Source organism: Enterovibrio nigricans DSM 22720, from assembly GCF_900167155.1.
Lineage (GTDB): Bacteria > Pseudomonadota > Gammaproteobacteria > Enterobacterales > Vibrionaceae > Enterovibrio > Enterovibrio nigricans.
In genome coordinates, this window is record NZ_FUXU01000009.1 from 57672 (window position 1) to 99984 (window position 42313).

The following is a 42313-nucleotide window of genomic DNA, read 5'->3' on the forward strand; positions in this document are numbered from 1 at the left end:
GACTTTGTCACTTGCACTGAAGCCATTGAACATTTTTATATGCCTCACAAGGAATGGAGACTGTTGTTAAGTTTGGTAAAGTCCGGAGGATGGTTGGCTATTATGACCAAGCTTGTGATCGATGCTGACGCTTTTAAAAGCTGGCATTACAAAAACGACCCAACCCACGTGAGCTTCTTTAGTCGCGAAACGTTTAGCTACTTAGCGGACCGTGATGGTCTTGACGTGGACTTTGTTGGTAACGACGTAATTTTACTAAGGAAGAGAAACGAATGACCCGCAAGAGAAAAGCCCGCAAAGTTGGCTCTGAAGGGCCAGCGCAATATGCTGATAAGTCACTGAGCCGCGAAGATGTTGCATCACTTGCGCGTAAGCGTAAAAATCGCCGCAAAGGTTTGAAAGCTGGCTCTCGTCATTCTGGTGGTAAAGAAGAACAAGCGCGTTTAGCACAGCAACAACGTGACCCGCGCCTTGGCAGCAAGAAGCCCATTCAACTGGTTGTTGAAGCAAAGCCACATCCAAAATCAGCAGCAGCGAAGAAAGCACGTAAATTGAGTGCAGCGCAAGAGCTGGAGATGCTGGAAAACGATGCACAATTAAATGTACTGCTTGATCGTATTGAAAACGGTGAAAGTCTGGGGGCGGGCCTGCAGTCTTATGTGGATGAGAAACTGGATCGTATTGAAGTACTGATGAAGCAACTGGGTATCTTCGATGACGAAGAGCCAGAAGAAGATAAGCCGGTGAAGTCAAAACGCCGTGGCGATGATGATTTGCTGGCTGAGTTTGAAAACATCAAATTTGATCAGGAGTAAGTGTTGGAGACTCTTCCTTTAGGTGTTGTTGCGCTTGGTGGCGTAATCATTCTTAGCTTGGCGGTGTATGCAGGCTGGTTGTTAGCGAAATTACGCCAACAAACCAAAACGCAGCAAGCGGCCATGAATGAAGCCATCAAACAGCGTAACCTGAAAATCATTGAAAGTGTGGATGTGATTGCGATGGCGACGTTGCAAGAGCAATGCGACTTGTCGGAAGCTGCGATTCGTCTCTACATGATCATGGATCACCTGCAAGGAGAGAAGCGCGTCGAATTCCCTACGCGTTTTCCCGCACTGTATGAATTGTATGATGTGGTGAAAGACATGCCACGCGGCGATGCGCGCAAAGACATTCCCAAAAAGGAACGTATGCGCCACGACATGAGCCGCATGAAAGCAGAGTCTCGCCTTCAGCAAGCTATTCATACTGAACTGGAGGAAATTTTGGCATTCACGGGTGCCAAAATGACCCCAGTGAGAACACTTGTCAGCTGAACAGTACGATCAGCTCAACAGATTTACCGGGCGAAGCCCGAGAAAGATTCATCCGCGACCGGAGAGTGTGTAAAAATACAGCTGAGCATTTTAGCTTGGGTGGATTACCTCTCCGGTTGTTTATTTTTGGCGGGAACATAGATGTCTAAGCAGCAAATTATTTGGGACCAGACACTGATTGAGAAGTATAACTACTCAGGTCCTCGTTACACGTCTTACCCTACCGCACTGGAATTTCACGAAGTGTTCACTGCGGCTGAATTTGACATGGCGTGTACCCAGTATCCAGAGCGTAATTTATCGCTCTACGTACACATCCCATTCTGCCATACCCTTTGCTATTACTGCGGCTGCAATAAAGTCGTAACCCGCCATGCTCACAAAGCGGATGAATATCTGGATGCGTTGGAACTCGAAATTCGCCAACGTGCTTACTTGCTTCGCGAACGTAATGTCACCCAATTGCATTGGGGGGGAGGTACACCGACCTTCCTGACAAAAGCACAAATATCACGTCTCATGTCTTTACTTCGTCAGGAGTTTCGCCTGTCTGATGACGCAGAGATCAGCATTGAGGTCGATCCACGTGAAGTGGAGTTGGATGTGCTAGACCACCTGCGTGCGGAAGGCTTTAACCGTCTGAGCATTGGGGTACAGGACTTTGATAAAGCGGTTCAGAAAGCGGTTAACCGTGAACAAGATGAAGACTTTATTAAAGCCATGGTGGCGCGCGCTAAAGATCTAGGCTTTCGCTCAACCAATCTGGATTTGATTTATGGCTTGCCGCACCAGAATGTTGAGACATTTGCGAAAACCCTAGAACAAGTGCTGACGATGAAGCCTGGTCGCTTGTCCGTGTTTAATTACGCGCACCTGCCGCAGCTTTTTGCCGCGCAGCGTAAGATCAAAGAAGACAAGCTACCATCACCGCGCGAAAAATTGGCAATGCTAGAGCAAACCATCTCGACGCTGACAGGCGCGGGTTATCAGTTTATTGGTATGGATCACTTTGCGTTGCCGGATGATGAGCTTGCTGTCGCGCAGCGTGAGGGCATTCTTCACCGTAACTTCCAAGGTTATACCACGCAAGGTGATTGTGACTTACTCGGCATGGGTGTGTCGGCGATCTCTATGATTGGCGATTGCTACGCGCAAAATCAAAAAGAGCTGAAAAAGTACTATCAACAGGTTGATGAGCAGCGTCATGCTTTGTGGAAAGGTGTGATGTTGGATGCCGATGATTTGCTGCGTCGTGAAGTGATCAAGTCGTTGATTTGTAACTTCGCGCTAGACAAGCGTACGATTGAGCGTGAATTCAATGTGGATTTCGACAGTTACTTTGCCGAAGACCTGGGGCTCCTCAAGTGCTTTATTGATGATGAATTGGTGACTGTTGATACGGATACCATAGCTGTCACGTTGAAAGGCCGATTGTTGATTCGCAACATCTGCATGTGCTTTGACACCTATCTGCGAGATCGTGCCCGCCAGCAGCAGTTCTCTCGCGTGATCTGATTCTTTCGTACATCGAAAAACAAAAAAAGCCGCATGAAGCGGCTTTTTTTGTGCAGGTTAGCGAATGCTCGCTTACACACTGCCGATACTGATTACCGCCAGCACCACAGCAAGGGCTGCCGCGGCCAGTTGACCTGGACCCGCAGCAACAATTTCATTCGCAGTCAGCATTGCGTCGAACATAAAGCGTCTCATACGGCGTTAGTCAAAAAACGGCAGCATTGCCGGTGTTGTTGTATACATTTGGGATATGTTTAGCGACGTGCCTGCGCTTTCGCTCTCAACGTTGCTTTTTCACTGTCAGACAGAAAGGCTATCTCTAAACCATTTTCTTGAAGCTGGGTGATTTGCGCTTGTGTTAGGCCAGCATTCGGTGCCGCCACTTCGTACTCATTAGGAAGTTCAATACCGGAAACGGCAGGATCGTCAGTGTTTAGCGTTGCGAGAATGCCGTGATCTAAAAACTGCTTAACAGGGTGGCTCTCCAGTGATGCAACTGTGCTGGTTTGTACGTTTGAGGTAAGGCAAGATTCAATACCGATATGGTGTTTCGCCAGATAGTCCATCAGCGTAGGATCTTCGATGGCTTTCACGCCGTGGCCGATGCGGGTTGCGCCAAGTTCGTTGATGGCTTGCCACATACTTTCCGCGCCTGCCGCTTCGCCTGCGTGAACCGTAACATTCAGATTAGCTTTACGTACTTTGGCAAAGTGGTCATTAAATTGGTGACCTGGTTGACCCAGTTCATCACCGGCCAAATCGATCGCAACCAGGTGTTGTTTCAGAGCGACGAGTGCATTCAACTCTTGCATACAGGCATCCACACCGAAAGTGCGGCTCATGATACCAATCAGGTTGGTTTTGACACCGAAATCGCGACTGCCTGATGCCACACCATCAATAATTGCTTCTACCACGCCCTGTACTGGCAAGTTGTGTTTCATTGCCATGTAGTAAGGAGAGAAACGCAGTTCTGCGTAATCAATTCGCGCATTCAGTGCATCTTCTACGTTTTCGTACGCGACGCGACGTACCGCATCCAGATCGCCCAACACGGCTACACCCCAATCCAGCTTTGACAGAAAGCCAACCAGATCTGGCTCATTCGACATCACCTGAACATGAGGTCGAAGTGCTTCGATGCTATTAGCAGGTAAAGGCATACCAAATTTCTGACCTAGTTCCAGAATGGTGTTAATGCGAATGTTGCCATCGAGGTGACGGTGCAGATCCGTCAATGGAAGGTGGGTAGCGATCATGAAATTATCCTTATATTTACTTTTCGCAATTATAAAGGCTATGAACAAGATCGTCAGTACAGCTTAAGGGACAATCCGTCCAAAAGGGCGGAATTAGGAATATTGTTTACTGAATGTGTTGATATTTTGAGCTAAAGCACAATTGCATCAGGGCATTTGCAATTCTTTAAGTTTGCGCGTGAGCGTGTTTCGTCCCCAGCCCAGCAATTTTGCCGCCTCTTGTTTGTGGCCGCGTGTGTGGCTGAGTGCTTCTCGAAGTAGTATGCGCTCAAACTCAGGCAAGGCTTCACGCAGCAAATTGTCGTCGCCATTCACCAGTGAGCTTTTCGCCCATTTGGAGAGTGCCATTTGCCAGCTGTCTCCCTCTCCACTGATGCTGCCCGCGGCCTCTGGCTGCATCAGTTCGGGTGGCAAGTCTTCAGGTAAGATTTCCTTTCCGCTGGCCATCACGGTGAGCCACCGACAGATGTTCTCCAGTTGGCGAACATTGCCTGGCCACGGCAGCGATGAAATCAGCTCAAGTGTGGTGGGGTGCAGGGATTTGACTTCGATATCGAGTTCGTCGGACGCGCGTTTTAAGAAATGCTTCGCCAATTGACCAATGTCCTGTCGACGCTCTCGCAGCGGCGGTAAATGCACACGGATAACGTTTAAGCGGTGAAATAAATCTTCACGAAAACTGCCTTCTGCAGCCAGTTTTTCCAAATTCTGGTGTGTAGCGGCAATGATGCGCACATCCACCTTAATCGCTTGATGGCCTCCCACACGATAAAATTGTCCGTCGGACAGCACGCGCAGTAGGCGAGTTTGGATATCCAGCGGCATATCGCCAATTTCATCAAGAAAGAGAGTGCCGCCGTTTGCCTGTTCAAAGCGACCTTGGCGGACGCTGTTCGCTCCGGTAAATGCCCCTTTCTCATGACCAAACAACTCTGATTCAATCAAATCTTTCGGGATTGCCGCCATGTTAAGGGCGATGAACGCGTTGCTTGAGCGTGGACTATGTCGGTGGAGGGCATGCGCCACCAACTCTTTACCTGTGCCCGATTCGCCGTTTATGAGCACCGAGATCGACGAGCGAGATAAGCGACCGATGGCGCGAAACACTTCCTGCATTGATGGGGCTTCGCCGATGATTTCAGGGACGTCTTCTTTATGTTCTTTCGGCGCGCGTTTGCGTTTTTGCTCTTGGCTGTGCGAAACAGCACGTTCCACCAAAGCGACGGCTTCATCGATATCAAATGGCTTTGGCAGGTACTCAAAGGCCCCTTTTTGATACGCACTGACTGCGGCATCAAGATCTGAATGTGCAGTCATGATGATGACGGGCAGGGTAGGGTATTCTTTCTGTAAACGATTGAGCAGGGTGAAGCCGTCGGTTCCCGGCATACGGATGTCTGAGACGAGCACATCCGGGACTTCTCGGTTGAGCCCTTCTAACACGCTGTCTGCATCGGCAAAGGTCTCACAGGCCAAATCCGCGGCATTTAGAGTGCGTTCTAATACCCAGCGGATGGAGCTGTCGTCATCGACAACCCAGATAAGTCCTTTGCTCATGATGTCCCCTTAACGTTTGATCGGTAGCAAGATGGTAAAAGTGGTATGCCCAGGCCAACTGTTCACGTAAATCTTTCCCTTATGTTGATCAATAAGGTTCCGCGTGATGGATAAACCAAGCCCCGTACCTCCGGGCCGGCCAGATACCATGGGATAAAATAAGGTGTCTTGAATATCAGGGCTGATACCTGGACCATTGTCCGTAATATCAATGCGCGCAGCTAAGCGATGCCGCTTGCCGTGTATTACCACCTGATGTTCGGTGCGTGTGCGCAGTGAAATTTCGCCTTCTGGTGTGTTGTTTAAAATTTCCGCAGCATTACTCACAACATTCAGCAGTGCTTGTTCAAGTTGATCAGGATCCATTTCCAAATCAGGCAGACTAGGGTCGTAATCTCGCGTTATGCGCACATCACTGGCACTGAGTTCAACCAGTTGCCGTACTTTTTCCAGAACGACGTGAATATTTTCCTGTTGAGTACTGCCTGGACGCTGTGGCCCGAGGAGGCGATCGACCAAGTTTCTTAGTCGGTCAGCTTGTTCAATGATAATCCGGGTGTACTCCGTAAGACTTGGGTCTGGCAGCATTTTTTCGAGCAATTGCGCCGCGCCGCGAAGGCCGCCAAGTGGATTTTTTATCTCGTGCGCAAGGCCTCGCACGAGTTCTTTCGCTGCTTGCTGTTGTGCTTGCTGTTGAAGCTCTTTGCTTATCTGCTGTTGGTGACCAACGGCTTTGAGTTCAATCAGCATGGAGGTGCTGTGTTCCCATTGCAAAGGACTTGCACTCAACTCGACTTTTCGTTGATTGCCATCAATTACTAGAGTGACATCGCTGTCGGTTAATCCCTGACCGGATGCGAGCGTTTCCTGCACGTGCACCAAATCAATGGAGCAATGCTGAATGATGTTTGATAACGGTTGTTCGCGTAGACGACGAGCACTCAGGCAAAACATTTGTTCAGCTGCAGGGTTTGCATAAGTCACGACAAAATTCTCATCGAGAACCACGACAGCCGTGATCAAGTTGTCCATTACTGTTTCGATAAGCGAGGCCACATTACCTTCCTAATTGGCTGCACCATATTGGTGCAATCAAGTTTACCCGATAGTCCGTGTTTGTGCAGCGTGGAATGTCCTTTTTTGCAACAAAACCGACTATAGATGGAGTCGGAAGGATTACAATGGCTTAGGTGTTGCTTTTGGTGGAGCTTTCCGGTGAATCGTTCGGTGCACAAACACAGTCGCTGAATCAGATGAAGCAATTACCTTGCCACCTTGTAATAGCTGGACTTTGATACTGTGTTCGCCACGATCGACGTTGTTCAACTGTATAGATAAATCTTTTTGTGATTTCAGTGGTTTGCCGTCCACCACGGCACGAACAGATTGTTGTTCACCGAGGGGGAGATCAGTCGACAGCGAGAGCGTAATGTTTCCTTCACTGTTACGGATGGTATCTTCATTCAGCGGCGAAAGTAGCAGGATATCGCTCGCCAATGGTGCAGGAGGCTGAGGTGGAACTGGCGGCGCTTCTGGTGTCATTGGTGCCGCGATGTCGGGATGAGTGTTGAGTGGAATGGCTTTCAGTTCAATGTTTAATTCAATGCTGGCCTCCGGTGGTGAGTCACTAAAGTGTACGACGCCATGCTCATCAACCCAGCGATAATAAGAATCGGCGAGCACGGGGAAAGACACAGCACTGATAAGAAGCAAAGCACCAACGATACGCATGAGTAAGTCCTTTGAGAAAAAGGATATTTTGCGCCTAACGCTTTTCATCACAATAAAAAAAAGGCCCGCTTGTGAGCGAGCCCTTTGATTTCCGAGCAACCCGGGAGGAATTACACTGAGTAGTACAGTTCGAATTCCAGTGGGTGAGTGGTCATGTTCACTTTCTCTACGTCTTGAGATTTCAGGGCGATATAAGAATCGATGAAATCATCAGAGAATACGCCACCGGCTGTCAGGAACTCGCGATCGTCATCCAGTGCTTTCAATGCCACTTCCAGTGACTCTGCAACTTTTGGAATCTCTGCTGCTTCTTCAGCTGGCAGGTCGTACAAATCTTTGTCCATCGCATCGCCAGGGTGGATCTTGTTCTTAATACCGTCAAGACCAGCCATCAGCAGTGATGCAAACGCCAAGTATGGGTTTGCTGCTGGATCTGGGAAGCGTGCTTCAATACGACGCGCTTTCGGGCTTGGTACCACAGGGATACGGATAGAAGCAGAACGGTTACGCGCTGAGTAAGCCAGCATAACTGGTGCTTCAAAGCCAGGTACAAGGCGCTTGTACGAGTTGGTTGATGGGTTAGCAAATGCGTTGATTGCACGTGCGTGCTTGATGATACCGCCAATATAGAAAAGTGCAGTTTCAGACAGGCCGCCGTACTTGTCACCCGCGAACAGGTTTTGACCATCTTTCGCCAGTGATTGGTGAACGTGCATACCAGAACCGTTGTCGCCAACCAGTGGTTTAGGCATGAAAGTCGCTGTCTTACCGAATGCGTGAGCAACGTTATGAACAACGTACTTGTAGATTTGGATTTCGTCTGCTTTTGACGTCAAGGTATTGAAACGCGTTGCGATTTCGTTCTGACCTGCAGTCGCTACTTCGTGGTGGTGTGCTTCAACAACCAGACCCATTTCTTCCATGACCAGACACATTGCTGAGCGGATATCTTGTGATGAATCAACTGGCGCAACTGGGAAGTAACCGCCTTTAACGCCTGGACGGTGACCTTTGTTGCCACCTTCGAAAGAAGAACCGCTGTTCCAGCTCGCTTCTACATCATCGATTTTGTAGAAAGAACCTGACATGTCAGTGTTGAACTTCACGTCATCAAACAGGAAGAACTCTGGCTCTGGACCAACAAGAACGGTGTCTGCAATGCCCGTAGCACGCATGTAGTCTTCAGCACGCTTCGCGATTGAGCGAGGGTCGCGATCATAGCCTTGCATCGTTGCAGGCTCAAGGATGTCACAGCGGACGTTTAGTGTGCTGTCTTCAGTGAACGGGTCAAGTACCGCGGTAGATGCGTCAGGCATCATTACCATGTCTGATTCGTTAATGCCTTTCCAGCCCGCTACAGAAGAGCCATCGAACATTTTACCATCTTCAAAGAAGTCTGCGTCGATTTGGTGCGCAGGGATTGAGATGTGCTGCTCTTTACCTTTGGTATCGGTGAAGCGCAGGTCAACAAATTTTACTTCGTGCTCTTGGATTAAAGCGAGTACGTTTTCTACTGACATGTGAATAAACCTCCGGTGTCATTGTTCTCTAAAATGGCGGTGTGGCTTAGGTGCGCCCCACCAAAATTGGTCTGAACTCCCTAAAGCGAAAACCGTGCCAAGTTTATAGTTCCCGTAAATGCCTGTGTTTAGGCGACTTAGTGCCACAAGAGTGCATAATTGTGATCACTTTTGGTGCGCGTCCGCACCATCCTGGTGCAAGGAAGGATTGCGTCCTTATCGGAACCATTCAGCAGCGGTTATTAGTCGATGTCAATCAATGATGTCCGAGTTTTGAGATGTGTTGCTTGAGCTGTGATCTCGATCGGAGTCCTATGTTTTGCCTTCATGTGGCGCAAAAATCACCCGCGGACGAGAAAGAATGGGGGGTGTCATGCCCGTTTTTAAAAGTCTGTGAGTGTGTCATTGATAAGGCTAAGCGAATATAAATCGATCATAGGTCACATAGTTCGTGGGTTTTGAGTAAAAATCTGTTAAATTACGGCCGTTTTTTTAATCAAGTGGCGGTGAGTGCCCCATCTTGTTATTTGATGCGGCCTTTGACGGCACATCTTTTTTGAGTGAAAGAGAACCCATGTCTACCTTACAGATAGATAAACTAAGAAACATCGCGATCATCGCGCACGTTGACCACGGAAAAACTACCTTGGTTGATAAACTGCTTCAGCAGTCTGGCACCTTGGAAACCCGTGGCGAGCACGAAGAACGCGTCATGGACTCGAACGACATCGAGAAAGAGCGTGGCATTACCATTCTGGCGAAGAACACCGCTATCAACTGGAATGACTACCGTATCAACATCGTAGATACCCCAGGACACGCCGATTTCGGTGGTGAAGTTGAGCGTATCATGTCGATGGTTGACTCAGTTCTGCTGATCGTTGATGCGGTTGACGGCCCAATGCCACAAACGCGTTTTGTAACGCAGAAAGCGTTTGCTCATGGTCTGAAGCCAATCGTTGTTATCAACAAAATCGACCGCCCTGGCGCGCGTCCTGACTGGGTTATGGATCAGGTATTTGACCTGTTTGACAACCTGGGTGCGACCGACGAGCAGTTGGACTTCCGAGTGGTTTACGCATCAGCACTTAACGGTTGGGCTACCTTGGAAGAAGGCGAAACTGGCGAAAACATGGAACCACTGTTCCAAGCGGTTGTAGACAACGTGTCTGCACCACAAGTTGACGCTTCTGGTTCGCTGCAAATGCAAATTTCTCAGCTGGACTACAGCTCATACGTTGGCGTTATCGGTGTAGGCCGTGTAACGCGTGGTTCTGTGAAGCCAAACCAACAAGTGACTGTTGTCGGTGCTGACGGTAAAACCCGTAACGGTAAAGTAGGCTCAGTATTGGGTTACTTGGGTCTTGAGCGCCACGATGTTGAACAAGCTAACGCGGGTGACATCGTTGCAATCACAGGTCTTGGTGAGCTGAAAATCTCTGACACCATCTGTGACGTAAACGCCGTTGAAGCTCTGCCAGCGCTGTCTGTTGATGAGCCTACCGTTACCATGACTTTCCAGGTGAACACCTCTCCGTTCGCAGGTAAAGAAGGTAAATTCGTTACGTCACGTAACATCCTTGAGCGTCTGCAGAAAGAGTTGGTTCACAACGTTGCTCTGCGCGTTGAAGAGACGGGTGACCCGGATCGTTTCCGCGTATCAGGCCGTGGTGAACTTCACCTGTCAATCCTGATCGAAAACATGCGTCGCGAAGGTTTCGAACTGGCGGTATCTCGCCCAGAAGTAATCATCAAAGACGTTGACGGTGAAAAGCAAGAGCCGTTTGAAACTGTAACTATCGACGTATTGGAAGAAAACCAAGGCGGCGTAATGGAGAAAATCGGTTTGCGTAAAGGCGAACTGACTAACATGGCGACTGACGGCAAAGGCCGCGTACGCATGGACTTCATGATGCCTTCTCGTGGTTTGATTGGTTTCCAAACTGAGTTCCTGACGCTAACGTCTGGTTCTGGTTTGATTTACCACACGTTTGATCATTACGGCCCAATGAAACCTGGCGTTATCGGCCAGCGTAAGAACGGCGTACTGATTTCAAACGCGACAGGTAAAGCTCTGACTTACGCGCTGTTCAACCTACAAGAGCGTGGCCGTCTGTTTACTGAGCACGCTGATGAAGTGTACGAAGGTCAAGTAATCGGTATTCATAACCGTTCTAACGACCTGACAGTTAACTGTCTGAAAGGTAAGCAGCTGACCAACGTTCGTGCATCTGGTACGGATGAAGCGCAGGTTCTGAGCCCAGCAATCAAGTACACTCTTGAGCAAGCTCTGGAATTCATCGATGACGACGAACTGGTAGAAGTAACACCAGAAAGCATCCGTATTCGTAAGAAACTGCTGACTGAAAACGATCGTAAGCGCGCTGGCCGTAGTGCTAAGTAAGACTTAGGTTGTTTGAAATAAAAAAGCCTCCCGATTGGGAGGCTTTTTTTTGTGTAGAATTCGTTACTTGGCCAGCTTGTTATAGGCGAACAGTAAGATAAGAGCGCCCACTGTTGCCATCACAATACTGCCAATACTTAAACCGCCAGTGGTGCCAATACCAATAAGGGTACTGACCCAACCACCAACAACGGCCCCCGCGATGCCAAGCAACGTTGTCATGATGAATCCGCCACCATCTTTCCCAGGCATAATCCACTTAGCCAAAATGCCAGCGAGTAGCCCAAGAATGATCCAGGAAATAATGCTCATGTGTTCTCCTCCAGGTTGAGAAACGGAAATACTCCGTTGAATGCAGGCCTTTCTGCCTGCCAAAACCTTAAAGGAATTTGTCTCACATGATGTGTTTCAAGAACGAGAAACGGTAAAGACTCATTTAGTTTTTTAGTGTTGCAAGGAAGCGTTCTGACTCGGCAATTGCGGCCTGCATATCTTTGATCGCTCGGTTTATTTCTTGTTCTAATCCTGCAAATTCGCCTTTTAAAGCGCCGATGGCGGCGGCATTCAGATTATGTTTAAGATACAGAGCGTTATCTCGCAACGTGTCTAAAACAGGCTCCATTTTGCTTTCTGCTTTTTTCATGGCAGCAACCATTTGGTGGTAGCTTCGCTCTGTTTCTTTGAGTTTGCGTTCGCTTTCTCGACGGAGCTTAGTACTGGAATAAAGCGAAAGTTCCTCTTGCCACTCTTCAAACAGCGCATCGGAAACATCCTCAACCGCATCAATGCGTTCGCGGACGTTTTCGACTGCCGCGTCGCTTTCTTCATACTGATCGTTGATGGTGTTATACATGGTTTCTAGTTCACCCCCGTCAAAGTGGGTGAGGGCCGTTAGTGCTTCGAGCGCATTGGTAAATTGTTCACTGGCTTCTTGCTGAGCATCGGAGGCAGCTTCGACGCGGTCTGCCATGATGTCGCGTTTGTGAATGCCGACTTTTTCCATCGTGGCATAGTAAGCAGATTGGCACCCTGAGAGAGTGAAAATAAGAAACAACGCAGAGAGAAGACGCACGATAAACTCCTTGAAACATTGGTGTATGATTACTGTCTTAACAAAAAACTATGGTTGAAGCTGTGGAACGACTCAAGCATTCTTTGCTCAGGATGGGACATATCCTGTTTGCTTTTGCAAGACATCTCATATTACGAGTAAGTCACGATAGGTTGACTGTCAGTGCCGGGTATATGGCGTATGTGACATTATTGTCCTTGGTGCCGCTGATCACCGTTCTTTTGTCTGCATTATCCATTTTCCCGAGTTTTGCCGGCGCGGGTGAGCAGGTAAAGTCATTTGTTCTGCATAACTTTGTGCCTGCATCGAGTGAAGTGTTAGAGCAGTACCTCAATGAATTTGTTGCCAACGCAGGTAAGATGACTGCGGTCGGCGTCGGGTTCTTATTTGTGGTTGCCCTGATGTTGATATCGGCGATTGATAAAAGCTTGAACTACATTTGGCGAGTGAAACATAAACGTGCACCCGTGATTTCTTTTTCGATTTACTGGATGGTACTGACTCTTGGGCCAGTTATGGTAGGCACCAGTATCGGTGTCAGTTCTTATTTAGGGTCATTGAACTTGCTGAATTTACAAGGCAGCCAGATGTGGGCCCCGACGCTCTTGCGTGCGCTGCCATTCACCTTAACCGCGTTGGCTTTTTTTGGTTTGTATACCTTAGTGCCCAATCGACGGGTGGTGATCTGGCATGCGCTTACAGGCGCTGTGTTTGCCAGCTTATTATTTGAGTTCAGTAAGAAAGCTTTTTCCATCTATGTGGCAAAGTTCCCTTCCTATGAGCTGATTTATGGTGCGTTGGCCGTGGTCCCGCTTTTGTTCGTGTGGGTTTATTTGAGCTGGTGTATTGTGCTGCTCGGGGCAGAAGTGACCGCTTCCCTTGGTGAGAAAAACCTGTGGTATAAGTCTGAAAAAGACCCGTTAAATCAAGCTATTGATAATTAAGATGATAAAGAAGGAACTGGTATGATTGCGCTTATTCAGCGAGTCAGTGAAGCCAACGTAGTGGTTGATGGCCAAGTCGTGGGTGCGATTGGTAAAGGTTTGTTAGTTTTGCTGGGTGTCGAGAAAGGTGATGACGATAAAAAGGCGCATCGCTTACACGAGAAAGTGCTCGGCTATCGCATTTTTGGCGATGAAAATGACAAAATGAACCTCAATGTTCAGCAGGCTGGCGGGGATGTTCTCGTGGTGTCTCAATTCACTCTTGCCGCAGATACCAATAAAGGCATGCGTCCAAGCTTTAATGGCGCACCGCCTGATGAAGCTGCTCGTCTGTACGAGGTTTTCTCACAACACTGCCGCGACAGTGGAGTGCGTACTGAAAATGGTGTGTTTGCGGCGGATATGAAGGTCAGTCTGGTCAACGATGGGCCTGTGACATTCTGGCTTCAAGTATAACGGCGATACGATTAGGTTCACAGGAGAGGAACGGTATGTTTCGATTGGTTACTCCAACGAAAGACAACGAACTTCAAGCGTACTACCACTTTAGGTGGAAGATGCTGCGTGAACCTTGGCGACAGCCGGAAGGCTCAGAACGTGATGCGTATGATGTGGGCTCACACCATCGTATGATCATTGACGCGAAAGGCGAGCCAATCGCTATCGGGCGCTTGTATATCAGCCCAGACAATGACGGCCAGATCCGCTATATGGCGGTGGCTCCGCAATACCGAGGTAAAGGCTTAGGCGCCTTGGTTCTCATGGCCTTAGAGTCGCTTGCGCGCCAAGAAGGTGCGAAACGTCTGGTATGTAACTCGCGCGAAGATGCGATTGGTTTCTACGGTTCCAATGGCTTTGTAAACCAAGGCGAACTGAGTGAGAGCGTGGCCCTGTGTGTCACCAGCAAATGCTAAAACCTCTCGACCCCATGTCAGATGTGGTTCGTCGTCCTGAATGGTGTCAAGAACTGCAGCAACGTTGGCAACAGCAAATTCCGATCAGTGACCAGATGGGTGTGCGAATTTCTCAATTCACGGGTTATCGCTTTGAAGTAGCAGCATTGCTCAATGCGAACCTTAATCCGCATCAATCCATGTTTGCAGGTAGTGTGTTCAGCATGGCGACACTTGCAGGATGGGGGATGGTGTGGTTGATGATGAAAGAACGTCAATTGTCGGCGAGCATTGTGTTGGCTGACAGCCATATTCGTTATGGCCGACCAGTCACTGAACGTCCACGAGCTGCAGTATCGTTGGATAACTTGAGTGGCGATCTTGACCGCTTGGCCAGCGGCCGAAAAGCCCGAGTCAAATTAGAAGTGACCATTTATAGCGGTGAAGACGTAGCGGGTACCTTTGTTGGAACTTATGTGTTGTTGCCTGAAGCACAAGAGGATTCAGCCGTTTCGCAGACGCAGACGCTTCTTTTTGGCTGACCTATTTCTTCGATACTTCCAAATCCGCCTCACCGGACACCAAATCCCAACGCCCTGACAGGTTCACGCTCTGGTTGTGTTCTTTTATCACAACGGGTGCCAGTGATATGCGCCCCCGATCAGCCTTTAGCTGGATGTTACTTATGGTTAATGGACGCTGATTTTGATTTTTTGCATTGTCTTGGTGTTGGAGTGCACTCAGCACACTTTGAGACAGTGATTGCCCGCTATCGGCATGCAGCCACAATCGGTGTGGTGTCGCCGTCAGTTCACCGCTCAGGCTATAGGCAAAGCTGTCTTCATTGTCTGCCAATCCGGAGAGGGAAAGCGCAATGTCGTGCTCTCCGTTGATTTCTATCGGCAGCGATAGCCATCGTGCGTAAATATCATTTGGAACGCTCAGTCCTGTCACGGTCACTTTCCACGGCACACTCTGTCGGGATAAATCGATGTGTGCTTTTGCGGCAAACTGTCCTTGTATAAATGACAAGGACAGCGGATCGATTTGCCAATTTCCCTTGTGACTTTCCATTGAGAAATAGGGTGACGAAACAGGGATGCGATTGACGCTGGCACTGGCGGCGCTGGCCGACAGTTGGCCTTGCCATAGACCGGGTTTTCCTGCTTGCTTCAGCACCACATTTTGGCCGCGTAAGTTAAGCCCCACCACTTGGAGAGGGAAGCGTTTGTCCAAATACAGGACATTGGTGTGCTTCACGGTCATATTGTTCACGCGCACATCGTTCAGTTGTTGCAGGGCACTGAAGGTTGATTGCAAAATGGGGTCTTCAGCATTCAAGCTCATGCCACTAATCACGAGGTTGTTGAGTGACAGTGCGGTGGTATTGAGTTTACCGGCGAATGATATAAACCCATCGTCTGCAATTTTGGTAGAAAACGCGTTGATATCAATGTCGTTTCCGTCCAGTGAAACATCGGACAGGATGTCAGTCATCACCCAGTCTTGGTAGCGGATTAAGCTCGCATTGAAGGATAACAGAGCATCGATATCCGCCAGCATTGGCTTGCCATGTTCTAAAACCAGACCTTGTAACGACGCGTTTAAATGTTCAACAGTAAATGTCTCAAAAGAGGCACTTATATCGAGCAGATCTAAACGCCGAAAAGACACCACATTGTTCTTCGTGAAGTCTTGCCATTGATCTATGACGCGCTCCAGCGAACTTGAATACTCAAGCTGAGCATCACTGAGTGTCAACTGATGAAACAGCCATTGGCGAGAATCTGACAGTGTTGCGCTGCCGGTTATATTGCCCCATTGGCTATTAAACGAGATCCCCCATATTTCCCAACTCTCCTTGGCTCGTTCGCTATCAAGCAGCAAGTTGCTCATCGGCAGGCCGTCAATTTCCACTAACGGGGAAGAAAACAAAAATTGTCCCTGCCAATTTCCCCAAGGGGCGTCGCTATTTTCCCAATCGGTTAATTGAATTGCAGCGTCTTTAAAGGCCATGGAGGTACCTGAATAGCTGATATTATCCAGCGCTATATGCTCAATAGTTAATTGCGCGGGTAATGCATTGTGCCATTCATCAGTAACGTCAGCCCCTTTGATGACCACACTTCGTAACACGTTTTCACCCATCAGTGAAGACAGCGGGATGACTGTGATACTGACAGAGTTTGCCTGAAAATTGGCATGATCTGGCTCGCTTTCAGCATGCGTTAATTCAGGGTGTATAAACGTTAACGTAAAGGGATGAGCAATGTCGTAGCGAAGTTCTTCAGCGGCCAGTTGGTAAGGAGAAATGGTACTGATGACGTGCTTGACCATCGTCAGGCCGTATTGGGTATGAAGCAGTGCAATGATGGTGAGCAAAGCCACCACAACGATGATGAAGACAGAAGCAAACAACTTAGCGAGCAATCGCATGGCGAGTCAGTCTCTTTTATACCCTGCTTGTCGGCCACAATGGGGGCGAATCAAAATGGGTAATCGGTAAGAGTAAGTGGCGTAGAGCCCCGTGTTTACATGAGGTTGGCTTAAAAAACACCATTATTCAAGAAGTAAACGAAGAGTGCGTGAAGCAAGATAAAGAAAAGCCCCCAGATGGGGGCTTTGTCGTTTAATTCCACTCGCTGAAATTACAGCTGAGGACCGGCTTGAACCAGTGACTGGCCTTCTGCAGTATCTGTGTATTTCTCAAAGTTCTTCACGAAGCGTTGAGCCAGATCTTCTGCTTTGCTTTCCCACTGAAGTGGGTCAACGTAGGTGTCACGTGGGTCAAGGATTTCTGGATCAACACCAGGTAGCTTGGTAGGGACTTCTAGGTTGAACACAGGAATTTGTTTGGTCTCAGCTTTTTCAATTGAGCCATCCAAAATTGCATCGATGATCGCGCGCGTATCTTTGATAGAGATACGTTTGCCAGAACCATTCCAGCCAGTGTTTACAAGGTAAGCTTCCGCGTCGACAGCTTCCATACGCTTAACCAGTACTTCTGCATACTTGGTTGGGTGCAGCGTCAGGAACGCGTTACCGAAACAAGCGGAGAAGGTTGGTGTTGGCTCTGTGATGCCACGCTCAGTACCTGCCAATTTCGCGGTGAAGCCTGAGAGGAAATGGTACTTAGTTTGCTCTGGAGTCAGTTTAGACACTGGAGGCAGAACACCGAATGCGTCAGCAGACAGGAAGATAACCTTGTTCGCATGACCGCCTTTAGACACAGGCTTAACGATGTTTTCGATGTGGTAGATTGGGTAAGAAACACGGGTGTTTTCAGTCTTAGAGCCGTCATCGAAATCGATAGAGCCATCGTTACGAACCGTTACGTTTTCCAACAGCGCATCACGACGGATTGCGTTGTAGATATCTGGCTCAGCTTCTTTAGATAGCTTGATGGTTTTCGCGTAGCAACCGCCTTCGAAGTTGAAGACACCGTTGTCATCCCAGCCGTGCTCGTCGTCACCGATCAGTGCACGTTTAGGATCAGTAGACAGCGTGGTTTTACCGGTACCAGACAGACCGAAGAAGACAGCAACGTCACCTTCTTTGCCCATGTTTGCAGAACAGTGCATGGATGCAATGTCTTTCAGCGGAAGGAAGTAGTTCATCATTGCGAACATACCTTTCTTCATTTCGCCGCCGTACCAAGTGCCGCCAATCAGCTGCATGCGCTCAGTTAGGTTAAAGACAGTGAAGTTTTCAGAGTTCAGACCATGCTCTTCCCACTTCTCATTCACGCATTTTGCGCCGTTCATGACCACAAAATCAGGCTCGAAGTTTTCCAGCTCTTCTTCTGTTGGGCGGATGAACATGTTTTTCACAAAGTGCGCTTGCCACGCAACTTCTGTGACAACGCGAATGCTTAGGCGGGTATCAGGGTTCGCACCACAGAATCCGTCAATCACAAACAGACGTTTGCCAGACAGTTGTGCGGTAACAAGGGCTTTGAGATCATCCCATACGTGCTGGTCGATTGGCTTGTTATCATTCTTGCCTTGATCCGACCACCACATGGTGTCGCGTGTAGTGTCATCGCGCACTATGTATTTGTCTTTCGGTGAGCGACCAGTAAAGATACCAGTATCTACAGACACTGCACCAAGCTCGGTAACAGTCCCTCTTTCGTAGCCTTCTAGTTCTGGTTTGGTTTCTTCTGTGAAAAGTTGTTCGTATGTAGGGTTACGTACAATCTCTTTTACATTGAAAAGACCGTGCTTTGACAAATCCATATTATTTGCAACCTTTTTCTCGACGTTCATGACAGTCATAGGTGCTCCTTGGGTAAGATGTAATTAACTGTCGTCCATGCTAGCAACCTGAACTCGGCAATTCAGGGATTCAATTCAAAAAATAACCACAAACAATTTAAGGGAATGTAATTCTCTTTTCCGTTGTGTCTTTTTAATATTACCGCCTTGTTGCGCAGTTGTGCCACACTATATTGGTTATTATTTGTACAAAATTAAGCAGTTACAATTCAGCGTAGCTTTTGTGGGAAAATTGGGCAAATAAATAAAAAAACCGGCACAGAGGCCGGTTTTTGTGGGTTTTTTGAGCGTTATTTAATAAAGAAAATTATTAATGCACTGTGCCTGATGATGGCCCGTTTTGCTCGTAAATGGATGAAATATCTAAAGAATCAAACTCATAATCGGTGCCGCAGTAGTCACAGTGAAGTTTGATATTTCCGGTCTCTTCGACCATTTTTTCAATTTCTTGGCGTTCGATAGCAGCAATCGCAGATGCGCTGCGCTCGCGGGAGCATGAACACTTAAATGTGACTGTTTTAGGCTCGTACACTTTTACATTTTCTTGGTGATACAAACGGTATAACACTTCTTCAGCGTCCAAATTGAACAGTTCTTCGTTCTTCACTGTCTCTGTCAATTGTGCCAAATGATCGAAATCTGTGTCGCTACCCATACCATCTGGAAGGATCTGAAGCAGCATACCAGCGGCTCTGTCTTGACCGTCTACATCTCCTGTGCGAAGCCATAAACGTGTCTTCAATTGCTCAGAGCGCGCGAAGTAATCTTCCAAGCATGCTTCAAGCGTATCAGCTTCTAGGCCGACGATGCCTTGGTAACGTTCACCTTGTTCAGGCTCAATGGTGATCACAATGTGGCCTTTACCCATTAGCTCTGGCAATGTGCCTTCGCTCGGGAGGCTGTCATTCCAACGTGCTGTACCACGAAGCACTTGATTGTGATTACCGTTGATCACGACCAGTGATACTGGGCCATCACCTTGAAGTTGGACGGTAATGCTACCTTCAAACTTCAGAGTGGCTGTTAGCAGGCTTGTGACTGTCATCAGTTCGCCCAAAAGGCGTTTCACAGGTGCAGGGTAGTCTTTACTACCTGTCAGCTGTTGGTATGAATCAGAAAGTTGAACCAGTTCGCCGCGTACAGAGACGCCATCGAACAAGTAACGGTGCAGACTATCTTGTGCCATGGGATAACTTCTCCGGCGTTAATCGTTACTGTTTCTAAATTTTATAATATCGCGTCGCTGCTTTTTATCAGGACGACGATCTGGACTTGGGTTGTGTGCGTGAAGCTGACGTTCGACGCTGCGTTGTTCTCTTCGCGTCACACTTGCTTCTGTTTCTCTGTAGAGTGTTTGTGCTTCTGGGGCCCCACGGCGTTGCTCGCTGAGCTTCTCGATGATCACGACTTTTTCTTCAAAGCCCAATCTCAATTTGACTTCAGCGCCTAACTCAACAATTTTGCTTGGCTTTGAACGGTGGCCGTTGTAGTGCACTTTTCCGCCATCGATCATGTTTCTGGCAAGCGTACGCGTTTTATAAAAACGTGCAGCCCAAAGCCATTTATCTAGCCTTATCTGCAAATTTTGGTCAGTTTTCCCGAGTTTGGAACCCACAAAATACCTCTCTACCGTATGGTGGCTAAACTTATCACGTATTACTTAATACGATCAGCATCACAATTAGGGGTCTTATATGGTGTTTTCACGTCTAACTTTCAAGCTGAATTGGAATTATTAACCCAAAAATAAGCTCCTACTTATCGGCAAGTGCAGATAAAAAGGGTAAATTGGAGAGTCCAGCAACTGAATATTTTTTATAGATATAAACTTCAGTTATTCGCTGAGTGACTTTGGAAAGTCGACTTATAAGAACAGGAACAGCATGTTTTCGAATTTTGGGATTTCGCGTTTGGCAAATATAGCGCAACCACAACTAGGGAAAGATTTTCATGTCTACCTATCAAAATGGGTAGCTCGTCTGTTGATTCTGTTTTTAGCTTGGACGCTGGGGCGACTTCTTTGGGTATGGTTTGAACCGACCTCTGTGGAAGCAAACTCACAACCAACAGCCTTTGTCGCATCCACAAACACAACTCCCGCCTATCATATCGACCAATTGGCTCTTCATCAGTTCTTTGGAGAGTTCAATGCAAAATCGGCTCCGATTGAGCCTAAACCTCAACCAGTGGTTGAAGCACCCAAAACCAAGCTAAATTTAACATTGGTCGGTTTGGTGGCCAGTTCAGAGCCCGAGCGAGGACTTGCGGTTATCGCCAATCGTGGTTCGCAGAAAACCTATGGCATTGGTGAGCCTATCGAAGGAACGCGCGTTACTCTCAGACAAGTGCTGAATGATCGCGTCATATTACGAAACAATGGCAGAGATGAAGCACTGATGCTGGCGGGCGTTGATTACAACCAGCCCAACAAAGCACCGGTGAGGAAAGCGCCAGCGCAACAGCGAGCTTCTTCTGGTGATTCGGATTTAAGCGCGATCAAAGCAGAAATCATGAATAACCCCCAAGCCTTATTGAAGTACCTCACGCTGTCGCGCGAGCAAAACGAAACAGGGCTTATTGGCTATCGAATAGGGCCAGGGAGCGACAGTCGACTATTTACGGATGCTGGGCTTCAAACGGGTGACATCGCCGTAGGCATTAACGGTGCCGATTTGACCAATCCAGCAGAGATGAATCGCATCTGGCAAAGTTTGTCAGATGCATCGGAAATTAGCCTAACCGTTCAACGTGGCGGTCAGTTGCACGAAATCTATATCAGTCTGTAATGAAGACTGGGGACGGAGAATACAGTGAAAAACGGTAAGAAACGGAATGCTTGGCTCATAGCCGGTGTGCTTACCATGCAGAGCGTAGGAGCTTGGGCTGCGGAATTTAGCGCAAGTTTCAAAGGCACTGACATGCAAGAGTTCATTGAGATTGTCGGACGCAATCTAGAGAAAACCATCATTGTTGACCCTGCTGTTCGCGGGAAGGTCAATGTGCGTAGCTATGACGTGCTCAACGAAGAGCAGTATTACCAGTTTTTCCTCAATGTCCTCGAAGTCTATGGCTTCGCAGTGGTAGAGATGGAAAATGGCGTGTTGAAAGTGGTGAGAGATAAGGATGCTAAGCAATCTGCGATTCCCGTTGTAGGGAATAACTCGATTGAAGGCGATGCCATTATCACGCGTGTTGTCTCTGTGAAGAACGTGACGGTCCGTGAATTGTCTCCACTGCTTCGCCAACTGATTGATAACGCGGGGGCGGGTAATGTGGTGCATTACGACCCTGCTAACGTGATTATGATCACCGGTAATGCAGCAGTGGTTAATCGCTTGGCCAATATCATCGAACGTGTCGATCAGGCGGGTGACACGGAAGTTGAGATCGTGAATCTCAAACACGCGTCAGCATCTGAAATGGTGCGTATCGTGGAATCTTTGCATAAGCAATCTGACGGTAAAAATGTTCCGGCCTTGCTTCAACCAAGTTTTGTGGCGGATGAGCGCACCAACTCAGTGTTGATCTCCGGTGAGCCTCAGGTTCGCGAACGTATCCGTAAATTGATTTCTCAACTCGATCGTGAAATGGCGACCATTGGTAACAACCGTGTGGTTTATCTTCGCTATGCCAAAGCTGAAGAAGTTGTTGAAGTGCTGCAGGGTGTGTCGGAAAACCTGGTGGCGGAAAAACAAGGAGGCCAGCGTCAAGCCAGTGCAGCAACATCGGGTGGCGATGTGAAAATTTCCGCGCACAAAGGCACTAACGCACTGGTGATTACCGCTCCGCCAGACATCATGCGCGCGTTGGAAAGCGTGATTGCACAGCTCGATATTCGCCGGGCGCAGGTTCTGATTGAGGCCATGATTGTGGAAATGTCGGAAAGTGACGGTGCAAATTTGGGCATTCAATGGGGTTCTCTGGATGGTGGTGGCATTCAGTTTGGTAATACGGGTGTACCAATCACCAATTATCTGGCGGCGCAGGAAGAGGCCAAAGATACGACTACGACGGAGTCTCGTTTCGACAATAACAACAATCTAGTGCAAGTCCCGATTACTGAATCGGGTGATCCAACAGCGATTGCCGAAGTGCTTGGCGGTGTGAGCGGCCTAGCAGCAGGTATTGTCTTAGGCGACTGGACAGCATTGGTAACGGCAGTGTCGACCAACAGTGATTCCAACATTTTGTCTTCGCCAAGTTTGATGGTGCTGGACAATGAAGAAGCCTCTTTTATCGTGGGTGAAGAAGTGCCCGTCGTGACAGGTTCTGCAACTGGGTCGAACAATGACAACCCGTTCCAGACGGTGGAGCGTAAAGACGTGGGTATCAAGTTGAAAGTGACGCCACAAATCAATGAGGGCGACTCAGTTCAACTCAGCATCGAACAAGAGATTTCCAATGTATTGGGTGCCAGTGGTGCGGTCGATATTCGATTTGGTAAGCGCCAGCTAACGACCTCAGTTCTGGCTGCGGATCAGCAAATGATTGTGCTAAGTGGTTTGATTGATGAGCAAACCAATGAGAGCGAGCAGAAAGTCCCAATACTGGGTGATATTCCACTGCTGGGGCATCTGTTTAAATCCACGTCCTCGGGCAAAACCAAGCGAAACCTGATGTTGTTTATCAAGCCGACGATCATTCGTACGGGATTGACAGCAGACGGTATTACCCAGCGAAAATATAACTACATCCGTGCTGAGCAGATCTACCGTGCTCAAGAAGAAGTGAAGCTGATGCCAGGCGTGACGACACCCGTTCTTCCAGAATACGGTGCGGATTTATCTATGCCTGCTGAAATTCGCGCAATCATGGCGGAATTGAGGTAATCGCAGTATGGATACGCAACTGAACGAGTCAGACGTCGACATCGTGCAGGATATCGAGCAAGAGCTTCCGCTCAATACAACCCGCTTGCCGTTTGGTTTTGCAAAACGGCATGGGGTGGTCGTTGAGCGCACAGAACAAGGTTATTTGCTCTATTATCGCGATCAACCTAAGCCAGCGGTATTGGCAGAAGTAAGGCGTGTCTTGGGACGCGCTTTTACGCCAATTAAACTGATGGCTGATGAGTTTGATCCCAAGCTGACGCAACTCTACCAACGAGACTCGTCTGAAGCGCAGCAATTGATGGAAGACATTGGCGCGGATAGTGATGACTTCTTTGCTTTGGCAGAAGAGTTGCCACAAAGCGAAGATTTGCTGGAATCGGAAGATGATGCGCCAATCATCAAATTGATTAATGCCATGTTGGGTGAAGCAATCAAAGAAACGGCATCGGACATTCACATCGAAACGTTTGAGAAAAGTCTGTCTATCCGATTCCGTGTTGATGGTGTATTGCGGGAGGTGTTAAGCCCAAGCCGCAAGCTCGCGCCGCTTTTGGTTTCACGTATTAAGGTTATGGCACGTCTCGATATTGCAGAAAAACGAGTACCTCAGGACGGCCGTATTTCGTTGCGCATAGGTGGCCGAGCGGTCGATGTGCGTGTGTCCACCATGCCTTCGTCTCACGGTGAACGTGTGGTGCTTCGCCTTCTGGATAAAAACGCGACCCAACTGGATTTGGAAAGCCTGGGCATGACGCGTTCAGTCCATGACAACTTCCAGGTACTGATTAAACGCCCACACGGCATCTTGCTGGTAACGGGGCCGACGGGCTCAGGTAAATCCACCACGCTTTATGCGGGGCTGACTGAGCTTAACAGCTCAGAACGCAATATTCTGACGGTTGAAGACCCAATTGAATTTGATATTGACGGTATCGGTCAGACGCAGGTCAACACCAAAGTCGATATGACATTTGCCCGAGGCTTGCGCGCTATTTTGCGTCAGGATCCTGATGTGGTGATGGTGGGTGAGATCCGTGATTTGGAAACTGCACAAATCGCAGTTCAAGCCTCACTGACGGGCCACTTGGTGATGTCCACTTTACACACCAATACGGCGGTCGGTGCCGTGACCCGTTTGCGTGATATGGGCATTGAGCCTTTCCTCGTTTCGTCATCGCTTTTAGGCGTACTAGCACAGCGATTGATTCGCACCTTGTGCCCAACATGTAAAGAACCGTACGAGGCTGATACTCAGAGTAAAGCCTGGTTTGATATGACCGAAGATGAACCGTTAACACTTTATCGTGCGACAGGCTGCCAAGCCTGTAATCACAAAGGTTATCGTGGCCGAACGGGTATTCACGAGCTGCTTGTTGTGGACACCCAAGTTCAAGAATTGATCCATAACGAAGCTGGTGAGCAAGCCATTGAGCGCTATATTCGCCAAACGACACCGAGCATTCGGGCGGATGGCCTGTCCAAAGTCCGAGCGGGACAGACGACGCTTGAGGAAGTCTTGCGTGTGACGCGGGAGGGCTGATGGCGGCGTATGAATACAAAGCGTTAGATGCCAAAGGCCGGACGGTTAAAGGCGTCATCGAAGCAGATACGGCGCGTCAAGCTCGTCAAATGTTACGTGATAAGTCGCTGGTACCTGTAGAGATTGCGCAGTCCTACGAAAAGGAGCAGCAAACGCAATCTCAATCGGTGGGGTTTAAGCGTGGGATCAGCACTAGCGAGTTGGCGTTGCTGACACGCCAATTGGCGACACTGGTACAAGCGGCAATGCCCTTGGAAGAGTGTATAAAAGCGGTGGCCGAACAATCAGAAAAGCAGCGTTTAAAAAATATGCTGACGGGGGTTCGCGCGCGCGTAGTTGAAGGCTACACGCTGGCAGACAGTTTGGGTGACTATCCACATGTCTTCGATCAGTTGTTTCGTTCCATGGTCGCTGCAGGTGAAAAGTCGGGCCACTTAGGGCCGGTGCTTGACCGTCTCGCGGATTATGTCGAAAACCGCCAGACAGTGAAGAATAAGCTTATTCAGGCCATGGTGTATCCCATGGTATTGACTGTGGCAGCCATCGGTATCGTCGCATTTTTGCTTGCCACTGTCGTTCCAGACATTGTGGGACAGTTTGTGGATACGGGTACCGAGTTGCCGGGGATGACACAAGCGTTACTCAATATCAGTGACTTTGTGACCCGTTGGGGATTGCTGGTGCTGGCTGGCGTTATTGCACTGTTTTTTACGGTGAAAACCATGTTGAGAAACGAAAAGCGTCGACTGGCCTGGGACCGACGTATTCTGACGCTGCCTGTGATTGGTCGTGTGGCGCGAGGGCTTAATACCTCACGTTTTGCTCGAACACTGTCCATTTGCACCTCAAGCGCGATTCCACTGCTTGATGGGATGCGAGTTTCTGCGAATGTTATGACCAATACTTGGGTGAAAGCCAAAGTCCTTGAGGCATCAGACCGTGTTCGTGAAGGCTCAAGCCTGCGAGTTTCACTGGATAAGTCCAAATTGTTTCCGCCCATGATGCTGCACATGATTGCCAGTGGAGAGCGGAGTGGGGAATTGGAGCCGATGTTGACAAGGGCGGCAGACAACCAAGATCGAGACTTTGAATCACAGGTTAATATCGCGCTGGGCATTTTTGGTCCTGCGCTCATCATGATCATGGCGGGTATGGTGCTATTCATTGTGTTAGCAACGCTGATGCCGATCATTCAACTTCAAAACGTTATGGGTGCATAACGTTAGTTCGCTGCAGGGCAGCTTTTTTCAGGAGAGATAAACATGCAACGTCGTCAACAGGGTTTTACCCTGCTGGAAATCATGGTTGTTATTGTAATTTTGGGCGTTCTGGCAAGCTTCGTTGCACCTAACCTCTTGGGCAACGTCGATAAGGCCGATCAGCAAAAAGCCGTGACAGACATCAGTACCTTGGAAGGGGCGATGGATATGTACCGTTTGGACAACAGCGTGTATCCCACGACGGATCAGGGGTTGGATGCGTTGGTTAATAAACCAAATAGCTCACCAGAACCACGCAGTTATCGTCAGGACGGATATGTTAAGCGTTTGCCACAAGATCCGTGGGGTAATGATTACCAATACCTCAATCCAGGTGAGCACGGCACCATTGATATCTTTACGTTAGGTGCAGATGGTCAAGATGGTGGTGAAGGTATCAATCAGGATATCGGCAACTGGAACATGCTAGAGATTAACTGATCCATGAAAAGAGGGAGGCGCCCGGCCGGGTTTACATTGCTAGAGATCATGCTGGTGTTACTGGTGTTAGGTCTCAGTGCGGCATTTGTGGTGCCTAACTTGCCACAGAATAAAAGCGATGAGGCTAAAGAAGAGGCCAGTCGCTTTTATCAGTTAGTGCAGCTTTGGACAGAACAGGCATTAATCTCGGGGCAGACGTTCGGGCTCCGCGTTGATGATGACAAGTATCAACTTTTTAAACTCACCACTGAAGATTGGGTGCCAGTAGAAGAGCAGCGAACCAAAACCAATGTGTCGATGCCTGAAGGGGTGGGGTTGGATTTGGAGGTCACTGGTTTTGTTGATGAGGAGGATCGCCTTTTCGACCGAGAAAGCCTGTTTGATGAGGAGATGTTTGCTGAAGAGGAAGACAAGCCTCAGCCACCACAGGTGGTGTTAATGGGCAATGGTGAAATTATTCCGTTTAGTCTGACCTTTTTAGACGGAAAAACCCGACTTTGGCAAGTAAAAGGAAATGATGTGGCAACGTTTGAACTGCGTGCACTCAATGAGGATAGGGAGTGAGAACCTCTCGCGGCTTTACCCTGATTGAAGTGCTGGTAGCAATGGCGGTATTCGCCATTTCTGCGTTAGCTGTAATGAATGTAAGTAGCCAACAAGTGAACAACTTGAGCGCGCTCGAAGAAAAAACATTCGCTGCGATGGTGGCAGACAACCAACTCGCTTTGCTGATGTTGGAAAATAAAGTGCCCACATCGGCGAAGAGCGGCAAATCTGAGATGGCAGGACGCGAGTGGTATTGGACGATCAAGCCCATCGCGACGGCGCAGAGCACCCTACGCGCCGTAGATATCCTTGTTTGGCAGGACGAGCGTAAACAAAGTGCGCTGGCGACGGTGAGAACCTATGTACCCGCGAACTAACGTAAACAAAATACAAGGCTTCACCCTGATAGAAGTGCTTCTTGCTCTGGCGATTTTCGGCATGATCGCGATTGGCGTGCAGCAAGTGTTCAGTGGTGTTGTTAAGAGTAATGAACAGACACAACAAGTCAGTGATTCATTGAAAACATTGCAACGTGCATTGATCATCATGGACAGCGATTTTCGCCAGATGCTGGCAAGGCAATATCGAAACGGCGGAGAAGAAGCCGAAGAAAATTTGTTGGAATTTGGCGATGACTTACTGGACTCCGAATCACAGGGAATTCGATTCGTGCGTGGCGGGTGGATTAATCCGCAGCAACTATTCCCTCGCGGGGAAGTCGTTAAAGTGGGTTATCGCATTCAAGACAATACCTTGGAACGTGTCCGTTGGATGTATCCAGACGACAGCACCGCTAATGAGCCCGCCGTAATGCCGATTATGGACGGCGTTACGGACATCAGCATCGAAGTATTGGGCGAGGATTCTTGGCTGAAAGCGTGGGATACACCACTTGTAATGCCAAAAGCGATTCGCGTGATATTGGAGACGGAGCGCTACGGTGAGCTCTCTCGTATCTACCTCTTGCCAGCGCAGTCGTTAGTTGCTGCATCAGGAGCCACGCAATGATGAAGCGGTCTACTTTGCGGCGACAGCGCGGCGTAGCGTTACTGGTCGTGTTGTTGTTTATGGCTCTGGCAACAACCGTTGCAGTTAGTATGGCAAACAGAATGTTCGTCAACTTTAACCGCGCTGAAAGCCAACTCCGATACCAGCAAGCCTATTGGTATGCTCAATCTGTGGAGTCATTGGCGCGTTATGGCTTGGAAGAAAGCTTCGACAGCGATGATACAGTGACGCTGAGCCAGCCTTGGGCGGTGCGTGATCAGGTTTATCCTCTGGATGGTGGTCAGGCTACGGGGAGTGTGTTTGATAAGCAGGCATGCTTTAACGTCAACGGCTTGAGAGATATTGCTCCGACAGAAAATGGCACTAATCCTTTTCTGGTGGTTGCGCTACAGCAACTGATTGAATCCCAAAATATTGACAGTTTTGAAGCCGAGACAGCGGCTGCCGCAACATGGGAATACGTTGACAGCAACACCAGTGTGCAATCACCACTTGGCGTTGAAGACAGTGAGTATGAAGCAAGAGCGGTTCCCCATATTGCCCCCAACGGATACATGGCAGATATTTCTGAGTGGCGAGCAGTTAACGGTGTTTCGCGCGATATGTTTGATAAGGTCAGCCCGTTTCTCTGCGCGCTGCCAAACAGCAACGTGGTAGTGAACGTGAATACATTGGAAGAGAAAGATGCGCCGATATTGAGTGCGCTATTTCACCCCAACGTGTCCGTTGATGACGCGAAACAACTGATAAAAGATCGCGAACCAGTAGATGGGTGGAAAGATGTCGACAGTTTTTTGGCCGAACCCATGTTGTCTGATATCAGTCAGGACGACCGAGAAAAATTGCAAAGCTATTTTGATGTTCGCAGCCGGTATTTCGAATTAGACACAGAACTGACCCTCGACAGCACAACGCTGAGATTGCGATCGCTGTTGAAAAGGGATGATGAAGGCGCGGTAAATGTTATCCGTCGCCGATTTGGAGGAATGAGTGAGCGAGATCCTGACAGTAAGGCTTAATGGCGATCCCAATGAGGTGATCCCTTGGCTGGTATGGTCTGTTAGTCAACAAGAGGTGATCGCCTCTGGCGAGGCTGAGAGCCTGTTGCAACTTTCTGATTATGCGAAAGAGCGGGATGTCATTGCACTGGCCGATTCTGCCGCCATCACAATGACCACCGTCACCATCCCCTCTGGCAGTGAGCGTCAGCTTGATGCGGTGTTGCCGTATTTGCTGGAAGACGATCTGGCCCAGGATGTGGATGCACTTCATGTCACTTTGCTAAGCAAAAAGGGGAGCATCGCAAACGTTGCTGTGATTGGGCATAGCGTTATGCAGCGATGGCTGCAGGACTTAGCCGACGCGGGTATGTCGGTGAGAAAGATTATCCCCGATGTGTTGTGTCTGCCGTTGCAAGACGATGGTATTTCTGCGGTTCGCTTTAATGACCGTTGGTTATTGCGTACTTCTGATATGGAAGGATGTGCAGTTGATGAAGGTTGGCTTCCAATGTGGATGCGCAGTCTACATGACAGCAAAGACGGTGATGACATTCTGCCTGTCGTCAGTTATTCCGCATTGCCGGAAGACGCGGGTGACAACTGGAAAAGTGAGCCAGCAGAGATGGTCATGCTGTTGCTGACCCAAGGCGCATTGCTAAGTCGCTTTAACCTTCTGGCTGGAAAATACAAACCTCAGAATCAAATTCTCAAACACCTTCGCCCTTGGCGCGGAGCAGCCATCGCGGCCGGAATAGTTCTTGCTGTGCTCGGCGGTGAAAAAATAGCAGAAATCTACCAGATGGAAGCACAAACGGCGCAAATTCGTCAGCAAAGCGAAGCACGAGTGAGAGCACTGTTACCGCAAAACCAACGTATTCCGACAACCAGCTATATGCGCAGGCTGCTTGAAAATGAAGTCGGTCGATTGTCGGGGGCTGGTGTACAAACAGGTGTGATGATTTGGTTGGCAGAAATTGGACCTTTGATGGGACGCGTACCTAGTATCGAGCTGGATTCGATGCGCTTTGACCAAGATCGTGGCGAACTTCGCTTGAATGCCAGAGGTAAAGACTTCAGCGATTTTGAAAAACTTCGCGAAGCATTTGCAGAAGACTTCAATACCGAACTTGGACAATTGAGCCGAAACGAACAGAGCGTAACTGGCGCCTTTGTACTGAAAAAGGAACCGTAAATGAAAGCAGTTATCGCCTATTGGCAACACTTGTCGCGCCGTGAGCAACGGTTATTAACGGTGGCAATGGTGGCTCTGGTTTTGGCCAGCTTGTATTGGGGCGTTATCAGCCCGTTGCAAGCGCGTGCAGAGTTGGCCAAGCAACAGCTTGCCAATGAGAAAAGCTTACTGACGTGGGTGAATAGCAAAGGTGCTGAGATAGAAGCACTTCGTTCTGTGAGCGGAAGTGGCGGGCAAGTGAGCGCATTGCCACTAAACCAGTCAGTGACGTCCAGTGTGAAGCGGTTCAACTTGGAGATTCTACGTCTGCAACCGCAACGTGAAGAGTTGCAGGTGTGGTTAAAGCCGATGCCGTTTAATAGTCTATTGCGTTGGTTAGACTTTCTCTCTAAAACTCACGGCGTTGAAGTGAAATTTATCGACTTGGGCAAGACAGATACGCAAGGCATGGTTGAAGTGAAACGCCTTCAGTTAGGACGAGGATAGTATGAAACGCATAATTATCATGAGCATGTTGTTCGTCCTTACCTTGTTAGTGAGTCTGGTAGTACACATACCCGCAAACTTCATTTTCAGCTACATCCCGCCCGTTCAAGGTCTGCAACTGGGGGCTATCAGTGGCACGATTTGGAGTGGCACCGCTGCAAGCGTAAGCTGGCAAGGTCAGCCGATGGGGAAGCTGAACTGGCACCTCAATATTATGCCATTGCTTACGGGAAACGCAGATGTGGCTATTCGCCTGTCTGGTGTTAAAGGATTATCTGCGAAGGGGAATATCGGATATGGCATGTCTGGTGCTTATGCCAATAACCTGCTGTTTTCAACGTCCGCCAACGTTGTGCAGTCTTTTATTCCATATCCGTTGCCGGTCAGTCTTGCTGGGCAGTTCGATTTAACCGTACGTGATTATTTGTTTACTCAAAAACCATTTTGCGATGAGCTTGAAGGCAACATTGCTTGGTCGCAAGGTAGTGTCACCTCTCAGCTTGGCACTATTGACCCAGGGCTGGTGGTGGCCAATCTGACCTGCGACGAGGGGCGTTTGTCATTGGATGGTGGAAGTAAGTCCGATGCCCTAGAAACTGAATTTAGTCTGTTATTGTCACCGGATCAGCGATATAACATGAATGGCTGGTTCGTTCCCGGTAATGCGTTGCCTCCATCAATGAAAGGGGCATTAGGTTTTATGGGACAGCCAGACAATGAAGGTCGCTATCGATTGAGTTTTAGCGGTTAGTCGCGTGGCGGGAGAGAGTCATCATGAAAAAACTTATCGCACCTGAGATTTTATCTGCAGAAGTCATCGCCAAGTCACGCCTGTTCCAAATAGAGTCTTTGGAGCTGAGATTCAGTAACGGTGAAGAACGTACCTACGAGAGAATGAAGCCTAGTGGCCGTAGTGCCGTTATGATTGTGCCTGTTACAGAATCAGGAGATCTGTTGCTAGTGCGAGAATATGCTGCCGGGACAGAGCGATATGAGCTAGGCTTTCCAAAAGGGCTGGTTGATCTGGGTGAAACTGCATTGGAAGCGGCTAATCGAGAACTAAAAGAAGAAATTGGATTTGGTGCCAATCAATTGACCCCGTTAAAAGAAGTGGTGCTCGCACCTTCTTATTTTTCAAGCAAAATGACCCTGTTTTTGGCGGAGGACCTCTATCCAGAGAAGCTCGAGGGCGATGAACCCGAGCCGTTGGAGTTGGTCCGTTGGCCCGTCGCACAGGCAGAAGAACTAATAACTCATGTCGATTTTGGGGAAGCCCGCAGTATTACTGCCTTGATGTTGGCCTTGAAACATCTCGCCTCACGCTAGAATGTTTTTTGTGCCACGAGTGACGATAGTCGGGATTACCAAGTCGTAGAGTGAGAGCCCTATAGGAGTGCTACATGGAGCTGTCACAGCTATTGCTACCCGTGATAGAAATTGCCCGTGCGTCTGGACAAGTTATCTTGGACATATATCAACGTGGTGATTTTGAAAAAAAAATAAAAAGCGATGACACACCGGTGACCAGTGCCGATATGGCCGCACATAAGTTGGTAACTGAGCGATTGTCCGCATTAACACCAGATATTCCTGTGTTATCAGAGGAGGATTGTAGCGTTCCACTCAAAGATCGTGAGCGTTGGGAGCGATACTGGCTGGTGGACCCTCTGGATGGAACACAAGAATTTATCGCTGGCAGCGGTGACTTTGCCACCATTATTGCATTGGTTGAAAATAACCAACCCGTAATGGGGGTAGTATATGGTCCTGTGTCTGGCGTGTCGTATTATGCGGCAAAAGGACATGGCGCGTGGAAAGTCATGCCCGATGGTGAGAAGCATCGCCTTTCTATTCTCAAACATGAAGATGAACTGACATCGCTTTCTATTGCCATTAGCCGTCGACAAGATATCAAAGCCATCACCGATCGCCTCGAACCGAGTCGTAACTACGACTTAGTACCACTGGGATCAGCGGCACTGAAGTCTTGCCTCGTCGCTGAAGGTGCTGTGGATTGCTATTTACGGTTAGGCCCGACTGGCGAATGGGATACGGCTGCTACACAATGCATAGTTGAGGAGGCAGGAGGCCGTATTTTAGATATGACACTGTCGCCGCTTTCTTACAACGAGCGAGACTCGCTGGAGAACCCAAACTTTATCGTGTTGGGTGACACCGGATTACCATGGCGAGACATCGTCCGCTTTGAAGGCTAATGACGCTGAGCAATGAGAATAGAAAAACGGAGCAATTGCTCCGTTTTTTAGTTTGAAGGGTAACCTAGAACAGACGGTTTAAACCATTTAAGGCCGCGACACGATACGCTTCGGCCATGGTTGGGTAGTTAAATGTGGTGTTAATGAAGTAATCCAGCGTATTGCCTTCACCTTTTTGTTCAAAAATGGCTTGGCCGATGTGAATGATCTCCGCAGCACGTTCACCAAAACAGTGAATGCCCAAAATCTCTTTGGTTTCACGGTGGAATAGGATTTTAAGACTCCCTACATCCATCCCTGCAATCTGCGCGCGCGCAAGGTGTTTAAATTGGGCACGCCCCACTTCATACGGGACTTTATCAGCGGTCAGTTCTTGTTCGGTTTTACCGACAGAACTGATTTCAGGAATCGTAAAAATGCCCGTTGGGATGTGATCGATAAGTCGGCCTTTCGCCTGACCTTCACTAATAGCTTGTGCCACGATTCGACCTTGATCATACGCAGCACTCGCAAGACTTGGGTAGCCAATCACGTCACCAACCGCGTATATGTGTTCGACTTCTGTCCCGTAGTTATCGTTCACTTTGAGCTGACCGCGAGAATCGGCTTTTAAAGCTACTGCTTTGAGATTCAATGAGTCGGTGTTACCCGTTCGACCATTGGCAAACAGTAAACAGTCTGCTTTCATCTTTTTGCCTGACTGAAGGTGCAAGATCACGCCATCTTTGGTGCCTTCGATTTTCTCGTAAGTTTCGTCGTTGCGGATCAGCACACCACTGTTCCAGAAATGATAAGAGAGTGAGTCTGACATTTCGTTATCAAGAAACGAAAGCAGGCGATCACGGGTATTGATAAGGTCTACCTTGACGCCTAATCCACGGAAAATAGACGCATATTCACTGCCAATTACACCTGCCCCATAAATGATGACGTGGCGAGGATCATGTTGCAAAGAAAGGATAGAGTCACTGTCGTAAATGCGTGCGTGTGTGAAATCGACATCCTTCGGGCGATAAGGGCGGGATCCCGTCGCGATGACGAATTTATCTGCCGTGTATCGATCAATAGTACCGTCGTCCGCCAGCACTTCAATTTCATGCGTGCCGCTAAACCGCGCACTGCCATGCAAAATGGAGCAAAGGTTTCGGTCATAAAAGCCTTGGCGCATGCGGGTTTGTTTGCCGATTACCGATTGGGCATGTCCTAAAATGGCAGAAAAGGTACTGTGAACTTGGCGATTGTCACCGGTATAGATAGGGCTTCGGTTGAATTCAATGATGCGGCTGACAGTATGACGCAGTGCTTTGGAAGGAATAGTTCCCCAATGGGTACAGCCACCACCTACGGTAGTTTCTTTTTCAATCACTGCAACCCGCAACCCTGCTTTGGTTAGCCCCATTGCAGCACCTTCGCCGCCAGGGCCGCTGCCAATCACGATTACGTCAAAATGGTTGGGGGATGTCGCGGGCGATTTGCTCATATCCGTATGGCCTTTTGTTTTCATTATGTTAAGGGTGACGATTTAATTGTAACGTGATCACATGCTTTCGAGAATCAAGACACTACTATTCAGCGTAGATGATCACGTAACTTTGGCGAAAAAGCAGACGTTCGTGTCATGATCACAGGGAAAGGCGAGTGATCTAACACAGGATTACGGAAACAGATCCGATCGGGAACTGAACTCGCCGAAAAAAGCAGGTATAGTTTGCTGTTAGATTTCATAAGGTAAACACTGGCGATGGGAATAAGAGCACAACAGAAAGAAAAAACCCGGCGTACGCTAATCGATGCGGCTTTTAGCCAGCTTAGTGCCGACCGTAGCTTTTCCAATCTCAGCTTGCGCGAAGTGGCAAGAGAGGCTGGCATTGCGCCAACGTCTTTCTACCGCCACTTTAAGGACATGGATGAACTTGGTCTGACGATGGTAGACGAGGGAGGGTTGCTGTTGCGTCAATTGATGCGCCAAGCTCGCCAACGTATTGCCACTGAGGGCAGCGTAGTCAGAACGTCCGTGGAAACCTTTATGGAATTTATCGAAAGTAGCCCAAACGTACTGAGGCTACTTTTACGTGAACGTTCAGGTACATCGGCTGCATTTCGAGCCGCTGTCGCACGTGAAATACAACATTTTGTCGCTGAGTTGACAGAATATTTCGAAGCGACAGCAGGTCTGACTCGCGAGGAGGCCTATAATCAGGCAGAGGCATGTGTCACTTTGGTCTTTAGTTCTGGCGCAGAAGCACTGGATTTGGACAAACGTGCACGCGCTGAACTTGCAGAGCGTCTGGTGATCCAATTGCGCATGATTTCTAAAGGTGCGTATTGGTACCGAAAAGAGCGTGAACGTAATGCACTCAAGGATAAGTTGTCTTCAGGCAGGTAAAAAACATGGAACAAAATCTACAATCAGAACGTAAATTTCTTCTCCTCGCTGTTATTGCGGGCTTGTGTGGTAGTGCGACGCTGTCTACCTTGTTTGCTGAAAGCGTGGCATTCTCTATTTTCCCGATTATCGCGTTTGTGTTGGCGATTTACTGCTTTTACCAACAACATGTGAATCAACCTCTGACGGAAGGCACGCCGATGATTGCATTTGCCTGTTTCTTGGTTGGTGCATTTGGTTACTCTGCGTTTGTACGCATGCAACTGCCTGAGCTGGGTGGAAACTTCTTCTCTATCATCGTGACAATGGCACTGGGCCTTTGGGTTCTGCATAAGATGGGATGGCTACACGTAGCAAACAAGAAGAAAGAAGCGATTGAAGAGTAACGCGACGCTGAGATAACAAAAAGGAGCCTGAGGCTCCTTTTTTCATGTTTATTTACGTTCCAGCAGAACACCCGCTTCCATATGGTGGGTATATGGGAATTGGTCAAACAGCGCAAAACGCGTAATGTGATGAGTTTCTGACAATATAGTCAGATTGTCTCTTAGCGTATCTGGGTTACATGAGATATACAGGATGCGGTCATATGTCTGCACCATACGACATGTGCCTTCATCCATGCCCGATCGTGGAGGGTCAACAAAGATGGTGTTGCAGTTGTAACTCTTTAGATCAACGCCAGCTTGCTGTAGGCGTCGAAATTCGCGTTTGCCTTCCATCGCTTCGGTGAATTCTTCCGCAGACATACGGATGATTTGAACATTGTCTATCTTGTTTGCTGCAATGTTCCACTGAGCAGAATCAACGGACGGTTTGGCAAGTTCAGTTGCCAATACGCGTTCAAAGTTATCAGACAGTGCCAGTGAGAAGTTGCCGTTTCCGCAGTAAAGCTCCAGCAGATCGCCCGTGCTATCTTGCGTACAGTCGACAGCCCATTCCAGCATTTTGACGGCCACTTTACCGTTAGGCTGAGTGAAGCTGTTTTCGACTTGCTGGTAGGTTAGGGTGCGATCGTTCACGGTCAGTTTTTCAACCACGAAATCGCGGTCGATAACGATTTTCTGCTTACGCGCACGACCTATCAGATTCAGATTAAAGCCTTCGTCGTTTAAACGTTGTTTGAGTTGGTGCGCGTTAGCTTCCCACTCTTCATCCAGTTGGCGGTGATAAAGCATAGAAACCAGTACTTCACCGCTTAAGGTAGACAAAAAGTCGACTTGGAACAGTTTTCGACGCAGGCTTTCAATCGGCTTGATGGCATCAACCAGCAGTGGCATCAAATCATTGATGATGCGACTCGCTTGTGGAAATTGGTCCACGCGATACTTCTGCTTGGTCTCCTGATTAAACATGATGTAATAAAGATCATCACCCTCATGCCAGACACGAAACTCAGCACGCATACGGTAGTGCTTGTCTGGAGACGTAAACACTTCCAACTCAGGCGCGTTGAACTCGGCGAACGCGGATTGCATGCGTACGATCTTTTCGTCCAGTTGCTTCTGATATTGGGTGGTGTCAATCAGGGTATTGCTCATATTACCTAACCTGCATTACTAAAAATGAGCGCAAATTGTATGTAGCCAAACCATATTGTCCAGCCTTTTCGCTGACTTTTTCACCAGTCGTACGTTCTGGCGGCGGAAAGGTAAGGGTTAGTATAAGATTGGCACAAATTGTTCTGGCAGGATTTATCATGACCTTTCGAAAACCGAAAAACCGTAAGGAAATTTGCTACCCCTTTATCTATGAGTCAGCACTGACCTGTGATTATGAAGTGCATACCGATGAGCTGTGCAGTTTGTTGGGAATGGTACTGGCTCAGATGCCAGAGGGGTTTGATGATGTTGTCGCTGATTTGGAAACGCTGCATCCGAAAATCTATCACTTGAATGGCTCCGTGCGCGGTAAGAACGGTATTTTCGAGGAAGACCTGGAATGGCTGCATGAACGTTACGATCACTACAACAAATTGAGTGCGGGCCGAGTCACGCGTTTTGTATTGCCTAGAGGCCCTGTTGCAGTGATGGCTCTGCACCAATGTCGTACGGGCTCGAAAAAAACAGTCAGGCTGCTTCACCGTCTGGATGAGTCTGGTGTGACGTTCGAAGAGACGTTGCCGCGTTTTGCCAATCTGCTGGCGAACTTCTTCTTCGTGCTCACTGTGTATATCAAAATGAAACTCGACGTCGAAGAAGTGGATTACATCAGCATTAATTACTGACGTAATTTCTTTCATTACATTGGATTACCTGAGTAATTAGATCTGGTTCTCACTATCAAAGTATCAATGGTGCGCTGACTTCTCTATAATCAGCGCGCTTTTTAATTCCAGCTGGGAATCCGGTGTGAATCCGGAACTGGCGCGCAGCGGTAATGAGAAACGAAGGTGACTAGGCGAAAAGCCAGACACTGTGCCTAGGAATGGGCATGGGAAGTTGTCACCGTAGGGGGTCTCTAAGTCCGAATATCAGCTGGACAACAATGTGGTATCAGGATCTCCTGACATCATTAGATACACGCGATTTTTGGATCTGATATGTCTAATAAACTTCTGGCAGCAGGAATGTTGCCGTTGGCTGCGTTTGCGCACGCCGAATCTATCTCGACAACTGACGACACCATGGTTGTCACCGCCTCTCGATTTGAACAGCCCGTTTCTACTGTACTCGCACCTGTTTCTGTTCTTACACGTACCGACCTCGAAGAACTTCAGGCTAGCAGTTTGGTGGATGCACTGAAGACTCTGCCGGGTATTGAAATTGGCCAAAATGGTGGCCGAGGACAAACAGCGTCGATCTTCCTTAGAGGTACCAACTCTAACCACGTATTAGTGCTGGTCGATGGCGTTCGTCTTCCTCGTACAATGCTGGGCACTGTTGATTTCAACATGTTGCCACTGAATACCGTCGAGCGTATTGAAGTAATACGTGGTTCTGGCGCTACCGTCTATGGCTCTGATGCTATTGGTGGGGTTATCAATATCATCACCCGAAATGACGCTGAATCGACGCGCTTTAGCATTGGCGGAGGTAGCTTTGGTACTGCATCAGCAGATGTTGGCGTTACCCGTAAATTGACAGATAGCCTTTCTATGCAACTGATGGGCGGTCTGGAATCTGTTGATGGTTACAACGTTCGCCCAGACATTGCGCCAGCCGACGATGAACATGGATTTGAAAGCAAGAACGTGTCGCTGCGTTTGAGCTACGCACCAAGCCAGAACTGGAACTCAAACGTTATTGGCCGTTGGTACGAGAACAAAGTCGACTTCGCAGACTATGGTGGCTCCAAGAAACACCTTTGGGTTGAAAGCAAATCGATTGGTGCGGATTCCGGCTACACGTATGGCAAGTGGAATACCCAAGCGCGTATCGAAGTTGGTGAACAGAAGAACTACGACTATGCAGAGGGTTCAAGCCCGTCAGCGGACAACCTGACCAGTGAAATTCGTCAAATCTATTCAAGCCTGACTTCACGCTACCAAGTGAGAGATAACTTGGCGGTAACGACGGGCGTTGATTTGACGCTGGAGAAGTACCTCGACGGTAACTTTATTTCGATTGACTCGATTGAGGATAATCCTCGTCAAAACATTGGTGTGTTCGGTCTGGCTAACTGGAATATTACTGACAGCATTTTGCTGGAAGGTAGCGTGCGCCATGACGACAATGACCAGTTTGGTGGCAACACCACCAGTTTGATCTCAGCCGGGTGGACGATAAATGAAGACTATCGTTTATTTGCAAGCTACGGCACGGCGTTTAAAGCACCAACATTCGACAAACTTTATGGCTCAAGCGGTAATGTTAACTTGATACCTGAAGAGTCAGAGAATGTAGAGATTGGCTTTGAGGGAACGACGTACGATGTAAGCTGGAGCCTGAATGGTTACATCAATACCATCGACAACCTGATCGTTTACTCGGGTAGCTGGCCAAATGGTAAAAACGAAAACGTTGAAGAAGCGCGTATCAAAGGTATCGAGCTGATTGCAGATTTCGACTTGGGCCCTGTATACAACCAAGTGTCACTGGAGCTTCGCGATCCAAAAGACGTGTCCAAGAATGAACAGTTGGCGCGTCGTGCTAAGCAGTTGGCGAAATGGCGTACATCAGTATGGTTGGGTGATGTTTTGCTAGGTACTCAGTTTATGTACCAAGGCGAGCGTCCAAATTACTCAGGCGGTGGCATGTTGGATGCCTACTCGGTTTGGGATTTGACTGCGCAATACGACATTTCGAACAACATTACCTTAGGCGGTAAAGTGGCTAACCTGTTCGATGAAGAATACGAAACCGCAGGCGATTACCCAGCAGCAGAACGAGCGTTCTACGTTAATCTGAACTTCGCGTACTAATCGTATCTTTTACTAAAAGCCGCCACAAGGCGGCTTTTTCTTTTGGAAGTAAAAATGAAAAAACGCGTTATTGTCAGTTGGTCTTCGGGTAAAGATTCCACTCTCACTCTTTGTCGGTTGTTTAAAGACAATCGTTACGAGGTGGTGGGACTGTATACCACGCACGTGGAAGGTGCCGTGCCGTTTCAAGCAACACCAATCTCTATCGTGCAAGCACAGGCTGATGCTATCGGTTTGCCGCTAGTGCTGATTGAATTGAATGAAGTCTTTCCGTCAAACGAGGTTTATCAGCAATCTATTGTTGAAGGGATCAAAACGAGCGGACTGGATGTTGATGCCGTGGCGTTTGGTGACATGTTCTGCAATGGTATTGAAGCGTATCGCCGAAGCTACATCGAGCCTCAAGGGTGGGAGTGTGTTTTCCCGCTAATTGGTGAAAACAGCAAAGCACTTGCGAAAGAGATTATCGAGATCGGTATTCAAACATCACTCAGTACAATTGATACCTCCCAATTGTCATCCGAATTTTTAGGACGACACTATGACTTGGTTCTCCTTAAAGCCTTGCCAGAAAGCTGTGATCCATGTGGAGAAGATGGTGAGTTTCACACTATGGTGACCAATGCACCATGTTTTCAGTATCCCTTGGAACTTGTGGTTAACAATGAAGAGAGAGAGGGAAGGTTTCATCATCTGATTTACCGTCTTAAGGCGTGAGTGATTTTCAACGCGCTCTTTGCGAAGTATTATGGCGACGCAAATAAACAAAAAGGTAATGAATGTGAAAAGTGTGCTGATTTTTGATTCAGGTGTAGGTGGTCTTTCTGTCTTTCAGGAAATTTCCGCATTGATGCCCAATCAGCACGTGATCTATGCCTTCGACAATGCCGCCTTTCCTTATGGTGAATTGGATGATGATGTTTTGGTTAGTCGTGTATGCGGGATGGTGTCAGTGCTTTGTAAAGAGCACGAGATCTCGCTGGTGGTCATTGCCTGTAACACAGCGAGCACAATTGTATTGCCACATCTTCGGAGCCAGTTAGACATTCCCGTTGTTGGGGTCGTGCCAGCAATTAAACCTGCAGCGGAATTAAGCGAGACTAAACACATCGCTCTGCTTGCGACGCCTGCAACCGTAAAACGCTCTTACACACGAGATCTGGTTAATGAGTTCGCCCCAGACTGTAAGGTCGACATGGTCGGCTCGACGGCACTGGTGATGATGGGGGAAGATAAGCTTCGCGGTAAGCCTACGAATATGGCGGAGCTTGATACCATCCTTAAGCCTTTTCAGCGCGGCGTGGATTGCGTTGTCCTGGGGTGTACGCACTTCCCGCTATTAAAAGAAGAGATACAGCAGTTGCTGGGTCATAAGTGCCGCGTTATTGATTCTGGTTTGGCGATCGCTAAGCGCGTAAAGATGCTGCTTAGCCAAGAGGGGAATGGCTCCCTCTCGGCATTAAACAGAAAACACGAAGTATTTAGTAGTGCAGAAGTAAAAGAAGAAGAGGCACTAAATAAAGAAATGACCCAAATGGGCTTCTCTATTATTAAGCGCGCTCCGACTTTCTAGGATCGTTAGCTTCTCTTACTTTTAAGGTTCGTTCACCATATTCGCTGTTGTTTAGTTTCTCGATGGCCTCTGGTGTATCTGCTGCTGCCATCACTACAAACCCAAAACCTCGACGTTTACCTGTCCTTTTATCTTTCATGAGGCGAACGGCAAATACTTCGCCGTATTCGGCAAAAAGATCTTTCACGTCATTTTCGTTCGCGCGATAAGGTAAGTTACCTACATATATAGTCTTACTGTTGGTCGCAATTGATTCTGAAATATCGCTTGGAGACTTGGTAGAAAGAAAAGAAAGAGCGATACCTACGGTGACTGCACCTAGTGCAAATGCGTAGCCCGTGCTCGAAATCATTTGTGAACTGTTAAAGAGTATTGTGCCAACGAAAGCAATGGCAGCGGTAATAAGCAAACTGATAGATATTCTCATAATCGTCAAATTAAAAGTCAGTTGGAAGAAATAGCATGGAGGTATGAAATCAATGCTGATTAAAAATAAATACAATTATCGGATTGATATTACGATTATTGTGAAATTATTGCTAGTAAGTGAATGTGACAACCTTCTAATGTTGCAATATGTCATGCTTTTCGAAGTTTAGGTTGATTTGTGGTCAGTTGAGCAGATTTTAAAGAAAAACCCTTGCCAATGTGATCCTAGTCTCTATAATGCCGCTTCACCGACACGGAGAGCGGCTTCCAACAAGGAAACGCCCACGAAATCGGTACGGCGAACAGGCTTCAAAACTGAATGAAAATAAACGCTTGACGCGTTGAAACGAATCAGTAAAATGGCCGCCCGCTTCAACGAAAAAGCCACTTCTTAGTAAGCGCGCTTTAACGAGAGAAGCAAGTCAACAAGACGTTTTGATGGTTGCGAAAGCAACGCGGAAATGCCGCAAAATTTCTTCTTGACTTCATCGCCCGACAGCGTAAAATTCGCAGCCCTGACGGTGAGAAGCTCCGGCTTCTACAGTCAACGTTCTTT

At 48.3% G+C, this 42313-nt stretch carries 41 protein-coding genes, 1 pseudogene and 1 riboswitch (1 of these 43 running past the window's edge); of the genes and pseudogenes, 28 read left to right on the forward strand and 14 right to left on the reverse strand.

Translation table 11 applies throughout. The annotated features are described in order from the left end of the window. From B5D35_RS05545 to hemN, 4 genes are all read left to right on the forward strand, one after another. Window positions 1–276, forward strand: partial view of a class I SAM-dependent methyltransferase gene (locus B5D35_RS05545; protein WP_078751599.1) — the final stretch only. The gene continues 372 nt to the left of window position 1, outside the view; 276 of the gene's 648 nt are visible here — the last part of the coding sequence; its start codon lies beyond the left edge, outside the window; the stop codon is at window positions 274–276. After that, window positions 273–815: a Der GTPase-activating protein YihI gene (gene yihI / locus B5D35_RS05550; RefSeq protein ID WP_078751600.1), complete on the forward strand. Its 543-nt coding sequence runs from the start codon at window positions 273–275 to the stop codon at window positions 813–815. The genes B5D35_RS05545 and yihI overlap by 4 nt, the downstream gene beginning before the upstream one ends. Beyond that, window positions 816–1313 carry a DUF2489 domain-containing protein gene (locus B5D35_RS05555; protein WP_078751601.1) on the forward strand — a complete coding sequence of 166 codons (498 nt, stop codon included), beginning with the start codon at window positions 816–818 and terminating at the stop codon, window positions 1311–1313. Between the two features lie 141 nt (window positions 1314–1454). Further along, window positions 1455–2828: an oxygen-independent coproporphyrinogen III oxidase gene (gene hemN, locus B5D35_RS05560; protein ID WP_078751602.1), complete on the forward strand. Its 1374-nt coding sequence runs from the start codon at window positions 1455–1457 to the stop codon at window positions 2826–2828. A gap of 254 nt (window positions 2829–3082) precedes the next feature. Here hemN and add read toward each other — a convergent pair whose 3' ends face one another. The 5 genes from add to glnA all read right to left on the reverse strand — a co-directional run bounded on the left by add (window position 3083) and on the right by glnA (window position 8895). Further along, complete coding sequence (add, locus tag B5D35_RS05565) at window positions 3083–4087, reverse strand: adenosine deaminase (RefSeq protein WP_078751603.1); 1005 nt, start codon at window positions 4085–4087, stop codon at window positions 3083–3085. A 147-nt stretch (window positions 4088–4234) separates the two neighbouring features. Further along, on the reverse strand, window positions 4235–5644 hold the full coding sequence (gene glnG, locus B5D35_RS05570) for a nitrogen regulation protein NR(I) (RefSeq protein WP_078751604.1): 1410 nt from the start codon (window positions 5642–5644) through the stop codon (window positions 4235–4237). A 9-nt stretch (window positions 5645–5653) separates the two neighbouring features. Continuing rightward, window positions 5654–6700, reverse strand: coding sequence for a nitrogen regulation protein NR(II) (glnL, locus tag B5D35_RS05575; protein WP_078751605.1), 1047 nt, complete (start codon window positions 6698–6700; stop codon window positions 5654–5656). A 120-nt stretch (window positions 6701–6820) separates the two neighbouring features. After that, window positions 6821–7375 carry a DUF4124 domain-containing protein gene (locus B5D35_RS05580; protein ID WP_078751606.1) on the reverse strand — a complete coding sequence of 185 codons (555 nt, stop codon included), beginning with the start codon at window positions 7373–7375 and terminating at the stop codon, window positions 6821–6823. 110 nt (window positions 7376–7485) lie between these two features. Continuing rightward, window positions 7486–8895 carry a glutamate--ammonia ligase gene (gene glnA, locus B5D35_RS05585; RefSeq protein WP_078751607.1) on the reverse strand — a complete coding sequence of 470 codons (1410 nt, stop codon included), beginning with the start codon at window positions 8893–8895 and terminating at the stop codon, window positions 7486–7488. Window positions 8896–9469: 574 nt separating this feature from the next. Between glnA and typA the strand changes: the two genes are divergently transcribed. Beyond that, window positions 9470–11299, forward strand: a complete 1830-nt coding sequence (typA, locus tag B5D35_RS05590) for a translational GTPase TypA (protein ID WP_078751608.1) — start codon at window positions 9470–9472, stop codon at window positions 11297–11299. 63 nt (window positions 11300–11362) lie between these two features. On the opposite strand, the gene B5D35_RS05595 is transcribed toward typA, so the two are convergent. Then, complete coding sequence (locus B5D35_RS05595) at window positions 11363–11611, reverse strand: GlsB/YeaQ/YmgE family stress response membrane protein (RefSeq protein WP_078751609.1); 249 nt, start codon at window positions 11609–11611, stop codon at window positions 11363–11365. A gap of 124 nt (window positions 11612–11735) precedes the next feature. Beyond that, window positions 11736–12371, reverse strand: a complete 636-nt coding sequence (locus B5D35_RS05600) for a DUF2959 domain-containing protein (protein WP_078751610.1) — start codon at window positions 12369–12371, stop codon at window positions 11736–11738. 50 nt (window positions 12372–12421) lie between these two features. Here B5D35_RS05600 and B5D35_RS05605 point away from each other — a divergent pair, with 50 nt between their 5' ends. The 3 genes and pseudogenes from B5D35_RS05605 (at window position 12422) to B5D35_RS05615 (ending at window position 14750) form a co-directional block, all read left to right on the forward strand. Further along, a complete protein-coding gene (locus B5D35_RS05605) occupies window positions 12422–13315 on the forward strand; it encodes a virulence factor BrkB family protein (protein ID WP_078751611.1) in 894 nt (297 codons plus the stop codon). Between the two features lie 21 nt (window positions 13316–13336). Continuing rightward, complete coding sequence (gene dtd / locus B5D35_RS05610) at window positions 13337–13771, forward strand: D-aminoacyl-tRNA deacylase (RefSeq protein ID WP_078751612.1); 435 nt, start codon at window positions 13337–13339, stop codon at window positions 13769–13771. Between the two features lie 35 nt (window positions 13772–13806). Then, window positions 13807–14750 (forward strand): annotated as a pseudogene (locus B5D35_RS05615) (bifunctional GNAT family N-acetyltransferase/hotdog fold thioesterase). A 1-nt stretch (window position 14751) separates the two neighbouring features. Here B5D35_RS05615 and B5D35_RS05620 read toward each other — a convergent pair. The 4 genes from B5D35_RS05620 to hslR form a co-directional block, all read right to left on the reverse strand. Beyond that, window positions 14752–16644 (reverse strand): AsmA family protein, encoded by a 1893-nt coding sequence (locus tag B5D35_RS05620; RefSeq protein ID WP_078751613.1) that lies wholly within the window; start codon window positions 16642–16644, stop codon window positions 14752–14754. Window positions 16645–16856: 212 nt separating this feature from the next. Further along, a complete protein-coding gene (gene pckA, locus B5D35_RS05625) occupies window positions 16857–18485 on the reverse strand; it encodes a phosphoenolpyruvate carboxykinase (ATP) (protein WP_078751614.1) in 1629 nt (542 codons plus the stop codon). A gap of 310 nt (window positions 18486–18795) precedes the next feature. Then, on the reverse strand, window positions 18796–19671 hold the full coding sequence (hslO, locus tag B5D35_RS05630) for an Hsp33 family molecular chaperone HslO (protein WP_078751615.1): 876 nt from the start codon (window positions 19669–19671) through the stop codon (window positions 18796–18798). Between the two features lie 18 nt (window positions 19672–19689). Continuing rightward, window positions 19690–20100 (reverse strand): ribosome-associated heat shock protein Hsp15, encoded by a 411-nt coding sequence (gene hslR / locus B5D35_RS05635; RefSeq protein WP_078751616.1) that lies wholly within the window; start codon window positions 20098–20100, stop codon window positions 19690–19692. 268 nt (window positions 20101–20368) lie between these two features. Between hslR and gspC the strand changes: the two genes are divergently transcribed. The 14 genes from gspC (at window position 20369) to cysQ (ending at window position 33006) form a co-directional block, all read left to right on the forward strand. Continuing rightward, complete coding sequence (gspC, locus tag B5D35_RS05640) at window positions 20369–21271, forward strand: type II secretion system protein GspC (RefSeq protein ID WP_078751617.1); 903 nt, start codon at window positions 20369–20371, stop codon at window positions 21269–21271. Window positions 21272–21295: 24 nt separating this feature from the next. Next, window positions 21296–23314: a type II secretion system secretin GspD gene (gene gspD / locus B5D35_RS05645; RefSeq protein WP_078751618.1), complete on the forward strand. Its 2019-nt coding sequence runs from the start codon at window positions 21296–21298 to the stop codon at window positions 23312–23314. A gap of 7 nt (window positions 23315–23321) precedes the next feature. Further along, window positions 23322–24857 carry a type II secretion system ATPase GspE gene (gene gspE / locus B5D35_RS05650; RefSeq protein ID WP_078751619.1) on the forward strand — a complete coding sequence of 512 codons (1536 nt, stop codon included), beginning with the start codon at window positions 23322–23324 and terminating at the stop codon, window positions 24855–24857. Continuing rightward, window positions 24857–26077 carry a type II secretion system inner membrane protein GspF gene (gspF, locus tag B5D35_RS05655; protein ID WP_078751620.1) on the forward strand — a complete coding sequence of 407 codons (1221 nt, stop codon included), beginning with the start codon at window positions 24857–24859 and terminating at the stop codon, window positions 26075–26077. The genes gspE and gspF overlap by 1 nt, the downstream gene beginning before the upstream one ends. Before the next feature lie 42 nt (window positions 26078–26119). Continuing rightward, complete coding sequence (gspG, locus tag B5D35_RS05660) at window positions 26120–26557, forward strand: type II secretion system major pseudopilin GspG (protein WP_078751621.1); 438 nt, start codon at window positions 26120–26122, stop codon at window positions 26555–26557. Between the two features lie 3 nt (window positions 26558–26560). Then, complete coding sequence (gene gspH / locus B5D35_RS05665) at window positions 26561–27121, forward strand: type II secretion system minor pseudopilin GspH (protein ID WP_078751622.1); 561 nt, start codon at window positions 26561–26563, stop codon at window positions 27119–27121. Continuing rightward, complete coding sequence (gspI, locus tag B5D35_RS05670) at window positions 27118–27480, forward strand: type II secretion system minor pseudopilin GspI (protein ID WP_078751623.1); 363 nt, start codon at window positions 27118–27120, stop codon at window positions 27478–27480. Before gspH ends, gspI begins: the two co-directional genes overlap by 4 nt. Beyond that, window positions 27464–28111: a type II secretion system minor pseudopilin GspJ gene (gene gspJ / locus B5D35_RS05675; RefSeq protein WP_078751624.1), complete on the forward strand. Its 648-nt coding sequence runs from the start codon at window positions 27464–27466 to the stop codon at window positions 28109–28111. The genes gspI and gspJ overlap by 17 nt, the downstream gene beginning before the upstream one ends. Then, window positions 28108–29130: a type II secretion system minor pseudopilin GspK gene (gspK, locus tag B5D35_RS05680; protein WP_078751625.1), complete on the forward strand. Its 1023-nt coding sequence runs from the start codon at window positions 28108–28110 to the stop codon at window positions 29128–29130. Before gspJ ends, gspK begins: the two co-directional genes overlap by 4 nt. Then, on the forward strand, window positions 29102–30304 hold the full coding sequence (gspL, locus tag B5D35_RS05685) for a type II secretion system protein GspL (RefSeq protein WP_078751626.1): 1203 nt from the start codon (window positions 29102–29104) through the stop codon (window positions 30302–30304). The genes gspK and gspL overlap by 29 nt, the downstream gene beginning before the upstream one ends. Further along, window positions 30305–30790, forward strand: coding sequence for a type II secretion system protein M (locus B5D35_RS05690; RefSeq protein ID WP_078751627.1), 486 nt, complete (start codon window positions 30305–30307; stop codon window positions 30788–30790). It abuts the gene before it with no gap. A gap of 1 nt (window position 30791) precedes the next feature. Beyond that, complete coding sequence (locus tag B5D35_RS05695; protein ID WP_078751628.1) at window positions 30792–31541, forward strand: type II secretion system protein N; 750 nt, start codon at window positions 30792–30794, stop codon at window positions 31539–31541. Window positions 31542–31564: 23 nt separating this feature from the next. After that, entirely contained in the window at window positions 31565–32116 is a 552-nt protein-coding gene (gene nudE / locus B5D35_RS05700; RefSeq protein ID WP_170915126.1) for an ADP compounds hydrolase NudE, read from the forward strand. A 74-nt stretch (window positions 32117–32190) separates the two neighbouring features. Then, entirely contained in the window at window positions 32191–33006 is an 816-nt protein-coding gene (cysQ, locus tag B5D35_RS05705) for a 3'(2'),5'-bisphosphate nucleotidase CysQ (RefSeq protein WP_078751630.1), read from the forward strand. Window positions 33007–33070: 64 nt separating this feature from the next. On the opposite strand, the gene sthA is transcribed toward cysQ, so the two are convergent. Further along, window positions 33071–34486, reverse strand: a complete 1416-nt coding sequence (gene sthA, locus B5D35_RS05710; RefSeq protein ID WP_078751631.1) for a Si-specific NAD(P)(+) transhydrogenase — start codon at window positions 34484–34486, stop codon at window positions 33071–33073. Between the two features lie 261 nt (window positions 34487–34747). Here sthA and fabR point away from each other — a divergent pair, with 261 nt between their 5' ends. Continuing rightward, window positions 34748–35392 (forward strand): HTH-type transcriptional repressor FabR, encoded by a 645-nt coding sequence (fabR, locus tag B5D35_RS05715; protein ID WP_078751632.1) that lies wholly within the window; start codon window positions 34748–34750, stop codon window positions 35390–35392. Between the two features lie 5 nt (window positions 35393–35397). Next, the gene (locus B5D35_RS05720; RefSeq protein WP_078751633.1) at window positions 35398–35778 is read left to right on the forward strand and encodes a YijD family membrane protein; all 381 of its coding nucleotides are present in this window, start codon (window positions 35398–35400) and stop codon (window positions 35776–35778) included. Window positions 35779–35826: 48 nt separating this feature from the next. On the opposite strand, the gene trmA is transcribed toward B5D35_RS05720, so the two are convergent. Then, on the reverse strand, window positions 35827–36933 hold the full coding sequence (gene trmA / locus B5D35_RS05725; protein ID WP_078751634.1) for a tRNA (uridine(54)-C5)-methyltransferase TrmA: 1107 nt from the start codon (window positions 36931–36933) through the stop codon (window positions 35827–35829). Window positions 36934–37091: 158 nt separating this feature from the next. Here trmA and B5D35_RS05730 point away from each other — a divergent pair, with 158 nt between their 5' ends. From B5D35_RS05730 to murI, 4 genes are all read left to right on the forward strand, one after another. Beyond that, window positions 37092–37619, forward strand: coding sequence for an ATP--cob(I)alamin adenosyltransferase (locus B5D35_RS05730; RefSeq protein WP_078751635.1), 528 nt, complete (start codon window positions 37092–37094; stop codon window positions 37617–37619). Between the two features lie 50 nt (window positions 37620–37669). Beyond that, window positions 37670–37888: riboswitch (cobalamin riboswitch) on the forward strand. Window positions 37889–37934: 46 nt separating this feature from the next. Continuing rightward, the gene (locus B5D35_RS05735; RefSeq protein ID WP_139367724.1) at window positions 37935–39755 is read left to right on the forward strand and encodes a TonB-dependent receptor domain-containing protein; all 1821 of its coding nucleotides are present in this window, start codon (window positions 37935–37937) and stop codon (window positions 39753–39755) included. A gap of 54 nt (window positions 39756–39809) precedes the next feature. Continuing rightward, the gene (locus tag B5D35_RS05740) at window positions 39810–40472 is read left to right on the forward strand and encodes a Dph6-related ATP pyrophosphatase (RefSeq protein WP_078751636.1); all 663 of its coding nucleotides are present in this window, start codon (window positions 39810–39812) and stop codon (window positions 40470–40472) included. Window positions 40473–40530: 58 nt separating this feature from the next. Continuing rightward, window positions 40531–41328 (forward strand): glutamate racemase, encoded by a 798-nt coding sequence (gene murI / locus B5D35_RS05745; protein ID WP_078751641.1) that lies wholly within the window; start codon window positions 40531–40533, stop codon window positions 41326–41328. Here the strand turns inward: murI and B5D35_RS05750 are convergent. Then, on the reverse strand, window positions 41306–41755 hold the full coding sequence (locus tag B5D35_RS05750) for an RNA recognition motif domain-containing protein (protein ID WP_078751637.1): 450 nt from the start codon (window positions 41753–41755) through the stop codon (window positions 41306–41308). The genes murI and B5D35_RS05750 overlap by 23 nt on opposite strands. Window positions 41756–42313 lie beyond the last annotated feature (558 nt).

Excerpts from the sequence above, each read along its gene's own strand:
- yihI (WP_078751600.1), top strand. The coding sequence starts at position 273 with ATGACCCGCAAGAGAAAAGCCCGCAAAGTTGGCTCTGAAGGGCCAGCG.
- hemN (WP_078751602.1), top strand. The coding sequence starts at position 1,455 with ATGTCTAAGCAGCAAATTATTTGGGACCAGACACTGATTGAGAAGTAT.
- add (WP_078751603.1), bottom strand. The coding sequence starts at position 4,087 with ATGATCGCTACCCACCTTCCATTGACGGATCTGCACCGTCACCTCGAT.
- glnG (WP_078751604.1), bottom strand. The coding sequence starts at position 5,644 with ATGAGCAAAGGACTTATCTGGGTTGTCGATGACGACAGCTCCATCCGC.
- B5D35_RS05580 (WP_078751606.1), bottom strand. The coding sequence starts at position 7,375 with ATGCGTATCGTTGGTGCTTTGCTTCTTATCAGTGCTGTGTCTTTCCCC.
- glnA (WP_078751607.1), bottom strand. The coding sequence starts at position 8,895 with ATGTCAGTAGAAAACGTACTCGCTTTAATCCAAGAGCACGAAGTAAAA.
- typA (WP_078751608.1), top strand. The coding sequence starts at position 9,470 with ATGTCTACCTTACAGATAGATAAACTAAGAAACATCGCGATCATCGCG.
- B5D35_RS05595 (WP_078751609.1), bottom strand. The coding sequence starts at position 11,611 with ATGAGCATTATTTCCTGGATCATTCTTGGGCTACTCGCTGGCATTTTG.
- B5D35_RS05605 (WP_078751611.1), top strand. The coding sequence starts at position 12,422 with ATGGTTGAAGCTGTGGAACGACTCAAGCATTCTTTGCTCAGGATGGGA.
- dtd (WP_078751612.1), top strand. The coding sequence starts at position 13,337 with ATGATTGCGCTTATTCAGCGAGTCAGTGAAGCCAACGTAGTGGTTGAT.
- B5D35_RS05620 (WP_078751613.1), bottom strand. The coding sequence starts at position 16,644 with ATGCGATTGCTCGCTAAGTTGTTTGCTTCTGTCTTCATCATCGTTGTG.
- pckA (WP_078751614.1), bottom strand. The coding sequence starts at position 18,485 with ATGACTGTCATGAACGTCGAGAAAAAGGTTGCAAATAATATGGATTTG.
- hslO (WP_078751615.1), bottom strand. The coding sequence starts at position 19,671 with ATGGCACAAGATAGTCTGCACCGTTACTTGTTCGATGGCGTCTCTGTA.
- gspC (WP_078751617.1), top strand. The coding sequence starts at position 20,369 with ATGTTTTCGAATTTTGGGATTTCGCGTTTGGCAAATATAGCGCAACCA.
- gspE (WP_078751619.1), top strand. The coding sequence starts at position 23,322 with ATGGATACGCAACTGAACGAGTCAGACGTCGACATCGTGCAGGATATC.
- gspF (WP_078751620.1), top strand. The coding sequence starts at position 24,857 with ATGGCGGCGTATGAATACAAAGCGTTAGATGCCAAAGGCCGGACGGTT.
- gspG (WP_078751621.1), top strand. The coding sequence starts at position 26,120 with ATGCAACGTCGTCAACAGGGTTTTACCCTGCTGGAAATCATGGTTGTT.
- gspH (WP_078751622.1), top strand. The coding sequence starts at position 26,561 with ATGAAAAGAGGGAGGCGCCCGGCCGGGTTTACATTGCTAGAGATCATG.
- gspJ (WP_078751624.1), top strand. The coding sequence starts at position 27,464 with ATGTACCCGCGAACTAACGTAAACAAAATACAAGGCTTCACCCTGATA.
- gspK (WP_078751625.1), top strand. The coding sequence starts at position 28,108 with ATGATGAAGCGGTCTACTTTGCGGCGACAGCGCGGCGTAGCGTTACTG.
- B5D35_RS05690 (WP_078751627.1), top strand. The coding sequence starts at position 30,305 with ATGAAAGCAGTTATCGCCTATTGGCAACACTTGTCGCGCCGTGAGCAA.
- B5D35_RS05695 (WP_078751628.1), top strand. The coding sequence starts at position 30,792 with ATGAAACGCATAATTATCATGAGCATGTTGTTCGTCCTTACCTTGTTA.
- nudE (WP_170915126.1), top strand. The coding sequence starts at position 31,565 with ATGAAAAAACTTATCGCACCTGAGATTTTATCTGCAGAAGTCATCGCC.
- cysQ (WP_078751630.1), top strand. The coding sequence starts at position 32,191 with ATGGAGCTGTCACAGCTATTGCTACCCGTGATAGAAATTGCCCGTGCG.
- sthA (WP_078751631.1), bottom strand. The coding sequence starts at position 34,486 with ATGAGCAAATCGCCCGCGACATCCCCCAACCATTTTGACGTAATCGTG.
- fabR (WP_078751632.1), top strand. The coding sequence starts at position 34,748 with ATGGGAATAAGAGCACAACAGAAAGAAAAAACCCGGCGTACGCTAATC.
- B5D35_RS05720 (WP_078751633.1), top strand. The coding sequence starts at position 35,398 with ATGGAACAAAATCTACAATCAGAACGTAAATTTCTTCTCCTCGCTGTT.
- trmA (WP_078751634.1), bottom strand. The coding sequence starts at position 36,933 with ATGAGCAATACCCTGATTGACACCACCCAATATCAGAAGCAACTGGAC.
- B5D35_RS05730 (WP_078751635.1), top strand. The coding sequence starts at position 37,092 with ATGACCTTTCGAAAACCGAAAAACCGTAAGGAAATTTGCTACCCCTTT.
- B5D35_RS05735 (WP_139367724.1), top strand. The coding sequence starts at position 37,935 with ATGTCTAATAAACTTCTGGCAGCAGGAATGTTGCCGTTGGCTGCGTTT.
- B5D35_RS05740 (WP_078751636.1), top strand. The coding sequence starts at position 39,810 with ATGAAAAAACGCGTTATTGTCAGTTGGTCTTCGGGTAAAGATTCCACT.
- murI (WP_078751641.1), top strand. The coding sequence starts at position 40,531 with ATGAATGTGAAAAGTGTGCTGATTTTTGATTCAGGTGTAGGTGGTCTT.
- B5D35_RS05750 (WP_078751637.1), bottom strand. The coding sequence starts at position 41,755 with ATGAGAATATCTATCAGTTTGCTTATTACCGCTGCCATTGCTTTCGTT.